40 protein-coding genes and 5 pseudogenes (2 of these 45 only partly in view) are annotated in these 57,671 nt (G+C 65.9%); 26 read left to right on the forward strand and 19 right to left on the reverse strand.

Annotated features, from left to right (window positions below; translation table 11 throughout):
* A protein-coding gene (locus BTE28158_RS23350) for a glycoside hydrolase family 2 protein (RefSeq protein WP_239007375.1) crosses the window boundary here: on the forward strand, positions 1 to 1,304 show its 3' portion. The gene continues 1,168 nt to the left of window position 1, outside the view; the window shows 1,304 of its 2,472 coding nt (coding positions 1,169–2,472); its start codon lies off the left edge, out of view; its stop codon occupies positions 1,302 to 1,304.
* A gap of 51 nt (positions 1,305 to 1,355) precedes the next feature.
* Here the strand turns inward: BTE28158_RS23350 and BTE28158_RS23355 are convergent, their stop codons facing one another.
* Entirely contained in the window at positions 1,356 to 2,747 is a 1,392-nt protein-coding gene (locus BTE28158_RS23355) for a sigma-54 dependent transcriptional regulator (protein ID WP_059599264.1), read from the reverse strand.
* Between the two features lie 1,298 nt (positions 2,748 to 4,045).
* On the opposite strand from BTE28158_RS23355, the gene BTE28158_RS23360 reads away from it, so the two are divergent.
* Both BTE28158_RS23360 and BTE28158_RS23365 read left to right on the forward strand, forming a co-directional pair.
* Positions 4,046 to 4,630 (forward strand): GNAT family protein, encoded by a 585-nt coding sequence (locus tag BTE28158_RS23360; protein ID WP_151048820.1) that lies wholly within the window; start codon positions 4,046 to 4,048, stop codon positions 4,628 to 4,630.
* Positions 4,627 to 6,201, forward strand: a complete 1,575-nt coding sequence (locus tag BTE28158_RS23365) for a mannose-1-phosphate guanylyltransferase/mannose-6-phosphate isomerase (RefSeq protein ID WP_151048801.1) — start codon at positions 4,627 to 4,629, stop codon at positions 6,199 to 6,201. The genes BTE28158_RS23360 and BTE28158_RS23365 overlap by 4 nt, the downstream gene beginning before the upstream one ends.
* A gap of 114 nt (positions 6,202 to 6,315) precedes the next feature.
* Here the strand turns inward: BTE28158_RS23365 and BTE28158_RS23370 are convergent, their stop codons facing one another.
* A complete protein-coding gene (locus BTE28158_RS23370) occupies positions 6,316 to 7,605 on the reverse strand; it encodes a right-handed parallel beta-helix repeat-containing protein (protein ID WP_151048802.1) in 1,290 nt (429 codons plus the stop codon).
* A gap of 428 nt (positions 7,606 to 8,033) precedes the next feature.
* Between BTE28158_RS23370 and BTE28158_RS23375 the strand changes: the two genes are divergently transcribed.
* The 3 genes from BTE28158_RS23375 (at position 8,034) to BTE28158_RS23385 (ending at position 11,797) form a co-directional block, all read left to right on the forward strand.
* The gene (locus tag BTE28158_RS23375; RefSeq protein ID WP_151048803.1) at positions 8,034 to 9,083 is read left to right on the forward strand and encodes a glycosyltransferase family 2 protein; all 1,050 of its coding nucleotides are present in this window, start codon (positions 8,034 to 8,036) and stop codon (positions 9,081 to 9,083) included.
* A gap of 458 nt (positions 9,084 to 9,541) precedes the next feature.
* Positions 9,542 to 10,690, forward strand: a complete 1,149-nt coding sequence (locus BTE28158_RS23380) for a glycosyltransferase (protein ID WP_151048804.1) — start codon at positions 9,542 to 9,544, stop codon at positions 10,688 to 10,690.
* Between the two features lie 27 nt (positions 10,691 to 10,717).
* Positions 10,718 to 11,797, forward strand: a complete 1,080-nt coding sequence (locus BTE28158_RS23385; RefSeq protein WP_151048805.1) for a glycosyltransferase family 4 protein — start codon at positions 10,718 to 10,720, stop codon at positions 11,795 to 11,797.
* Between the two features lie 140 nt (positions 11,798 to 11,937).
* On the opposite strand, the gene BTE28158_RS23390 is transcribed toward BTE28158_RS23385, so the two are convergent.
* The 4 genes from BTE28158_RS23390 to BTE28158_RS23405 form a co-directional block, all read right to left on the reverse strand.
* On the reverse strand, positions 11,938 to 13,107 hold the full coding sequence (locus tag BTE28158_RS23390) for an acyltransferase family protein (protein ID WP_151048806.1): 1,170 nt from the start codon (positions 13,105 to 13,107) through the stop codon (positions 11,938 to 11,940).
* An 87-nt stretch (positions 13,108 to 13,194) separates the two neighbouring features.
* The gene (locus tag BTE28158_RS23395) at positions 13,195 to 14,535 is read right to left on the reverse strand and encodes an oligosaccharide repeat unit polymerase (RefSeq protein ID WP_151048807.1); all 1,341 of its coding nucleotides are present in this window, start codon (positions 14,533 to 14,535) and stop codon (positions 13,195 to 13,197) included.
* Positions 14,532 to 16,805, reverse strand: coding sequence for a polysaccharide biosynthesis tyrosine autokinase (locus tag BTE28158_RS23400; protein ID WP_151048808.1), 2,274 nt, complete (start codon positions 16,803 to 16,805; stop codon positions 14,532 to 14,534). Before BTE28158_RS23400 ends, BTE28158_RS23395 begins: the two co-directional genes overlap by 4 nt.
* Before the next feature lie 58 nt (positions 16,806 to 16,863).
* Entirely contained in the window at positions 16,864 to 18,090 is a 1,227-nt protein-coding gene (locus BTE28158_RS23405; RefSeq protein ID WP_151048809.1) for a polysaccharide biosynthesis/export family protein, read from the reverse strand.
* Positions 18,091 to 18,217: 127 nt separating this feature from the next.
* Between BTE28158_RS23405 and BTE28158_RS23410 the strand changes: the two genes are divergently transcribed.
* Positions 18,218 to 18,637: a hypothetical protein gene (locus BTE28158_RS23410; protein ID WP_151048810.1), complete on the forward strand. Its 420-nt coding sequence runs from the start codon at positions 18,218 to 18,220 to the stop codon at positions 18,635 to 18,637.
* Positions 18,638 to 18,798: 161 nt separating this feature from the next.
* On the opposite strand, the gene BTE28158_RS23415 is transcribed toward BTE28158_RS23410, so the two are convergent.
* Positions 18,799 to 20,655 (reverse strand): alpha/beta hydrolase, encoded by a 1,857-nt coding sequence (locus tag BTE28158_RS23415; protein ID WP_151048811.1) that lies wholly within the window; start codon positions 20,653 to 20,655, stop codon positions 18,799 to 18,801.
* 579 nt (positions 20,656 to 21,234) lie between these two features.
* Between BTE28158_RS23415 and BTE28158_RS23420 the strand changes: the two genes are divergently transcribed.
* Positions 21,235 to 22,494, forward strand: coding sequence for an oligosaccharide flippase family protein (locus BTE28158_RS23420; protein ID WP_151048812.1), 1,260 nt, complete (start codon positions 21,235 to 21,237; stop codon positions 22,492 to 22,494).
* Positions 22,495 to 22,995: 501 nt separating this feature from the next.
* Positions 22,996 to 25,197: a glycoside hydrolase family 3 C-terminal domain-containing protein gene (locus BTE28158_RS23425; RefSeq protein ID WP_151048813.1), complete on the forward strand. Its 2,202-nt coding sequence runs from the start codon at positions 22,996 to 22,998 to the stop codon at positions 25,195 to 25,197.
* A gap of 225 nt (positions 25,198 to 25,422) precedes the next feature.
* Here BTE28158_RS23425 and BTE28158_RS23430 read toward each other — a convergent pair.
* Positions 25,423 to 25,749: pseudogene (locus BTE28158_RS23430) on the reverse strand (DUF4865 family protein); the annotation flags it as partial.
* Between the two features lie 197 nt (positions 25,750 to 25,946).
* Between BTE28158_RS23430 and BTE28158_RS23435 the strand changes: the two are divergent.
* Positions 25,947 to 26,534 (forward strand): IMPACT family protein, encoded by a 588-nt coding sequence (locus BTE28158_RS23435; protein ID WP_059599324.1) that lies wholly within the window; start codon positions 25,947 to 25,949, stop codon positions 26,532 to 26,534.
* Positions 26,535 to 26,628: 94 nt separating this feature from the next.
* Here BTE28158_RS23435 and ppk2 read toward each other — a convergent pair whose 3' ends face one another.
* Complete coding sequence (ppk2, locus tag BTE28158_RS23440) at positions 26,629 to 27,579, reverse strand: polyphosphate kinase 2 (protein ID WP_059599253.1); 951 nt, start codon at positions 27,577 to 27,579, stop codon at positions 26,629 to 26,631.
* A gap of 216 nt (positions 27,580 to 27,795) precedes the next feature.
* Between ppk2 and BTE28158_RS23445 the strand changes: the two are divergent.
* Positions 27,796 to 28,155, forward strand: a pseudogene (locus BTE28158_RS23445) (TolC family protein); the annotation flags it as partial.
* 74 nt (positions 28,156 to 28,229) lie between these two features.
* Here the strand turns inward: BTE28158_RS23445 and ggt are convergent.
* Positions 28,230 to 29,951: a gamma-glutamyltransferase gene (gene ggt, locus BTE28158_RS23450; protein ID WP_151048814.1), complete on the reverse strand. Its 1,722-nt coding sequence runs from the start codon at positions 29,949 to 29,951 to the stop codon at positions 28,230 to 28,232.
* 398 nt (positions 29,952 to 30,349) lie between these two features.
* On the opposite strand from ggt, the pseudogene BTE28158_RS23455 reads away from it, so the two are divergent.
* The 12 genes and pseudogenes from BTE28158_RS23455 (at position 30,350) to BTE28158_RS23510 (ending at position 48,802) form a co-directional block, all read left to right on the forward strand.
* Positions 30,350 to 30,874 (forward strand): annotated as a pseudogene (locus BTE28158_RS23455) (metal-dependent hydrolase).
* A gap of 438 nt (positions 30,875 to 31,312) precedes the next feature.
* The gene (locus BTE28158_RS23460) at positions 31,313 to 33,433 is read left to right on the forward strand and encodes a type VI secretion system Vgr family protein (protein WP_151048815.1); all 2,121 of its coding nucleotides are present in this window, start codon (positions 31,313 to 31,315) and stop codon (positions 33,431 to 33,433) included.
* Positions 33,433 to 34,359, forward strand: a complete 927-nt coding sequence (locus BTE28158_RS23465) for a DUF4123 domain-containing protein (RefSeq protein ID WP_151048816.1) — start codon at positions 33,433 to 33,435, stop codon at positions 34,357 to 34,359. The genes BTE28158_RS23460 and BTE28158_RS23465 overlap by 1 nt, the downstream gene beginning before the upstream one ends.
* A gap of 12 nt (positions 34,360 to 34,371) precedes the next feature.
* Positions 34,372 to 37,173, forward strand: coding sequence for a toxin VasX (locus BTE28158_RS23470; RefSeq protein ID WP_151048817.1), 2,802 nt, complete (start codon positions 34,372 to 34,374; stop codon positions 37,171 to 37,173).
* The gene (locus BTE28158_RS23475) at positions 37,170 to 38,141 is read left to right on the forward strand and encodes a DUF6708 domain-containing protein (protein WP_151048818.1); all 972 of its coding nucleotides are present in this window, start codon (positions 37,170 to 37,172) and stop codon (positions 38,139 to 38,141) included. The genes BTE28158_RS23470 and BTE28158_RS23475 overlap by 4 nt, the downstream gene beginning before the upstream one ends.
* Before the next feature lie 8 nt (positions 38,142 to 38,149).
* Positions 38,150 to 39,109, forward strand: a complete 960-nt coding sequence (locus tag BTE28158_RS23480; RefSeq protein WP_174920117.1) for a DUF6708 domain-containing protein — start codon at positions 38,150 to 38,152, stop codon at positions 39,107 to 39,109.
* A gap of 8 nt (positions 39,110 to 39,117) precedes the next feature.
* Positions 39,118 to 40,089 carry a DUF6708 domain-containing protein gene (locus BTE28158_RS23485; protein WP_151048893.1) on the forward strand — a complete coding sequence of 324 codons (972 nt, stop codon included), beginning with the start codon at positions 39,118 to 39,120 and terminating at the stop codon, positions 40,087 to 40,089.
* Between the two features lie 8 nt (positions 40,090 to 40,097).
* On the forward strand, positions 40,098 to 41,069 hold the full coding sequence (locus tag BTE28158_RS23490) for a DUF6708 domain-containing protein (protein WP_151048894.1): 972 nt from the start codon (positions 40,098 to 40,100) through the stop codon (positions 41,067 to 41,069).
* 8 nt (positions 41,070 to 41,077) lie between these two features.
* Entirely contained in the window at positions 41,078 to 42,028 is a 951-nt protein-coding gene (locus BTE28158_RS23495; protein ID WP_151048895.1) for a DUF6708 domain-containing protein, read from the forward strand.
* A 158-nt stretch (positions 42,029 to 42,186) separates the two neighbouring features.
* Positions 42,187 to 42,453, forward strand: a complete 267-nt coding sequence (locus tag BTE28158_RS23500; protein WP_151048912.1) for a PAAR domain-containing protein — start codon at positions 42,187 to 42,189, stop codon at positions 42,451 to 42,453.
* A 443-nt stretch (positions 42,454 to 42,896) separates the two neighbouring features.
* The gene (locus tag BTE28158_RS23505) at positions 42,897 to 47,396 is read left to right on the forward strand and encodes a DEAD/DEAH box helicase (protein WP_151048896.1); all 4,500 of its coding nucleotides are present in this window, start codon (positions 42,897 to 42,899) and stop codon (positions 47,394 to 47,396) included.
* A gap of 131 nt (positions 47,397 to 47,527) precedes the next feature.
* Positions 47,528 to 48,802 (forward strand): APC family permease, encoded by a 1,275-nt coding sequence (locus BTE28158_RS23510; RefSeq protein ID WP_124900666.1) that lies wholly within the window; start codon positions 47,528 to 47,530, stop codon positions 48,800 to 48,802.
* 84 nt (positions 48,803 to 48,886) lie between these two features.
* Here BTE28158_RS23510 and BTE28158_RS23515 read toward each other — a convergent pair whose 3' ends face one another.
* From BTE28158_RS23515 to BTE28158_RS32580, 4 genes and pseudogenes are all read right to left on the reverse strand, one after another.
* The gene (locus BTE28158_RS23515) at positions 48,887 to 49,183 is read right to left on the reverse strand and encodes an XRE family transcriptional regulator (protein ID WP_059598888.1); all 297 of its coding nucleotides are present in this window, start codon (positions 49,181 to 49,183) and stop codon (positions 48,887 to 48,889) included.
* A gap of 70 nt (positions 49,184 to 49,253) precedes the next feature.
* Positions 49,254 to 49,613, reverse strand: a complete 360-nt coding sequence (locus BTE28158_RS23520; RefSeq protein WP_059598893.1) for a type II toxin-antitoxin system RelE/ParE family toxin — start codon at positions 49,611 to 49,613, stop codon at positions 49,254 to 49,256.
* A 134-nt stretch (positions 49,614 to 49,747) separates the two neighbouring features.
* Positions 49,748 to 50,734, reverse strand: coding sequence for a pca operon transcription factor PcaQ (gene pcaQ, locus BTE28158_RS23525; protein ID WP_124900664.1), 987 nt, complete (start codon positions 50,732 to 50,734; stop codon positions 49,748 to 49,750).
* 77 nt (positions 50,735 to 50,811) lie between these two features.
* Positions 50,812 to 50,913: pseudogene (locus BTE28158_RS32580) on the reverse strand (transcriptional regulator); the annotation flags it as partial.
* Between BTE28158_RS32580 and BTE28158_RS32980 the strand changes: the two are divergent.
* The 3 genes and pseudogenes from BTE28158_RS32980 to pcaG all read left to right on the forward strand — a co-directional run.
* Positions 50,903 to 51,149 (forward strand): annotated as a pseudogene (locus tag BTE28158_RS32980) (YiiX/YebB-like N1pC/P60 family cysteine hydrolase); the annotation flags it as partial. The pseudogenes BTE28158_RS32580 and BTE28158_RS32980 overlap by 11 nt on opposite strands.
* Before the next feature lie 285 nt (positions 51,150 to 51,434).
* A complete protein-coding gene (gene pcaH / locus BTE28158_RS23535; protein WP_151048897.1) occupies positions 51,435 to 52,142 on the forward strand; it encodes a protocatechuate 3,4-dioxygenase subunit beta in 708 nt (235 codons plus the stop codon).
* A gap of 3 nt (positions 52,143 to 52,145) precedes the next feature.
* Entirely contained in the window at positions 52,146 to 52,739 is a 594-nt protein-coding gene (pcaG, locus tag BTE28158_RS23540) for a protocatechuate 3,4-dioxygenase subunit alpha (RefSeq protein WP_151048898.1), read from the forward strand.
* 463 nt (positions 52,740 to 53,202) lie between these two features.
* Here the strand turns inward: pcaG and BTE28158_RS23545 are convergent, their stop codons facing one another.
* The 5 genes from BTE28158_RS23545 to gsiC form a co-directional block, all read right to left on the reverse strand.
* Positions 53,203 to 53,982 carry an AraC family transcriptional regulator gene (locus BTE28158_RS23545; protein WP_203249545.1) on the reverse strand — a complete coding sequence of 260 codons (780 nt, stop codon included), beginning with the start codon at positions 53,980 to 53,982 and terminating at the stop codon, positions 53,203 to 53,205.
* A 227-nt stretch (positions 53,983 to 54,209) separates the two neighbouring features.
* Positions 54,210 to 55,037, reverse strand: coding sequence for a M55 family metallopeptidase (locus BTE28158_RS23550; RefSeq protein WP_151048900.1), 828 nt, complete (start codon positions 55,035 to 55,037; stop codon positions 54,210 to 54,212).
* Entirely contained in the window at positions 55,034 to 56,116 is a 1,083-nt protein-coding gene (locus BTE28158_RS23555; RefSeq protein WP_151048901.1) for a DmpA family aminopeptidase, read from the reverse strand. Before BTE28158_RS23555 ends, BTE28158_RS23550 begins: the two co-directional genes overlap by 4 nt.
* Positions 56,116 to 57,009 (reverse strand): glutathione ABC transporter permease GsiD, encoded by an 894-nt coding sequence (gene gsiD / locus BTE28158_RS23560; RefSeq protein ID WP_059598882.1) that lies wholly within the window; start codon positions 57,007 to 57,009, stop codon positions 56,116 to 56,118. Before gsiD ends, BTE28158_RS23555 begins: the two co-directional genes overlap by 1 nt.
* Before the next feature lie 7 nt (positions 57,010 to 57,016).
* A protein-coding gene (gsiC, locus tag BTE28158_RS23565) for a glutathione ABC transporter permease GsiC (RefSeq protein ID WP_124628683.1) crosses the window boundary here: on the reverse strand, positions 57,017 to 57,671 show its 3' portion. Its footprint extends 266 nt past the window's final position; the window shows 655 of its 921 coding nt (coding positions 267–921); the start codon falls outside the window, past its right edge; it ends in the stop codon at positions 57,017 to 57,019.

The raw sequence follows: 57,671 nt of genomic DNA on the forward strand, positions 1-57,671 counted from the left end.
TCACGCGCCACCGTGCGTCGCCATCGCTCGCGGTGCTGTGCGGCGGCAGCGAGATCGCGCAGCAGGCCGCGATGTCGGGGCTCGGGCCGAAACAGCGCTTCCTCGCACTGACCGCCGAGCGCCTCGCCGGCCATGTGGCCAAGCGACGGCCCGACGCGCTTTACGTCCCCGACTCGCCCGACGGCGGCGTGCTGCCGTTCATGCCGCGTGAACGCGTATCGCACTACTATGGCGTCGGCGCGTACCTTCGCCCGCTCGACGACGCGCGTCGCGCCGACGTGCGCTTCGCAAGCGAATGCCTCGCGTTCGCGAACGTGCCGTGCGATGCGATGCTCGCAAGCCTCGGCTGGCCGGGCGTACACGAGCCGCGCTGGAAAGCGGCCGTGCCGCGCGATCCCGGCACGTCGTGGGATTTCGACGATATTCGCGATCACTATCTGCAGACGTTGTACGACGTGGCACCCGACCGCCTGCGGCGCGAGGACCCGTCGCGTTACTTCGAGCTGTCGCGCGCGGTGATCGCGGACCTGATGCGGGACACGTTCTCGGAATGGCGGCGCACCGGCTCACGCTGCGCGGGTGCGCTCGTCTGGCAGTTCCAGGACGTGATGGCGGGCGCCGGATGGGGCTTGCTCGATGCGACGCATCGGCCGAAATCGGCATGGTATGCGCTGCGCCAGGTACTTCAACCGGTGCAGGTCTTGCTCGTCGACGAAGGGCTGAACGGGCTCGACGTGCACGTGATCAACGAGCGGCCGGCGCCGCTGTCGGCAGCCGTCGAGCTGGTCGCGCTGCGCGACGGCCGCACGCCGGTCGCGCGGGCTGGCGGGCCGCTCCGGATCGCCGCGCACGGCACGGTGCGGCTCGATTCGGCCGAATTGCTCGGCCGCTTCTTCGACTGGACCTACGCGTATCGCTTCGGCCCGTGCGAGCACGATACCGTCGTCGCGACGCTGCGCGCCGAGGACGGCACGCTGCTGTCGCAGGCCTTCTACTTCCCGTCCCGCACGCACCCGGCCGTGTTCGCCCGCCGCGAACCCGGCATCGAGGCATGCGTGTCGCGCACCGGCGACACGTGGCACGTCGACATCGATACGCGCCACGTCGCGCGTCACGTGCAGATCGACGCACCGGGCTTCGTGCCGCGCGACGACTGGTTCGATCTCGCGCCCGGCACGCCGGCACGCGTCGCGCTCGTGCCGCAGGATAACGCCGGCGACCATCCGGCCGCCGGCGCGCCACCGACCGTCGAGATCCGCGCGGTCAACGCCGCACGAACCGTGCGCGCCGCGTTGGCCGGCTGACGCGACCGGGACCGGGACCACACACACGGTCGCACGGCCGCGCCGCACACGTCAGTCCGACGATCCCGTGCCGCGCGGCCGCTCGATTCCGTACGCTTCCATCCAGCGATAGAGTGTTGCACGCGACACACCGAGCTCGCGCGCGGAAGCGGCGACGCGTCCGCGCGTGCGCAGCAGCGCGGATTCGATCGCTTCACGTTCGATCGACTTGCGGATATCGGCAACGGACGGCGAGGCGGCGTCGAGACAGTATTCGAGCTCGAGGTCCTGCGCGGTGATCAGGCGCCCTTCCGTCATCACGACCGCGCGCCGCACGCGGTTGATCAGTTCGCGGACATTGCCCGGCCAGTCGTGCTTGTAGAGCGCCGTGATCGCATCCGTCGAGAAGCCGCGCACACGATGGCGCGCGTCGCCACGAAAGCGTTCCAGCATGTGATGGGCGAGCAGCTCGATGTCCTTGCCGCGCGCACGCAGCGGCGGCTGATCGATGCGCATCACGCACAGACGGTGGAACAAGTCCGCGCGGAAACGCCCTTCTTCCATCGCTTCGCGCAGGTCGACGTGGGTCGCGGAGACGATCCGCACGTCGACCGGCACCGGATCGCTGCCGCCGAGGCGATGAATCGCGCCCTCCTGCAGGAAGCGCAGCAGGCTCGCCTGGCTCTCGTGCGGCAGGTCGCCGATTTCGTCGAGCAGCAGCGTGCCGCCGTTCGCGGCCTCGACGTAGCCGATCCTGCGTGCGTTCGCGCCGGTAAACGCGCCGCGCTCGTAGCCGAACAGTTCCGATTGCAGCAGGTGGGGCGGGATCGCACCGCAGTTGACCGCGACGAACGGGCCGTTGCGCCGTTCCGAATGACGATGGATCGCGACGGCCGTCAGCTCCTTGCCGGTTCCCGTTTCGCCGAACACGAACACCGGTGCGTCGGTGCGCGCGAAGCGCCGCACCGTATCGAACAGCCGCAGCATCGCGCTACAGGTGCCGACGATGCCGTGCTCCCGCGATTCGAGGGCTTCGCGATCGCGCGCGAACAGGCATTCCATTCCGTACGCATGGCCGACCGTATCGGCGATTCTCTGGTGCGACGCGGGTAACGTGATGTAGTCGAAGCAATAGTCGCGCAACAGTGCGCGCACGTTCGGCGAGGCCGTCTGGCCGGTTTCGACGAGCGCGACCCATACGACATCGCGCATCGACGCGCAAGTCGACGCGATGCTGCCGATCGCGTCGGCGTGGCCGCCGCTCAGGTCGAGGATGCCGCAGGTGATTTCGCCGGAGGTGTCGCGCAATTCGTTTGCGTGTGCAACGACCGTCACTTTCCAGTCGCGCCGAGCAAGCTCCTTGCGCAGCATGACGGACGGCGACTGGGTCCAGTAAATCAGAGGACGCTGCACGGTAGTCCTCCCCCCGCCTGCGCTGTTATCGCGCGCTATTGGCATATTCATAACGAACCATCACTTTCTCCACTCCGCGAATCGTTCGCGTGCGCTGCGGTCGGCGGCGCATGGCCGCCTGTCCCTACTGCGTTTCCGCAGCTTTGGCGAAGATCGAAACTGCACAAGGCGAGAGCCCCCGGAGGTCGAGCCGGATGTTATCCGGCCTCGTTGTCATCGAACTCGAAGGGAACGCGCGGCCACGGGAGCCGAGGCGTTCCGGCTTTCATGCGACGCGCCGTCAGGCGGAGCACGTCGGCAAACGGAAATTTCGTCCGCATTTGCGTCGCGTCGTACACGACAGTCGCGCCCGATGCTGAACCGGATGGCTGCCAACCCGCTTCCGGAATGGTGACCTCATTTCATCTGCTCCTGAATTTACACCCCGTATCGAGATGGCCTTGTTACCAAAAGATAAATAACAATTCAGGCCATTACGCTGCCGCTCCGCCGTCGCGGCGCGCATTTAGCGACTCAGATTTGATTATCTACGACCATTCCTGTCAATCAGTGGCAAATCCCACTTTTCTGCAAGATCGGTGCCTCCCATTGCCCGCGATTCTCGCCTGAATCGCACAAAAAGTCCGGACAACATGTTTCGTGCGTCGGTAATCGCGCGTCCAGCGCGACGCCGGCGTGACACATCGAACGCGGGCGAACCGGGCGCGCCCGTTACAACATCGTAACGAAGCGGCCGGCCGGATCGTCCGTCTCCTGTCGCGATGCAGCATGAGGTCCATGCCTGTCGCGCCATCTCCCGTCGCTGCCGGCATGCCAATGCGACAAGCTCGGCGCTGGCGCAAGCCCGCGCGCAGCGCCAAAAGAGTTGGGCAACGCGGAATGGCAAGTATGCGCGTGTTGGCCGGCGCGGCGAAATGATCGCGGCCAGATGAAGGATGCGCGCACCGCGAGGAAATCGGCGATGCGATAGACGGTGGCGTGCGAGCGACAGCCGATCGCGATGCGCGACCTGCCCGCCATGAACGATCTCAATCTTCAAGCAAGGCCCCCGGTCCTTCAATTTCGTTCGATGCGGACGACCTCGCTGCGCGTTTCGCAGCGGGCCGTCGCGATGCGTCAATTATGGGAAAGCCGCCATACGGCCACCGTGTGCTACCGCACATTGCCCCGATCGCGGCACGCCTTGCGCAGTCGGCATCGGCCCGGCGAATCAGGAGTAACGGGAGCGTGAGTACGCTTTCGAACAGACCGCCGCGCGCCGCATCCGCATCATGGATATCGTTGGGCCGCACGCAACGAACGCGTTGATGCGGCCCGGCGTGCTGAAGGCTTCACACGAGGACGGCATCATGGAATGGCATTGTTGTGAATTCGAACATCTGAGCGCCATCGATCTCTACGCAATCCTGCGCTCGCGAAACGCGGTGCTGGTGGTCGAGGACGCGTACACGCATCTGGACATCGACGGCAAGGATGCGCATGCGCTGCACGTGTTCGCATGCATGCACAGGGGCGACACGACGGAAGTCGTCGCCTACGCACGCGTGCTCCCCGGCGACGACGCGGATCCGGACGTCGTGATCGACAAGGTACTGACGAGCGAGGCATGTCGCGACGACCGCACCCTCGAGCAACTGATGCAGCGCGCGCTCACGGCCGCGCAAGCCGCATGGCCCGACGTGTCCGTGCGCACGCACGTGCCCGCACAGCGCCAGGCTTTCTACAAGCGTTTCGGATTCCGCAAGGCTTACGGCCCCTATCTGGAACAGGGTGTGCCGTTCGTCGGTCTCGTCCGGCCGGCAGGCCGCGCCGCCGGCGCGCTGCGCCAGCTCCTGTCGCGGAGCCTCTCCGCGCCGCGATCGCGAGACGAGGACGCGCGCGTCGACGGCTGCGCACACAACCGGCTGTCCGCCGATACCGGAGTCAATCGATGAGCGCCACCCTTCGCCCGGTTCCCGAACCGGAGCTGCCCTGCATCCTGCCCGTCATTCTCGCCGGCGGTTCGGGCACGCGCCTCTGGCCGTTGTCGCGAGAGCAGTATCCGAAGCAGTTGATCGAGCTGACCTCGAACGAATCGCCGCTGTCGTCGACCGCGCGCCGCCTGAACGGCATCGCGAACGCGGCACTCGGCGACACGCTGCTGCTGGTATGCGGTGAACAGCATCGCATCATGAGCGCCGCTCAGGTGCTCGGGCGCGCGGCGCCTCCCCGTATCCTGCTCGAACCGGCCGCGCGCAACACGGCACCTGCGCTGACGCTCGCGGCGCTCGACGCCAGTGCGCTTGCGGACGACCCCATCCTCGTGGTCATGCCGGCCGATCATGTGATCGGCGACGTCGCCGCATTCCAGGAAACGATCGGACGCGCGGCGCGCTACGCACAGGAAGGCGCGATCGTCACCCTCGGCGTGCTGCCGCGCCGCGCGGAAACCGGCTACGGGTACATCCAGGTCGGCGAACCGCGCGCCGGGCGCCTCGGCGGACAAGGCGGCTATGCAATCGGGCGGTTCGTCGAGAAACCGAACGCCGCCCTCGCCGAACGCTACCTGCATTCGGGCGATTATTGGTGGAACAGCGGAATTTTCATCACGCGCGCATCAATCTGGCTGAAAGCGATCGGGACGCTCGCACCCGACATCCATGCGGCCTGCGACGCGGCATGGCGCGCGGGCACCGCCGAGGACCCGTTCTTCCGAATCGACGCGGCGGCTTTCGACGCCTGTCCGTCCGACTCGATCGACTATGCGGTCATGGAACGCCTCGCGCAGAGCCCCGAACTCGGCATCGAAGGCATCGTTGTCCCGCTTTCCGCGGGCTGGTCGGACGTCGGCACCTGGGATGCGATCTGGGAAATCATGCCGAAGGACGATCAGGGCAATGTCGCGCGCGGCCCGATCGTGTTCGAGGATACGCAGGACAGTTTCGTGCGCTCGGAAGGCCGGCTGATCGCGTGCGTCGGGATGAAGGACGTCGTCGTGATCGAGACGCCCGATGCGGTGCTGGTCGCGAACAAGCACGACGTGCAGCGCGTGAAGAACATCGTCGCGCGCCTGAAGACCGAGCAGCGCCCGCAGGCAAGCGAACACCGCAAGGTGCAGCGGCCGTGGGGACACTACGATTCGATCGACCTCGGCGAGCGGTTCCAGGTGAAGCGGATCGTCGTCGAGCCCGGCAAGCGGCTGTCGCTGCAGATGCACTATCACCGTGCCGAGCACTGGATCGTCGTGCGCGGTACCGCGAAGGTCACGCGCGGCGACGAAACCTTTCTGCTCAGCGAGAACGAATCGACCTACATCGCCGTCGGCGAGGTCCACCGTCTCGAGAATCCCGGCCGGATTCCGCTCGAGATCATCGAGGTGCAGTCGGGCGACTATCTCGGCGAAGACGATATCGTGCGGTTCGACGATCTGTATGGGCGGCCGGTTGTCGAGACCGCGCCGCAGCGCGCGTCGCTCGCCTCGCGCGAACCGGACGAGGAAGTCGCGGAACGCGGCGTCATCCGGTAGGCGCGTGCCGATCGCGGCGGCGCGCGCGATGATGACGGGTGCCGCCGCGCGGACAAGCGGCGGCGGTCCGTTCACCGCGTGCCGCCGCAAACCGGCGTCCCACGCGACGCACCATCAGTCGATTCCGCCTTGCGACCAGCGCGCCTGCCGGACGGACTCGCGCACGCGCGGCAACAACGACGTATCCGCGCCGACCGCGTCACTCGCGGCCGACAGTGACTGAAGCGCGGCCGCACACGGCGTGCCCTTCGCTCGCCCTCCCGATGCCGTCGTCGGCCGGCCGGCCGCGCAATCGTGCGCAGGGTCGATCCGGACCGGCATTCCGCCGATCTCTGACAGTTGGTTGTCAGCAATACGTACGCCGGACACGTTTCCCCACAGACGAATGCCGTCGAATCGCGCGTGCGATACGCGGTTGCCGATCACGGTCACGCGCGACACCGAACCCGACCACGTGCTGACCTCGATCGCCGCCTGCCGTGTGATCGGGCGCGGATCGGGCCGCCCCGTCGCGGTCTGGATATCCGCGATCGAGTTGCGCTCGATGCGGATGTCGGACGAGCCGGCGGTGCGGTTGCTGTCTTCCTGCGCGACGAGAATCCCCGAGCTCACCTGCACGTTGCGCACGATGTTGTTCGAGATGGTGACGTTCGCACCGCCGACCACCGTGATGCCCCGGCCCCACGGATTGCCCTCCAGCGAGTTGCCGGTAATCAGCACGTTACGCGTCAGCACGCCTTCCGCCTGGTAACTCACCACGGCGATCATGTCGTCGCCGGTGCCGCGCACGACGTTGCCTTGCACGAGCACGTTGTGCGAGCCGTGCGTCATGTGAATGCCGTCCGCCAGCGTCGACAGCACCTCGTTGCCGACGATCGCGACGTCCGCGCCGCCGAACACGAAGATGCCGGCGCCGGCGCCGCCGTCGACCACGTTGTCGAGGACCTGCACGCCGCGCCCCGTTACCTCGACCTTCGTCGACGCGGGCGTCGTGAGCCGCGTCGTGCCGGTTCCCGCGAGCCGGAAGCCGACGAGTGTCGTACCGTCGCCGCGCATCTCGATCGTCTGGTCGTCGGGAGTTGTCGCGATCAGCGTCGCGCCGTAGCCCGACAACACCACATTCGGCTGCCGCACGACCAGCGAGCGGCCGATCACGTACCGCCCCGGCGCGAATATCAGTCGCTGGCCCGGCTGCAACGCGTCCAGCGCACGTTGCAGCGTGTCGGTCTGATCCCCCCCGTCCGCGGCGGGACGAACGTACGCATCCGGTACGTTCGCATGAAGCGCGCCCGGTGCGGGCGTACCGACTGCCGCCACGGCAATACCCGGCCACGCCGGGCCGCCTGCCATGCACATGCCGGCGATCGCCGCGCATGCGAGAAACGGGCTTTGCGATCTACGCATATCGAATCTGCTCCCTCGAATGACTTCGTGCGCGTCGGCTGGCGCAACCGAACACGGCATGCCGGCCTGGTTGCCTGCCCGTGATACCGCCAAAAGCGGGCGATAAGATACGTTCGATTAGACCATTCGAAACAGCCGGGTTTCGGTGCGTCAACAGACCAATGCACCCCGCTCTCGCGGCGCGATCTCGCGTGCCGTTGACCATCGCACTTCCCTTGAAGCGAATCGCAGAACGGTAGGCTCGCGAACCGACTGCCGATCGACGACGCGTATCATGGCCATCACGCGACGCGACCGTGCTACGGCATCGCCCAAAGGCACCGGCCGCACCCGATCCGGCGTCGTGGTCCCGACGTGCAGTGCGCCCGGGAGAGCACCACGCGCGCCGCACCCGGATCGCCCGCCCTTCGCTCGTTCAGCACCCGTTCATGACCGACCTGACCATCGCAATCTGCAACTACAATCATGGCGCGTACCTGCGCGACGCGATCGATTCGGCGCTCGCACAGACCGCGCACGATGTACGCGTGCTGGTTGTCGACGACGGTTCCACCGACGATTCGTGCGACATCATTCGCTCGTACGGCGAGCGCGTGACGGCGGTGTTTCAGGAGAATCGCGGTCAGGTTGCCGCATACAACCGCGCGCTCGAGCACGTCACGACGCGCTACGTCATTCTGCTCGACGCGGACGACCTGCTCTATGACGACGCCGCGATCCGCGTGCTCGCAGCGTTCGCGTCCGGCGACTTCGTGAAGGTGCATTTCCGGCTCGACGTGATCGCACGGGACGGTGCGATGACCGGGGCGAGCGTGCCGCAGTCAGCCGTCGACACCGATTGCGGCCGCCTGCTGCGCGCGGGCTGGCTGTACCCGTCGCCGCCAGCATCGGGCAACGCATATCGGGTCGATGCGCTCAAGCGCATCTTTCCGGTGCCCGTCACCCCGGACAACCTGCATGGCGCCGACTTCTACGCGATCTACGGTATCGCGTTGCTCGGCAACGTGCACATGATCGATGCAACGCTCGGCGGCTATCGCGTGCATCAGCAGCCGGATACGCGCCCGGCCGACGGCACGCCAGCCCTTGCCCTCACCAATTCGGAAGACGCCGCGACAGGCGCGCAGAAGGCTGAACGCCGGTGGTCGACGCTGCGCATGATCGCCGGCACGCGGCTGCACGAGGCGTTACCGATCGCGCCGCTCGACTTCGCGATCGAAAAGGCCCGCTTCGCCAGCACCCTATATCGCGCGCCGCTCGTGCGACGCTGGCGCTGGTTCCTGTGCGAATCCGGGCGCTACTGGCAAACCGTGCTCCGCAATCCGTTCTGGGGTCCTGCCAAGAAGGTGGCCGTCGCCGGGTTGTCACTCGCATGCCTGCTGCCGTCAGCAACGCTCAGCAACCACGCGATTCGCTACATCTCCAACCCTCTCGCACGCGTGCGCAAGTCATCCGGTCGTCGCGCCGACGCTCGATAGCAGCGCGGGACCCGCGCTTCCGGCGCCGAATCGCGCCTTCGGTAAGCCATCGCACCCAGTGGGTCGCGCATGCGCTGCACAATGATCCGGACCAGTGGATTCACGCGCACTGACCGGATTTCGCCGCGTTCTCGTCTCCAGTCGTCGTAGTCGAACGCCGGCATCCGATGTTCCGAGGAATCTAGCCGCCACGTAGAACGCGACATGGATGCTTCGTGCTGCATCGTGTTCGGTGCGCGCCGGCAACGTCTACCCGATATTGCATCGGCTGAAATCACCGGGCCGCCTCGCCAGCTCACACATGCGACCGCGACAGCAGGATCCAATGGCCACGACTGCCATGCATTTATCAATAAGGAATGCATAGTTTAACGAACCGGACACCGAGACCGCACGATTTTCAGCTGCTCATCGTTACGATGGGCGATGAATGTGCGATCGGATCGCTGGACCCGAAGATGACCAAAGAAAAGATCGTTCATATTGCCGAGGCATTTGGCGGCGGCGTGCTGTCGATGCTGACCCATCTCGCGAACCATGCCGCGGCAACCGGTGTCGACGTGACGGTGCTGCATTCGATCCGACCGGAAACCCCGACCGATTTTTCAACGCTGTTCCTGCCCGACGTGAAGCTCACGTACGTCGACATGGCGCGCGAGGTGAGCATCAAACAGGACCTGCGGAGCTTGCGTTCGCTGGTCCGTAACCTGCGCGACTGCAAGCCGACCGCGATTCATCTGCACTCGTCGAAGGCCGGCGTGCTGGGGCGAGTCGCCGCCCGGATCGCCGCCCCGGATGCGAGGGTCCTCTACTCGCCGCACGGACTCTCGTTCCTGCGCCGCGACGTATCGCGCATGAAGCAGTACGCCTACCTGAACTTCGAACGCATCGCGGCGCATATCGGCGGAACCATCGTCGCGTGCTCGGGCAGCGAACTCGCCGAGATCAGGGGAAAGGTGCGGGCGAAGTCGGCGGTCCTGGTGGAAAACGGCGTGAATGCGGCGGAGATTCCGCCGCGTCGAACGCGCGACGATCACAAGGTCGTCATCGGGATGAGCGGTCGGGCGTCGTTCCAGAAGAATCATGAAGCATTCGTACGCCTCGCCGACGAGCTGCATGGCGCGGACATCGAGTTTCTCTGGATCGGCGGCGACGCCGCCGAGATTCCGGATCCCGTCCAGCGCCGCGCCGTCGTCTGCAGCGGCTGGGTAACTCGCGCTCGTGCGCTCGCGCTGACATCGGAACTGGACATCTACGTCCAGACTTCCCGCTGGGAAGGCATGCCGGTCGCGCTGATCGAAGCGCAGGTCGCCGGCATACCGGCCGTGGTGACGGACGTCGTGGGCAATCGCGACGTGGTGATTCACGGCGTGACCGGCTACGTCGCGTCGAACGCCGACGAGATGACCGCATATCTGAGCCTGCTCCGCGACGACCGGCAGCTTCGCGAGGAAATGGGTGCGGCTGCCCGGCAGCGGGCGATTCAGCGATTTTCGATGAACGCGATCTTCCGTCAGTGGCGCGGTCTTTACGGACTCGACACCGACGAGCCGCGTGTCGACACGCGCGACTTCAAGCCGGTTGTACCGGATCACGTCAAAGCCTGATTCCGATTTCGACATTCCCTTATCGACATGACCGCTTTCAAGAACTCGAAGCAACTCGTATACAACGGACGATTCACGACGCAGAAAACAACCGGCGTGCAACGCGTCGCGCGCGAACTGATCGCCGCACTGATCAAGTTTCAGCCGCAGGAGCCGGTGACCGTGCTGGTGCCGCCGCAGCCCGGCGTCGAGATAAGCGGCGCGAAGACGGTCAAGGTGGGGTTTTACAAGGGGGTGGTCTGGGAGCAACTGGTTCTCCCGTTGTTCGCGCGCCGCGGCTGCATCGTCAATCTCAGCAATTCGGCATCCATTTTCATCGGCAACCAGATCATCTACATGCACGACGCGGCGGTGTTCGACACGCCCGCGCATTTCTCCCGGCCGTTTCGCATGTGGTACCGGATCATGTTCTGGATTCTCGCGCGAACCTCCGTTTGCGTGCTGACCAACTCCAGTTTCTCGCGGGATCGCCTCGCGCATCACTGCGGCGTTTCCGCCGACAAGATCAGCGTCGTGCCACTTGGTGCGGACCATCTCGATGCCCTGGAACCGGACACGAGCGTGCTCGACAAGCACGCGCTGACGCCGGACCGGTTCGTGCTCGCGGTCAGCAGCATGAACCCTACCAAGAACTTCGGCCGGCTGATCGCGGCGTTCCGGCAGATCAACGATCCGTCCGTCGATCTCGTGATCGTCGGTATGCAAAACACCACCGTGTTCGGCAAGCAGGATCATCTCTCGGCGGCCGAACCGAACATCAAGTACGTGGGCTACATCAGCGACGAGCAACTGAAGGCGCTATACCAGAACGCGGCGTGCTTCCTTTACCCGTCGATCTACGAAGGCTTCGGCATACCGCCGCTCGAGGCGATGCGATATGGCTGTCCGGCGGTCGTCGGTCAATCGGCCGCACTGCCGGAAGTCTGTGCCGATGCGGCGCTGTACTGCGATCCGTATTCGCAGGACGATATCGCGCAGAAGTTGCGGAGCCTGCTCGATTCCGCTGAGCTCAGGGCCGAGCTCAAACGTAAAGGAAGCCTGCACGCGGAAAAATATCGCTGGAGCCGAAGTGCCGAGATGATGAAGGAGATCTTCGATTCACTGTAGGGCGATCGCGGCGTGTGGTCATCGGGAAAGGAACGGATCGACACGCCCTGCCCTCATGCGCTGCCCGGCGCCCCGGCCGAGACTCATGGTTTCACGCAGTCGCGCCACCGGTGGCCGGCATGCTCGGCAAATCGGCGCAGTTACGCAACGTTGACCGTGCTGCCGGCCGCGGCCCGTCGATTACCGAACAGGCGCTTGCCGAGATACGACCTGATCGGCTCCTCGACGAATTTCGCGAGGACGGCAGCGGCGACGATCGAAACGCCCGCGGCAAGAATCGCCGTTCTGACGACGTGGATGTCGCCATGCGGGGCATACGCGAACACCAGCCTTCCGATCGGATAATGCACGCAATAGAGCGGGTACGATATCCAGCCGAGGAATGCACTGATACGTGCAATCACCTTGCCGCTCGGAGCCAGCATGGCGCCCCGATAAACCAGCGCAGGCGCGATAAACATCAGCACGGCAAGCGCGTAGATTCCCTTGATCGACGTCGGAAACACGACCATCAGCAGGAAAGCGACAAACAGCATGTAGTCGTTCCTGATGAGCCCGGCGACAAACCAGTGCGGCCTGACCGGGAGACCGGCGTCGTGCATCTTCCCGATCGCAATGCCCAGCAGGAACCCGTAGCCGACCCTGAAGAATCCGCCGATGAAGTTATCGGCAGACCAACCCTGATTCAGGATGACGGTCAGCTTGTCGTTGTCGAGGCCCACGAGCCACCCATACACGACGAAAGCGCCGAGACATGCATACGCCAGTCGCAGCAGATTCCGCGCATTCATCCTGAACGCCGCGATCAGGACGACACTCGCGAACAGCTCGAAGAACAGCGACCATGCAGGCGGATTCAGAGGAAACACCCCTGGGTCATCGACTGCCGGCAAGCCGTGATTCGCCGCGCCGACGAAGCCCGACACGGAGAAACGACCGAGATACGGAACGAGAAAATAGTTCTGCCCGGAAGCTGCGGCCAGGTTACCGAACGAAAACGCCGCCGACGAGTGGATACGCATGACGACGAGGCTCACGAGTCCGATCGTGAGCCCGATGCATATCATTGGATACAGGCGTATCACTCGTCGCTTCAAATACTCGCCCCACCACGATTCCTGACGCAGTCTTTCGCCGTAAGCCTGCGTCAGGATGAATCCACTCAGCATGAAAAAAACGTCCACCGAAAGATACGCGCTCTGCAGTATCGGAATCGGCAGGTCCTGAAGGAAATGCATGAACATCACGCTGATTGCCGCAATGCCGCGCAACCCGTCCAGAATTTCAAACTTCTGCTTGTGAATAGCCATGAAAAGTGGTGGCTCCGGGAAATATTGGTTTTGGGACCCGGCAATCTACAAAGTGGTCGCATGCCCCGTACCGCACGACCCTCGCTGTTATCGCGACAACACTGGATCGATGTCCGCGGCGCGATTCTCGCGTGCCCGAGCCTTGGCGAACCAGTGGAATACGACGATCAGCAGTACGACCGGCACGAAATTCCGTCCGCTGAACAGGTTCGGGGTCCGCATGATTTCCATGACTGACACGAACAGTACCGCGTGTGCGCAGCACCAGAACCCGTTCCCGCTCCGCCAGCCCGCATAACTGCGGCCGACCACCCACCCGAGCACGAGTGCGTCGAGCAAACCGAACCAGCCCCACTCGTAGAAGTGAACGAAAATCCCCGACGGATTATTGAACTCCGGATCGGCGTAGCCGTTCAGGAACAGGTTGATGCTGTCTCCCGAGTCGAGCCACGGCTGCAACGTCGCGCCGATGACGGGGAAGCGCAGCAACCAGTCGAACGTGAACATCGGGTGGCCCTGGCCCCAGCCCAGCACACTTAGTATTCCCGCGCCGTTATTCAACGACGTCGAGTAATACAGACCGAGACGTTCGAGTGCGAAATCGAACAGGTTGTCGTAGATGTTGACGTAATAGGCTTCCCACGACCGGTTGTACTCGTTCGCGATGAACAGCCCGAACAGCAGCGGGATCGCCGCATACGGGCCGAACGTCAACAACCGCGAATACCGGCCGCCGAGCCGAAATCGCACGACCATGAGCGCAAGCGGCATCACCATTTCGATCAGCGCGAGCCGCTCGGCGAAGATGAAGCTGCGCAGCAGCGTCAGCACCGCGAGCACGGCGAAGTAGATCTTGTAGCGATTCAGCCCCTTTACCGGTTTCCTGAACACATAGAAATACAGGACAACATACGGTGCGGTCGCCTGCGTGAACGTGCTGAGGCCCGTGATGCGCCCTTTCAGATCAAGCATGTCATATGCATTCGCTTCACCCCGGACGAACGCGACCAGCAGTGCAGGATGCGTGACGATGCCGCTCAGCAACAAGGCATAGCCGAACAGCGCAAGAGCGAACACGAAATCGAGCACGCGAGGCGACAGTTCGACCGCGGCAGGCGGCGGCCCTCGCCGCGTGCGCGCTTCGGTCGTCGCGAGCCATGCCGCTGCCATCACCACCATCAGGAACAGCGCGCCGACAAACGTGTAGTAGCCATCAAAGTAGATCCGCGCGATCGACTTCTGATCTCCCAGCAAGCTGAGCGACAGCAATCCGTACAACGGCAGGATGAACATCAGCACGAGGCGCGCCGGATCTTCCCACCAATAGCCCGTATAGCCGCCCGCGGCATCGCGCACGCGCGCCATCCTGCGCATCGTCGCGGGGCGCTGTCGCGGCCCGCCCCCTGCGCCGCCCGCTCTCCGGTTCATGACACCCGTTCCACCCGTTGCCGCGGCGCGATCACCCCCGCATACCCGGACGCGGCCTGATGCGTGTTCGTATCCGTATAGCCATAGTCGTACCGTCCCGGCGCGCCCTTGTAATCGTTCAGGACCACACCGCGCACGTCGATATGCGCGTGTTCGAGCCGTCGCGCGCTTTCGTCGAGTTCGGCGAGCGTAGTCACGCCGCTGCGCGCGACGAGGAACACGGTTCCCGCGAGGCGGCCGAGCACCAGCGCATCGGCCACCGGCAGCAACGGCGGCCCGTCGATCACGACCATGTCGTAGCGCGATGCGAGCTGCTCGATCAGTTCGGCGAGCGCGGGCTGCAGCAGCAGTTCGCCCGGATCGGGCACGACGCTGCCCATCGCGATGAAATCGAGACCCGGCACGACGCCGCGCTTGATCGCCTCGTCGAGACTGTGGGTGCCTGCCACCACGTCGGACAGGCCCGGTGCGCGGCTGTAGCGGAACCGCTCGTGCAGCGATCCCTTGCGCAGGTCGGCATCGATCAGCAGGACGCGTCGCTTCGCCGCGCCGACGAGCGACGCGATATTCGCGGCGACGAACGACTTGCCGACACCCGTCGTCGGCCCGGAGATCAGCACGACGGGATTCGACGCGTCCGGCATCGACAGTTGCAGCGCCGCGCGGAAATTGCGCAGGCTTTCGAGCGCCGCGTCCTGCACGGCAACCGGCGGAACCGGCGCGCGCGCGCCGCGCCGTCCGGCCTTCGGGCGCAACTCCGCTTGCGCCGCGTTCGGGCTGTGCGGCACGGTCGCGAACACGGGCAGCCCCGTCGTCCATTCGATTTCCTCGGCATCGCCGATCGTGCCGACGATCCGCTGCCGGACGACCACGATCGCCGCGCCTGCCAGCAGGCCCACCAGCAGCAGGGCGATCACGGCGACGCCGCGATGCGGGCCGATCGGCTGCTCGGCGACCTTCGCCGTATCGACGATCCGCACGGTGCCGGTCTTGCTGGCCCGCGCGAGGATCATCTGCTGGCGCGTATTGAGCAGGTTCGTGTACAGCGCGGTGTCGACGGCCACATCGCGCTGCAGCTGCAGCACGCCCTGTTCGACGGCAGGCAATTGCTGAATCTGCTTGCGCGTCGTGTCGAGCGAACGCTGCGCGTCGGAGAGCTGGGCATCGACGGCCACCACGGCCGGATGCTTCGGCATGAAGCGCGTCAGCAATTCCTCGCGCCGCTGCTGCAGCGTCTGCACGCGCGTCTCGATGTCGACCGACTGCTGGCGCAACGCCAGCGCCTCATCGCTCGTATTGACCGTCCCGTGCGAGGCCCGGAATGCGTTGAAGCGGCTTTCCGCCTTTTCGAGCTGCGCCTTGAGCTGCGGCAACTGGGCGTCCATGAAGCGGATCAGCTTGTCGGCCGCCTCGGACTTGCGCTGCGTGTTCTGCGCGAGGTACGCGTCGCCGATCGCGTTCAGCACACGGCTGTCGTGCACGGGATCGGTGCCGTCGAGCGTCACGCCGACCATGTTCGACTGCTTGCCGCGCTCCGAGATCAACGCGTTCTTCTGCAGCCAGGCCGTCGCCTCCTCGTCGCTGTAGCGCGTCAGGTCGAAGCGTGCGCCGGGCTTGCCGGCCACGCCGCGAACGAAGATGTCGAGTGGCCCCTGCGCCGTCTCGACATGCAGCGGCTGCCCGATGCGCCCCTGCCATGCCGGGCCGGTTCGGCCGAACCAGCCGGTCCGTTGCAGCGTGTAGGCGCCGTCGTCACCGACGGTCAGTGCGAACCGCTTGCCGAGCAGGCGCTTGGGCACGTCGAAGGTCGGCACGTCGATGCGCTCGGCGCCGTACACGTAGCCGCCCGGCAACGGCGACGACACCCCGTCGGCCGCGTTCACGAACCGCCAGCCGATCAGCGGCAGATAATGCGGCCGTGCGTCGACGGCCAGATTGGTGCTGTCGATCGCGCGATCGAGCACCGCGCGGGATTTCAGCACTTCGATCTCGGTCGACGCGTCCGTCTTCAGGTCGAACACCGACGACGGATCGCCGGTCGGCGACGTCGATTTCGAGTCGGTCGGGCTTTGCTCGACCTGGAACAGGATGTCGGTCCGGTAGACGGGGGCCGCACACAGCGCATACACGGCGCCGATGAACGCGCCCGCGAGCGCGGTACAGAGGATCAGGCGCCGGCCGCCGTAGAGCATGCCCCAGTAGCGGCGCACCGGATAGGACGGCCGCAGGGCGGGCCCGCTGTGCGGGTCGGGCAGGGTCGAAGAAGTCATACGGCATCAGTCCCGTAGGCGCGACGCGCGGTCGCGATGACGAAATGGGTCACGAGTGTCACGGCGAAATCGCCTTGGCCGTCAGCGCTCCCTGCGCGGACGACGGAATCAGCAGGTTGACGACGCGGCTCCAGCGCACCAACGGCGACGCATCGACGAACACGACGTCGCGACGCTCGAGCGGGAACTGGTCGGCCAGCGCGAACGACGCGGGCGAACTGCCGTCGAGGTGGTACACCCGCGGACGGTTGTCCGGGCCGCGACGCACGACGAACACCTGGCGCGCGTCCGACGTGTACTGGCTCGCGCCGCCCGTGTCGCCGAGTGCTTCGCCGAGGCTCATCCGGCCGTCGGTCAGCGTCAGCGTCGCGGGCCGCGACACCTCGCCGAGCACGAACACCTTCGCGTCGCTCGCCGCGCGCACGCGCACGAGATCGCCATCGCGCAGCAGGATGTTCGACGGGTTGACGCCCGCGGCGATCAGCGCCGGCAGGCTCACGTTCACGGTCCTGTCGCCGCGCGTGACCGAGACCTGCGAACGGTCGGCCGTCGGGGTGAAGCCGCCCGCGCGGTCGATCGCCTCGGGCAGCGTCATCGGCATGTCGTTGACGATCTGCAGGCCCGGCGTGCGCACCTCGCCATCGAGATAGACACGCTTGCTGCGATAGGTCTGCACGCGCAGCGCGATCTGCGGCTTGCGCACGTATTCGCCGAGCCGCTTCGTCAGCAGCGCGCGCGCCTGCGCCTCGGTCAACCCGGCCACGTGCACGAGGCCCGCATACGCGAACTGTACGTTGCCGTTGGCGTCGACCGTGTAGCCGGTCGCAACCGAACTGGCACCCACACCGTCGCCGCCGCCCGTCGTCTGCGTCGTCGGCAGGTTCAATTCGGGGTGGTCCCACACGACGATGCCGAGCACGTCGCCGGGGCCGATCGCGTATGGCTTCGGCTTGCCGAACAGCTGACGGATTTCCGCGTCGACATTGGCATGCTGCCCGGCATGCTGTTGCGCGACGAATGCCGGCGTGATTTCGATCAGCTCCTCGCTCGACACGTTCTGCACGCCGTCGAGGCCGCCCGCGCCCGACGCATCGGCGCTCACGCGCGCATTCGCGTCACGGTCGGCAGGCGCCCGATACGTCATGCCCGGCGACAGCACACATGCGCTCAACGCGCACGCGGCCGCCACGATCGCCATGCGCGACAGCCACGGTGCGCGACGGGTGCCGGCCACGCGTGGCCGCGGCGTCCCTGGCGTCGATTCGGGTTGCGTAGTGATTGACATCGTGCTCTTCCAAAACTGTGTGGTAACCCGCCGAACGCGGCGAGTTCCGGCATTACGCTTGCCGGCGCGGCTCGCATCGCGGTGCCGCGCCTCCCTCTACACCGCACGTCATTCCGTACGATTCGTCATGAACTGCTCTTCGTTGCTTTCGTCACTCGTCTGCATCGTCTCGGCCGGCATTGCCTGCGCCGTCAATGCGCAGACGTTGCCCGCCGTCCCGGCCGACGCGCCGGTGTTCGCATCGTCGGCGGTGCTTCCGCCGGCACCGCTGCAACGTTCGGCGCAAGCTGCCGCGACAAGCGACGCCGCCGATCCCGCTGCAACCGCCTCCGGGGCCGCGACGCCAGCCTTCGGGCGTCCCGCCGCCAGCGCCACCGTCCAGCCCGATACGCGCGCCCGTGGCATGCTGCGTCGGCCGCTCGTGCCGGGGCGGCCGCATCGCCCGCAAGTGGTCAGCGCACCCGCCGCCGACGTATGGCGCAGCGACAGGTTGTACGAGTCGCCCTATGCGAAGTCGCCCTATGAGCAACCGGGCGATCCGGACTGACGCATCCCGGCCGGTCATGCCGCGGCGTGACCGGCGATGACCGATACGGGATTGGACACCACGGCGAACGGCGCGTCTGTGAGGGACCCCACCGAACGCCGATCTTCATAGGTAACGGGGATCGCACCCCGAAGCGCCCGATGCGTGCGACGCAGCACGCATCACGACCGCCCGACCGACACGCTCGCGTACGATCGCGCGGCCGCGTCGGGTGCCGCCGGATCGGCGACGCGCGCGACCGGCCGGGCCGAGTCGCGGCCCAGCGCCTGCATGCACAGGTCGATCACGATGTCCGTGCCCACCGCGCCGTACACCGCATGGTCGACCTGCGGCTCGAGGTGCAGACGCACGTGACGCGAGCGCCGGAACGCGCACTCGATTGCGCCGAAGTGCCGCCGGACATCGTCGATGCCGGGATCGAGCGCGCCGTACACCAGCGTCGTCCATACATTGCGCTGCGCAAGCGCGTGCATCACGCCGCGTGGCGTGCCGATGCCCGGCTTCCAGCCGACGCGCGCGGCGAGTTCCTTCGCCGGCACGCTGACCCGCGCGATCGCATTCGCGGCCACTGCCCGCACGATCGGCCGAAGGTCGCGCCGTTCCCGCAGAAGACGCTTCCACTTCTGCCAGTCGCGCACCGACAGCCAGTAGCCGCGCACCGAGTTGTTCCGCTGCTTCTGCACCGACTCGAGCGAGAGCCCGGCCGGCCAGACGAAGCGGGCAAGATTGATCGCGATCACGCCGCCAAGCGACGGCGTCTTCACGGCCGCATGCAATGCGGCATAGGCGCCGGAACAAATGCCGGCCGCGGCGACCTCCGGGTGACCGAGGGCGCGCAGCCAGTCCGCGGCAGCGGCAACGTCGTCGCTCGACTGCGCCGAATACACGACGCCCGACTGATCGTCCAGCGCAGCGGGCCCGCTATCGCCGACGCCATGCACGTCGATCCGCAGCGTCGTCACGCCGGCGCGTGCCAGCGTGCGCGCGAGGCGCACGCTGAAGCGCCCTTCGCCGCTGCGCGGATTCGTCGACGTGTTCGCGATCACGACAGCCGGCCCCACCGGATTCGCCGGCCGCGTGTCGGCGGGACGGCACAGCACGCCGACCAGCCGGTCCGGACCGACCGCGACGACCTGCTCGGTCATGTCGTGCAAGTCGAGCGCGACGGCCGATTCTCCATTCCACGTCGGATCCGCTCGTGACGGGGTCTCGACGCCAGTCGGCCTCCCCGGCGCGCGTTCGGCGATCCAGTTCGCGAGCGTGTCGATCGCCGCGAGCGGCAAGCGCGAGCGCGTGCCGTCCTGCATCGTCGTCGGCCATTCGCGGAACGGATCGCTCGCCACGTCCACGCCGCGCTCGAGCAACGCTTCACGCAATGCCGGCCCGTCGCCCTGATCCGGCTGGATCAGCAACATCGCGCCGGGCAACGTCGGCGCGTCGCGCACGACGTCGCACAGATCGACCGCCTTCAGCGCCTCGACGAAATCGGCGGGAAAGCGATGCCCGAGCACGTTCATGCACGGTTCGTCGCGATGCGCGACGCGAATTGCGGGCGACGTGGTATCGAGCCACTGGCGATGCACGAACGACAGCTCGCGCAGGTAGGCGCGGCCGCGCACCACCGGTGCCAGCGCTACCACCGCGTCGACGTGCGGCGCCGGGCGCGGGCCGACACCCGCGGCGGCCAGCATCGCGAACAGCGCGCCTGCGCGGATCCCGACCAGCGTCAGCGCGGTGACGCCAGCCTGATCGCGCAGCAGGTCGATCGCATCGTGAATGCTGGCGATGCTCGCGGCATGCCGACCGGCGTCGCGATCGTCGCCCGCCGAGTCGCCGGTGCACGGATAGCTGAATCGCAATACCGTGAGACCCTCGTGGGCCAGCCGCTCAGCGATCGCCCGCATGAGCTTGTGCGTCCACGAAGCCTCGTGACCCAGCGATTCGCACAGGATCACGCCTTGTTTCGTCTGTCCTTCGTGCAGCCACCCCACGCAGCTGCCGAACGTTATCGGCTTCAATTGGTACTCCTCGGATCGGTATTTTTTATCGGACGCGGACGCGCATTCCGGCGGCTCCACCGGAATCGGCCACTCCACGATCATGTGACTGCGCTACCAGGCACGGCCTTCTGGCAACGGACCTTCGCCGCGCCCCTGCGCGACTTGTTCGACCTTCGCGATGCGTTGTCCTGGTCCCGCTGCCGGGGACGGCAGGTTGCCGGCCCGAGTCGTCGTCAAGCCTTTCCGTCACGAACCAAAACAGTCGTTCGATTAGAGCACTCGGCCCGAGCGTTCTTCGGTGCGCCAGCTTACAAATGCATTCATCACTGCAGCGATACAACGAGGCCCGCGCTGTCGCGATTCGCGCCGCCCATGCGTACCGAATCCTCGAAAGGTAGGCTCGCGAACACAGTCGTCCCGCTCGGCCCGTATCATGACCGCCATACGATGTGGCCGTGTCCGGCATCGCCGGACGAAGCCGGCGCCTGCCGGAACGGGCCGCGAACCCACGCAGCCGGGTCAGCGCCGACCGGCCGCGCGAGCGCACGGCGGCCCGCACGCCGCCGCCCAGCGACACCCACGGCGCCGACCAAGCGAATGTCAAACCTCAAGAAGAATTTCCTGCTGCTGCTGACGCTGCAGATTTCGATGTATGCGGTGCCGCTGCTGATCGCACCGTTGCTCACGCATGCGCTCGGCCCGGAAGGCTACGGGCAGCTCGCGTTTTCGCTGGCGGTCATCGCGTACCTCACCAACTGCACGAGCTACAGCTTCGACCTGACCGCCACGCCGCGCATCGCGCTCGCCCGCGACGACCGCGCCGAACGCTCCCGCATCTTCTGGGCGACGCTGTATGCGCAGATCGGCATCGCGGTGATCTGTTTCATCGCGCTGGTCGGGCTGATCGTCCTCGTCGGCCGCTTCGGCGAGGACCGCGACCTGCTGCTGATCGGCTTCGGGATGGTGGCCGGCGTGGCGTTCACGCCGGGCTGGTATTTCCAGGGCATGGAGAAGTTGCGCGCGCTGAGCGTGATCCTGTTCATCGGCCGCATCCTGAGCCTGCCCGCGATGTTCGCGCTCGTGCACAGCCCGGCCGACATCGACCGCGCGATGATCGTCAACGCCGCCGTCCCGACGCTGTCCGCGCTCGTGCTGGCCGTCTATCTGTATGCCCAGCGCGAAATCGACTTCGTTCGCGTCGGTTTCGCCGACATCGCCGAATCGCTGAAAGGCGGCTGGCAGGTGTTCCTCGCATCGACGTCGATCGCGTTCTATGCGTCGACCAACACCGTGCTGCTCGGCTTCGTGTCGGGCAACGTCGCGGCCGGCTATTTCGCCGCCGGCGACAAGCTGATCCGCGCTGCGCTCAGCATGCTCCAGCCGCTGAAGGCTGCGACCTATCCGCGCATCAGCTATCTGATGCGGCATGCGCGAAACGACGCGTTTTCCTTCCTGCGCAAGCTGTTCGTCGTGCAGGTCGCGATGGTGCTCGGTATCTCGCTCGCGATCTTCTTCGGCGCGCCGCTCGCCGTGCGCATCCTGTACGGGCCTTCGTACGAACCGACGGTCCTGGTTCTGCGGTGGATGGCCTTCGTTCCATTCATGGCCGGGATGACCGACCTCTTCGGTGTGCAGACGATGCTGCCGCTCGGGATGAAGTCCGAATTCACGCGAGTGCTCATGTCATCGGGCATTCTGAACATCGTACTCGTGCCTGTGCTCGCAAAGTACTTCGCCGAAGTGGGCGCCGCCGCCGCCGTGCTGACGGCCGAGGCTGCCGTCGCCGCGGCGCTTGCAACCGTCGTCTATCGCGCCGGCATACCGATGCCCGGCAGTCCCGTCGCGCGGCGCGGCTAGCGCACCGTTCGTGCCGCCCCGATTCTCCCCGAGGCGGCCGGAATCCGACGGCATTCCGTTCGATGCGCGCGCAACGAACCGCATCGCGCGGGCACGCACCTCCGCACCTCCCTCCCCGCCAGACGCTCGCGCGCAGGTACTTCTTACTCCGCCGCACACGCCGGATCGGGAACGATGACCGTCTTTTTCCCACGCCAAGCAATCGCATCGAAAAAAGATCGTACGTATCGGTAGAAACACCGATGCTGTAGTCAAACTACATTCGTACGATTGGTCGCTGCAGAGAATCGCTACATCCGATTCGGCAGCATCGGACGGTCCGCGTCGCCGTCCGCGTTGTTCGATCGGGCCCAACCGGCCGTAACGATTCCCCGCCTGGCCTGGCATGCCGACGCGCAACCACCCTGCATCGCCAGCCGAATGCGTCCGGTGCGAATCCACCGGGCGTGCGCAGCTCCAGACATCATCCGAACAACGAGCAATACGATCATGGAGAGCAACATGCGGGACACACTCTGGCCGGCCGCCGTGCTGGCGGCGACCCTCTGCACCAGCGCCTACGCGGGCAACGCCGATTTCAGTTCACAGAGCGACGCGGCCGACGCGTTCGCGTCTTCCGCCGTGCAGCGGCGCGCCGACCTCCTCGTGCGCAAGATGACGCTCGACGAGAAACTGCAGTTCATCCATTCGCAATACGAAATGTCGAAGGTGCCGAGCGGCGGCGCCGGCTACATCCAGGGTGTGCCCCGACTCGGCATTCCCGATCTCAACATGGTCGACTCGGCGACCGGCTCCGGCAGCACGTCGCTCGCGAGCACGACCTTCCCCGCGACGATCGCCGTCGCCGCGAGCTGGGATCGCCGCCTGTCGTACGACTACGGCAAGCAGGTCGCGATTCAGCTGCGCGCGCAAGGGTTTGGCATGGGTCTCGGCGGCGGCACCAACCTCGCGCGCGAGCCGCGCGGCGGCCGGCTGTTCGAGTATCTCGGCGAGGATCCGCTGCTCGCCGGCGACCTGCTCGCGGAGCGCACGCTCGCGACGCAGCGGCAGAAGGTCATCGCGACCATCAAGCACTATGCCGGCAACGAACAGGAGCACGGCCGGATGGGCGGGAACACGCAGATCGACGAGCGCACGCTGCGCGAACTCTACCTGCTGCCGTTCGAGATCGCCGCGAAACGCGGGCAGCCCGGCAGCGTGATGTGTAGCTACAACCGTCTGAACGGCACGTACGCGTGCGAGAACAATCACCTGCTGAACGACGTGCTGAAGAACGAATGGGGCTTCCAGGGCCAGGTGCAATCCGACTGGGGCGCGACGCACAGCACGGCGGCCGCGATCAACGCCGGGCTCGACGAGGAAGAAGACGTCGGCCCGTCGGTCTACCTGACGCCAGCCGCCGTCAAGCAGGCAATCTCGAACGGCTCCGTGTCGACCGCCCGCCTCGACGACATGGTGCGCCGCAAGCTGGCCGTGATGATTCGCGTCGGCGTGATGGACGATCCGGCCAAGGGCGGCGGCGCGATCGATTTCGCGGCCGCGAACCGGTTCGCTCAGGGGGTCGCCGAGCAGTCGATCGTACTGCTGAAGAATGACGGCAACCAGTTGCCGCTGGCGGCCGCGGCGTTGTCGCGCATCGCCGTGATCGGCGGCCATGCCGACGCGGCCGTGCTGTCGGGCGGCGGCTCGGGCAACACGCGCGATCCGGTGACGGGTTCGTTCGCGGGCTGCGGCGGGCTGACGTTCGGGTCGTCGACGGGTTGCAGCTGGTGGCGCAATCCGTGGCTCAAGGTCGACGTGCCGATCGTCGCGGCGATCCGCGCGCTCGCGCCGGCGGCACAGGTCACGTTCGCGGGCAACAGCGACCAGCAGTCGCCGTTCCGCGCGTACACGCAGCAGGAAATCGACCAGGCCGCGGCGCTCGCGGGCCGCTCGGATGTCGCGATCGTCGTGGTCGCGCAGCCGGCCGGCGAGGACTTCGGCGATCTGCAAAGCCTGAGCCTCGCGAACCCGTCGAACCAGGATGCGCTCGTCGAAGCCGTCGCGCGTGCGAATCCGCACACGATCGTCGTCGTCCAGAGCGGCAATCCGGTGCTGATGCCGTGGAAGGACAACGTGTCGGCGATCGTCGAGGCGTGGTATCCCGGCGAGGGCGGCGGCAAGGCCATCGCGAACGTGCTGTTCGGCGCGGTCAATCCGTCCGGCAAGCTGCCCGTCACGTTCCCGGCGCGCGACCAGGATTCGCCGACGTGGGGGCAAAACGGCGCGTTCGAGAACGATCCCGTCTACGCGGAGAAGCTGAACATGGGCTACCGCTGGTACGACGCGCGCAACATCAAGCCGATGTTCGAATTCGGCTACGGGCTGTCGTACACGCACTTCGCGTATTCGGGCCTGTCGGTGTCGCGGCAACGGGACGGTTCCTTGAGTGTCGCGTTTACCGTGCGCAACGACGGCCGCGTCGCCGGCGCGGAAACGCCGCAGGTCTATCTCGGCGTGCCGTACAAGGACGAACCGCCGAAGCGGCTGGTCGGCTGGGAAAAGATCCGGCTGAATCCGGGTGAGGCGCGGCATGTACGCGTGACCGTGTCGCCGCGGATGCAGAGCGTGTGGGACACGTCGCGCAACGGATGGAAGCTCGTGCCGGGCGGGACGGTGTATGTGGGCGCATCGTCGCGCGATATCCGGCTGCAGGGGAGCTGAGCCGCGGAAGTGATCGGAAGCGCCGCGCTCGTGAGGTGCGGCGCTTCCGCTTTCCGTACGCCGGGCACTCGCGCGCCCGACTGCTGCTTCAGCTATCGAAGCACCAGCGCCATCAGCGTCGCGAGTGCGACGATCGACGCCACCACGTCCGCCAGATGCGCGGCAACCGCATCGGCACTGGCTCCGTTCGGGCGTCTCCAGCAACGGCCGCGGGAGATGCAGCACCTGATACACGGTGCCTGCGCCGCCGTCCTCCGGCTCGTGCTCCGACACGTGCGCCCGCGTCACCTTCCAGTGCGCCGGCTCGATGCTGACGGCGGCCGCCAAGACGCCCGGCTGAGCCGCCGCTTCGCGATTGCACGCAATCTCCCGTGCAAATGTCGCTTCGAGATCGGCATCCGCAGCGATGTCGACGGTCTCGAGTCGAACGAAGCCCGCCGTCGATGCACGCCCCTTGCGCGCGTCGAGCGCAACCTGGACCTCGATCGACGGCCGCTCGAAGCTGTCCGTCACGACCTGGAAGCCATCGTCCGTGCCGAATCCCGCTTCCATTTCGGTGCGCGTCGCGAGAGGTTTCACCGCCGTCGCGCCCGCTCGCGGTATCCTTCGTCTGACGCCGCCGCGTGGCCGTCCCGTTCATCGGCCAGCCACGCGCATGCCGATGCACCGCGTTCACCTCGGCCGCGACAGAAAGCGCCCGCAATGCGGGCTAGCCATTGCATGCCCCGTGCATGCCGACGACGATCAACGTGACTTACACCTTATCCGCTTCCCGCACAACCGAACTCGAAATCCGCAAGAGCCGCTTCATCGCATTCGCGATCCCCGTCGAGGACCGCGAAGCCGCAATGCAGGCGTTGCAGCGCCTGCGCGACGAGCATCCGACGGCCACCCACGTGTGCTGGGCGCTGCTTGCCGGCGGCCAGTCCGGCATGTCCGACGACGGCGAGCCGTCGGGCACCGCCGGCAGGCCGATCCTCGAAGTGCTGCGTCATCACGATCTCGACGGCGTGCTCGGCGCGGTCGTCCGCTACTACGGCGGCGTGAAGCTCGGCGCGGGCGGCCTGGTGCGCGCCTATACGGATGCGATCGCCTCGGCGCTGCTCGATGCCGAGCGCGTCGAACGCATTCGCCACGCGCGGTTCGCGATCGAAATCGGCTACCCGGACGAGGCACGCGTGCGCCGCTGGATCGAGCAGGCGGGTTACGAGCTGGTGGACAGCGCGTACGGGATGACGGTGAGGCTCGTGATCAAGCTGCCGGAAACGGCCGAGGCGGCTGCCAAGACCGAACTGTTCGATTTGACGCAGGGGCGCTCAGGCTTCCCCGACCTGTGAAATTACGGCAACCAAGCCGCATTCCCGATCCGGGGATGATGCGCGCCGCATTGCACGGCGCGCCTCAGTGGTCGACCCAGCCGGCCCGAACCGCTCAATAGACGTCAGGGACGATCATGCTGTCCGGCGTCGGACGGCGAATGTAGTCCTCATGGTGCTCGCGCTGCGGCAGATCGATCGTCGGCCGCGGCACCTCGTGATACGGCACCTGGGTCAGCAGGTGGTGGATGCAGTTCAACCGCGCGCGCTTCTTGTCGACCGCCTGCACGACCCACCACGGCGCCTCGGGAATATGCGTGCGCAGCATCATCTCTTCCTTCGCGGCCGTATACGCTTCCCAGCGACGGCGGCTCTCGAGGTCCATCGGGCTTAGCTTCCACTGCTTCAGCGGATCCTCGATCCGGCTCTGGAAGCGCAGCTCCTGCTCGTGGTCGGTGATCGAGAACCAGTACTTGACGATCTGGATCCCGCTACGCACGAGCATTTTCTCGAACTCGGGCACCGAGCGGAAAAACTCCTCGTATTCATCGTCGGTGCAGAAATTCATCACGCGCTCGACACCCGCGCGGTTGTACCAGCTGCGATCGAACAGCACGATTTCGCCGCCGGCCGGCAGATGCGCGACATAGCGCTGGAAATACCATTGCGTGCGTTCGCGGTTGCTCGGTGCCGGGAGCGCCGCCACGCGGCACACGCGCGGGTTCAGGCGCTGCGTGATGCGCTTGATCGCGCCGCCCTTGCCTGCCGCGTCGCGCCCCTCGAAAATCACGACGAGCCGGTGCCCCGTGCTCACGACCCAGTCCTGCAGCTTCACGAGTTCGCCCTGCAGCCGGAACAGCTCGCGGAAATACTGCTTGCGCGCTTCCCGGCGCTCCGCCGAGAACAGCAGATCCTCGTCGTTGTCGAAGCGGCGGTCGTCGAGCTCCATTTCGAGTTCTTCGTCGTACGCGTCGACGAGGTCTTCCTCGAAACGGCGCCGGCGCGAATCAAGCGATGCCGTATCGGTGAAGTTGTCGGTCTCGGTGCGGGAATCGTTATCGTCCATGCGGCCTCCTTCCTTCAATTGACGCAGCCAAACTCCACCATTATCCCAGTGTCTCGCGTCAAATTGATGAAAAAGGGGCCGATCCGCCCCTCAGAAGCGGAATCCGGGCAGCACGCTGGCCAGCACCGGGTTCGCGGTAATGTTGAAGGTATTGGACGCCAGCGTCCGATTCGGCGGCCCGAATGTCAAGCGTGGTCTTCGTGTGCAACGGGATAAGCCGAGCACGTGACCGAGCAGCATCGCAACCGGCTGCGCGAAGTCGAGGAGCAATTCAGCACCGATCACCGCGAGGCGCTGTCCGCGCTCGAATCAGTCGGCATGCGCATGCCTGCGCTGCAGCAATCGCTGCAGGCGGCGGGGCTCGCATACGACGCGTCGATGAAAGCGCACCGGGTCGGCTACGGCACGACGTATGAAACGCTGAACCTGCGGCGCGACATCTCGGGCATCCGGCAGAAGCTGTTCGATCGCCATCTCGATGTGCTCAATCTGCAGTTGACGCTGAAAAGCGTGCGCGGCACGCTCGACGAGCCGTCGCCGATCGCGGTGGACAGCTTCCTCGAAGGCAACGCGGCGAACGACCGGGGCCGAGCGTCAGGCGACACGCAGCGGCACGACCGCCGCGGCGGTCGCGCATCCGGCCGCCTTCGTCAGTGAATGATCCGCGTGACCCCGCGTCCGCGCGGATCGGCCATCGCCTCCGGCGTCTTGCCGTCGATCTTGATCACCTGAATGTCGCCGCTGAAGTCCTGCCCCTTCAGCGTGTAGCCGCGAGCCTCGATCTGCTTCGCGAGTTCGCCTTCGATCGGGTGGTACGGCTCCCAGAAGATCGTGTTCGGCGGCAGCAGCTGATGGTGAAAACGCATCGCGCCGACGGCTTCCTTCAACGGCATCTTGAAGTCGTAGATGTTGTTGATCACCTGGAAGATCGACGTGAAGATCCGCGAGCCGCCCGGCGTGCCGATCACGAGCGACACCTTGCCATTCTTCGTCATGATCGTCGGCGACATCGAAGACAGCGGGCGCTTCTTCGGCTCGATTGCATTCGCATCGCTGCCGACCACGCCGAACATGTTCGCGACGCCCGGCTTCGCGGAGAAGTCGTCCATCTCGTCGTTCAGCACGATGCCGGTGCCGTCGGCGATCACGCCCGAGCCGAAATAGCCGTTGATCGTGTACGTGTTCGACACCGCGTTGCCCCATTTGTCGACGACCGAGAAGTGCGTCGTTTCAGCCTTCTCCGGCATCGTCGTGCCGAGGCCCGGCTGCACGCTCTTCGTATCCGACGGCTCCTTCGGGTTGACTTCGGCCGCCCGCTTCGCAATGTATGCGTCGTCGGTCAGCTGCGCGATCGGCACCTTGTAGAAGTCGGGATCACCGAGATACTGCGCGCGATCGGCGAACACGCGCTTCTCGATTTCCGCGACGAGGTGGATGTACTGCGGCGAGTTGAGCTTCACGCCCTCGAAGTCCTGCTTGAGGTCCGCCTTCATCTTCAGCAGCTGCACGAGGCCGATGCCGCCCGAGCTCGGCGGCGGCGCGGTAATCACGTCATAGCCGTTCCACTTCGCCTGCACCGGCTGGCGCCACACCGCACGGTATTGCGCGAGATCTTCGGTGGTGATCAGCCCGTTGCCGTCGCCGGTCTTCATCGATGCGGCGATCAGCTCGGCCGTCTTCCCCTTGTAGAAACCTTCCGCGCCGTCGTTCGCGATGCGCGTCAGCACGTCGGCGAGATCCGGCTGCTTGAAGTTCACGCCGGCCTTCAGCCCGGAGAAATATTTGTCGAAGTTGGTCTTGCCGCCGAACTCCTTCGATGCGTCGACACCGCGCTGCGCGAGCTGTTCGTCGACGACGAAGCCGTCGCGCGCATAGTGGATCGCCGGCGCGAGCACCTGCTTCCACTTCAGCTTGCCGAAGCGCTTCTGCGCTTCCCACATGCCCGCAACCGTGCCCGGCACGCCGACCGCGCGCGGGCCATACAGGCTCATGCCCTTGACGACGTTACCGTCCTTGTCGAGATACATGTCCTTCGTCGCGGCGAGTGGGGCACGCTCGCGGTAGTCGATGAAGTATGGCTTGCCGTCCTTGTAGATCGTCATGAAGCCGCCGCCGCCGATGTTGCCGGCTTCCGGATACGTGACGGCGAGCGTGAACGCGATCGCGACGGCCGCGTCGATCGCGTTGCCGCCTTCCTTGAAGATCCGCTCCGCGGCGTCCGCGCTGTACTTGTCGGCCACGGCGACCGCCGCGCTCGTCAGGACCGCCGGCTGCGGGCCCTTCGCATAGGCCGGCGCGTTCGGCAGGAAACCGATGCCGGCCACCGTCGCAAGCACGACAGCGGATGATTTGAAGCGATTCAGCATAGTCATTGCATGTCTCCCATGTGGATCTCCTTCAGGCAGGAAAGGCACCTGTTCCGCTCACGACCGCCGGCATGCCGACGGCCATCTCCGGTTTCGTAGTATAGGGGGACAAAAAGGGTCGAACACATGACGTGCAACGAAAGCGCATGCGTTGTGCGCGCGTGGTCACGTCGAAGTGTCAAAACAGGCCGGTGGATCGGTCGAAATTGCACGCGATACGCAGCATCACGCAGTGCACAAAACCGAAAGTTGCGAACTGCGCGGCACGCCGCGCAGTCTGCGCAAAAAAATCTGCAAACATCGCTCCCACTGCAACGGACGATCTGCGAAGATAGCGCCCCGCTTTCGCGCCGCATCATTTTTTTCTTGCACGCGCAGCTTCACGTTTCTTCGTCTCGCTTCCTATGGCTTCACACAATGCGCATCATGCGTCCGGCTTCGCGGCCGGCGTCGCCGCCGCCGTCCTCGTCGCACAAACCGGCGCCACGGGCCCGTGGCATTTGGGCATGTTCGCCGCATTCGCGGCGGGCGTCGCGGGCGGCACCGCGCCCGACTGGCTCGAAGTCGCCTGGTGGACCCGCAAGCGCCGCTTGTGAATCACGCACCGCACCGTCACGCATTGGGGCATCGGCTGGATCGCGCTGCTCGCACTCGGGTGGCACGGGCTCATCCATCATCCGCATCCGCTGTGGGCCGCGCCGCTGTTCGGCTTCGCGTGCGGCGGCGTGATGCATCTGCTCGCCGACTGGCCGAATCCGCTCGGCGTGCCGTGGATCTGGCGGCGCCATTCACTGAACCTGTGGAACAGCGGGCATTGCGACCTGATCGTCGTGGCCGCCGCATGGGGCGGCACGCTGTGGCTCGCGCAGTCGCTGTGGACGCGTGCACCGCTGCTCGAACACTGGCTTGGCTGGTTGCATCGCGTTTAGTTGCAATTTGGCGCAATTCGATGCGCTATCGGCATGCCCACGCGCATGCGACTTTCCGTTCGCTTAAATATCGGGTCAACTCACACGTCGGCTAAGCACACCGCTTCACCACGCCTGCGTGCTCATGCTGGCGTGCCGTCGGCAACTCGCCGATACACGCGCAAGTTCCGTGAAGCCCATTAGCCATCGCCGCCTTTTTGCATCGAAATGAGGCGAGCCTTATACGGCACCCATTTTCGGATCCGTCTCATAGACGCGTGGCGCCTCCACGGCCCACCATTCCCACCGGTAACGTGCCCCATGGGCATCCATATCACAGCACCACATCGACCGGCATCGCGCACGATGGATTGATCCATCCCGCTGTGACGCCGCCAGAAACTCGAGGCATGCACGAAGTGCGTCGCTTCAGTTCAGATAAGGAATGGACACCTGACGATGGCCGCGCAATCCAATGTGCGTTTTACGTTGAAGGTCGGCGATGTCCCGCTTGATGTCGTCGAGTTCGACCTCGACGAGGGTCTGTCCGAAGGGTATCGGTTACGGCTGACACTCGTCAGCGCCGATCCGGCCGTCGACTTCGGCAAAGTGCTGGATTGCCCGGCTGCACTCACTATCTGGCAGAGCGACGCGCCTGTGCGTTATGTGCATGGCGTCGTTTCGAGTTTCGAGCAAGGTGAAACCGGCTTCCGGCGAACGTTCTACTACGCGGTGGTCGAACCGGAACTCGCCCGCCTCGAACTCGGCTCCGACTGGCGGGCCTTCCAGGCCGAAACAGTCCCCCAAATCATCGCCAGGGTGCTCAAAGAACAGCGCATCGTGCACGTCGACTTTGACGACTCGACCGAACATCTCACCCGTGAATATTGCGTACAAGCCGGCGACACCCATGCTTACTTTTTGGAGCGCATCGCACGGGAAGAAGGCTTCGTCCACGGCTTTCTGCATACCGAGAACGAACATAAGCTGATCTATTGTGACCGGCTCTGGATTTACGGAGGAATTCAAGGCGGTCCCGTCTTGTATAACCCAATGGCCGGCGGCGACCAGCCGGAACCCGCGCTGCGGCGGTTCCGATACACAGAAAACGTCCGCACCGCCCAGCAAACCCAGCGCGACTACGTTTTTACCCACCCGCGCTACAACCAGGAACACTCGCCACGGGCATCTGACCTGGAACACCAAGGCGATCACTACGAGCGTTTCGACTACCCCGGGAGATACAAGCAAGATGCGGCTGGAACGCCGTTCACCCTGAATCGCCTGCGCGGACATCGGCGCGACGCCAAGGTGGCCACAGTGGAAGGCGATGACGCACGTCTCCAGCCAGGCTTGGCCTTCGATTTGACCGATCACCCGCGTGACGCGTGGAACCGCGGCTGGCGCGTCATTCGCATGCGCCACCGCGGCGTGCAGCACACCAGCCTGGAAGAAGACAGCGTCGGTGCGGAACAGGGCACTCACTACAGCTACACCGCCGAACTCGTGCCGGATGACGTGGAATGGCGGCCGGAGCCCTTGCCCAAGCCCCGCATCGATGGCCCGCAACCGGCGACAGTGGTCGGCCCGGAAGGCGAAGAAATTTTTTGCGATGAGTGGGCGCGGGTAAAAATTCAGTTTCCGTGGGATCGCCGCGGTACGTTCGATGATCACAGCTCCTGTTGGGTACGCGCCGTCCAGAACTGGGCCGGCGCCACTTGGGGGCACATCGCCATCCCGCGCATCGGGCAGGAAGTCCTGGTGATTTTCGTCAACGGCGATCCCGACCAGCCGATCATCATCGGGCGTACGTTCATGGCTACGCAGCTACCGCCCTACGAGCTGCCGCGCCACAAGACGCGCATGACCATCAAGAGCAAGACCCACAAGGGCGACGGCTTCAACGAGCTGCGCTTCGAGGACGAGAAGGATCAGGAAGAAATCTTCGTCCACGCGCAGAAAGACCAGAACGTTCACGTCAACCATGACGAAACTACCTTCGTCGGCCATGACCGTAGCGAAAACGTCGAACATGATGAAACCGTCGCCATCGGCCACGACCGCAAGGAAACGGTCGGCAACGACGAACAGGTGACGATCGGTCAGGACCGGCGGCATCAGATCGGCCAAGACGATTTCCTTGCCATCGAGCGTAATCACACTGTCCGTATCGGCAAAGACCGCACCGAAGAAGTCGGCAACCACCGCCACGACACGACCACCGCCAACCACTCGATCACGATTGGCGGTCATCTCGAGGAAAAGGTCGCAGGCTACGCTCAATTGGCCGCCGGTCAGGCGATTCGCCGAAAAACCCGCGTCTATGAACTGGGCGCCGCCAACGTCATCGTCATCAGGGGTCCCGGTGGGACGCTGCGTATCGATGCATCCGGAATCACGATCAGCGGGATCGCGATCAAGCTCGAAGGACCGTTGCGCCTGCAAACCGGCGGGCGCGGCAATGCGCTGGGCATCGCCGGCGCCCCTAACACCGGCCTGCCCATGGATCGTGCCTGCGCGATGCGCGCAGACGGTACCTGCCCGCGCAAACCCTGCCCCTGCGGTAAAGGAGCAGCTTGATGGAACCGCACACCGTCGACGCAGGCTGGCCACGCCAGGTCGTGCGCGCCATCGTCGAACCGGCCTGGTCGGCTTTGCAATCCGGTCCACGACCATGGCTCTTGCTCAGCGGCGCGCATAGCGAAGCGTTGGAGGAAGAAGTTATCGCGACCATCCATGGCTTCGACTACCGCTGGGTATGGCGCGATACGCCGCTGGAGTACGCGCTTCCCGGCTATCGCCACGGTCCATTACTGGTCCCACTGGATGCGGCGCTGCTGGCCCATGCCGTCGCGATCTGGATACCCCAGCAAGCTGGCGTGATTCTGCTTGGACCGAATGATGAAAACGTGTTGGTCAGCCACGTGCAGGGGCTGCATCAGTTTATCGCTGCGGACGGATGGCCTGTCGCATTCGGCCTGCACATCACACGCGCGCTCGAAGAATGCTGCGAGGCACTGCCCGAAGACCAGCGCGCCCAACTGTTCGGTCCGATTGAAGCGTGTATCTGGCACGACGGTGAAACGCAAACCGACACTTGGCTGCGTGCCGATGCGCCTGATCGCAAGGCGCCCCCGTTGTCGATCGATCATCACCTCGCATTGACGCCAAGCGACGAAGCCGCGTTGAACCTGGCTGGACGTGCGTGGTTCATGCGCGAGTTTGCTCATACGCTCACGCGACGCTTCCCCGCCTACGCTCCTGCCGACGCGCAGCTTGTCTTGCGTCGGTCGTTGGCGACGTTCGCCGACGAAGCGCATCAGTTCGGCTTCCGGCTGGAATGCGATATCCGCTACTACATGGAACTGCGGCTGCGCTATCCGCGCGAGCCTTTCGTCGAGGACAAAACCGTGCATGCGCTGCTGAACCGGCGCGAAGACCACGGCATGTCAAGACTGTTTGCCATCACGGCGCGCCTGACCCAGATTGCGTCCCTCACCTTCTAAGCACACGCCGCCATGACAAATCGACTCCAGCGGGCCGTGCAACCGGACAGCCCCAACGCCAAAACCTGCGACAGCCTATCCGCACCGCCCTGCGAGCATGGCATTCCCCTCTATCCGCTGCGCTACGGCATTGCGGACCAACCATACGATGCGAAGGCCTATCCCGAGCTCAGTGTGGCCGGCTACCCTGCGCTGCAAGGTGGCAAGGCCTACGGCCTGCGCGTGCTGCGCCCTGGCACCTACGTCTATCTGTTCTTTTATCAAGGTGGACGCATGATGACGACGCACTACAAGGTGACGGCCGACGTGCGTTTCGCGCCCATCAAGTGGACTGCCGCGGACTATAACGACGATGCGCCCGGCCGCGTGGCGCGTCCCGACGAGACACGCGCGACCCCTTATTTGCTGGCGCCGGACAAGGGCACCGCCGATACCGTCTACGTGATGGTCAGCGACACGCTGCTGACGCACGGCACGCTCTGGTGGATCGAAACCAACGAGGGTGGGCTGCGCGACGCCTTGGCGACGACCGTGAAACCCGGTGGCGGCCCCGAGCAACGTCATGTGTTCGATGCGGTGTTGCTGGGCAACGCCACACCGGAACTCATCGCTTCCGTGTCGGGTGTGGCACTAGACTACCCGTGGAGCGAGATCAAGCTCCGAACCGACAAGCCCGACTACGCCCGTATTCTCAGCGCCATGCACATTGCGCTGGTGCCGCGCAAGGACACGCCGCCGTTGGCGGTGGCATTGCAGGACCCCATCGGTATCGCCAGCGAGCTGGGGCATCTCTGCGCGTTGGAAGTGCAAAAGCGCGACAACTACCAGAAGGCCAGCAAGCACCGGCTTCAAAGCGCCGCGCTGATCGACGGTTATTTCACCTATGCCGAACGGCAGGCCCAGACGCCGGACACCCAACATGCACTCCAACGTCAGCGCGAACTCGTCGACCTCAAGGGCGCACGCGCCTTCCGGCCGACCTATGAGAAAGCACTGAAAGCGTTGCAAGTCCCGGTCGACAAAACTGGCGCAGATGTCGCTGCATGGGTCAAGCTGGTAGACGCGTCCCTGCTCGTCGGCAAAGCGTTCAAGCTGTTTGACCTGTCGTGCGCCGACAATGCCCGCGATTTCGAAATCGCCGTGCTGAACTGCCTCGCCGCCGCCGTGCACACGGAGGGCGGTCGGGCCGAACTGGCGAGGATCATTGAGCAGCCGCCGGAAGTCAGCGCGCTGTGGCAAGCCCTGAGCGCGGGCGACGAACCGCTCATGAATCGCTTTGCCACGCCGCTCACCCTCGCCAGGGGCGTCTTCGACGTAGTGGACAAGATGCTCGACGAGCGGCCCGGCACCATCGTCACGGACATGCTCGCGCGGCTCATCTATTCCTATGTCGCCACCGCCCCCCTGGAGAAGGCCGATATCCAGGTCAGGCGCTGGCGTCATCTGGCCGAACGCCGCTTCGCGTGCGTGCTCGGCTGCCGCTCGGTATCCCGCGACCAGTACCTCGCATGGAGTCTGGAGGTGCAGGGCTATGCAAGCTTCCAGGATCGCGAGACCCGTTGGAGAGTCCAGGTCGATACCGCGCCAGGCCTAAAGCCCGGCACCACGCGCGTCTCGATGGTCGAACAGGTCGACGTGTGGGAATTTGAAACGGTGGGTACCGCTCATGTCATCGGGCAGCCCAGGCCGATGGATCCGTCCGGCAACCCCTTGCTGCGCAATCTCAAGCGCTTGCGGGGGCCGGTGGGGTTCGGATTTACCTGGATTGGAGGTGGGTTGGCGATTTGGGGGATGAGGAATGCAAGTAAAGACTGGAAGGAAAACAAAAACTTCGTAAATTCCGTGACAGGCATTGGCGCCCTGCTTGCCTTGGTCGGAGCGAGCCTGGAAGTGACGACGGTAAGCGTCTCTACGATCGCATCGCGGCGTGGCAACACGGCATTGGCTACAGTCCTCAAGGTCTTCGGATTGAAGTGGGGAACCACCGTATTTGGTTCGCTGGGCACCGCGGTGCTCGCCGTGGCCGACGGTGTGCGCAGCATCAAGGCCGGAAACCAAGCCAACCCGGAACAAGCCGCTATGTATCTGAAATCCGCCCTGTTTGGCGGCGTCTCAGCTTTCGCAATCGCAGCAGGCGGCACAGCCAGCTTGGCAGCCCTAGCCGGCACCGCCGCCCCCCTCTGGACTCTTGGCATTACGCCCTTCGGTTGGGCGCTGATCTTCATCCTAACTGTGGGGACCGTCGCCTATTACACGATTCGGGCGGGCACGACACAACACGGCCCGGTGGAAATCCTGCTCAGCCACTCCGCCTGGGGCGTCCTAACGCCGCGCTACTCGCTGGCGCAGGAACTGGAAGCCTGGCATAGCCTGCAATACAGTCCTCAGATCGGTGCCGTGTGGGAACCGGAGCATGGTATCGCCGGCATCCTGCGGCTTCGTTGCACGGTCGCCGCCGGTTACGCAGCGGATGACCTGCAGACCGATCTACGGGTGCTCTTGCGCGGGCAGCCGCTAGAAAAGATCGACGCGCACAGCGCGCTGACGCGTCCGGGCGCCTTGATCAACCTCGAAAGCCATTACATCATCGGGCCGCTCACCGATGGTGTGGGCGTGGAGCGCGGCTGGCGCATCGCCATGCACAAGGATGCCCAGGTCGAGTTGAAGTATTTCTTCCGGCCCGATCCGCAAAAACTGCCAACGATCGGCGTTGAACAGCCAGGTGCGCCCGAGCCCTTGGTCTTTACCTCGTCCGGCTGGCTCTCTCCGACCATTGATCCTGCCAAACTGACCCCCGTCAGGCCTCCCAAATGAAATGCTCCCCCAACACCCTCCAGCGCCTGCCCACCAGCCTGCTCATCGGCGCCACCCGCTTGCGGCGTGGCGCACCGGATCGCCACGCCATTCCCAGCACGCCTGACCTGCTACAGCAAGAGCTGGGCGTACGGCGCGTGAACGACCAATGCGTCGAGTTGGCGCTTCAAGGCAACATCGTGCGGGATGTGTGGGCAAGCTCTATCGGCAAATTTCTGCTCGTTGGGATTGGAGGAGCGGTCTATTTCTGGTCGATATCGACGCCCCCAATTACCGTTGATGTATGGGGCCTGCTCTTCCTTATGCCCTGTATCGCCGTTGCTGCTTCTGTCGCGCTGTACTTCTGCTTCCGAAACTTTTCTGGCCGCTTCAGAGGCAGCTTCGTGCGCCTCCATCGCGGCACACGAAAGCTCTATGTCGTCAGCCCCTACGATGAACATTTCACGGCGCTGGACTGGGACGCCCTCCAGGCCTTCGCGGGCTACGTCCCGATCGTCAGTACCGCCGGCTATTCCGACCGCTATCCGCTCTACCTGATCGGCATCGACGCGGCGCGCACTCCACCACAGGAAATCTGCGCGTCCTGCGGCAATTTGGGCTGGCGCGACCAAGGCGCATCCGCCAAACAGCTTTGGGATTATCTGCAACTCTTCATGGACGAAGGCGCGGGTGCGCTGCCCAAGCCGCCGCCGGTGCCGCCGCGCCTGTCACGCAAGCAGACCTTCCTGCGCTGTTACCGCGATTGGGCCGCCAAGTTCCGCACCGACCTGCCCACCGCCAAAGACTGGCTGCGCAAGCCCTGGCTCGTGCTCGGCAAGCTGATCTGGCTCGTCTGCATGGTCTTTCCTGACAGCCTCGCCGAGGTCATCGAATACAACGTGCCCTATGCGCGGTTTCCGAGCGAGATCGATAAGCTCTGTGGCTTGGCTGACGAAGAAGCGGCGGAACCACCGCGCGTTGAAGCATGAGGGCTGACATGCGGCAAGCTACTCCGCCCCTCCAGCGCCTGCCTACCAGCCTGCTTATCGGCGCCACCCGCTTGCGGCGTGGCACACCCGATCGCCACGCCATCCCCAGCACGCCTGACCTGATACAGCAGGAACTGGGCGTACGGCGCGTGAACGCCCAATGCGTCGAATTAGTGCTTCAGGGCAACATCGTGCGGGATGTGTGGGCAAGCTTTATCGGCAAAGCGCTACTCGTTGGCGCGGGGCTTGCTGTCTCTCTCCGAGCATTGGATAAGTCGACAAATTGGGGCCATCTGCTTTTTGGAGTGCTCCTCACTGTTACGATCACCATCGCGATGTACTACTGCTTCCGGAATTTTGCAGGTCGCTTCAGAGGCAGCTTCGTGCGCCTCCACCGCGGCACACGAAAGCTCTATGTCGTCAGCCCCTACGATGAACATTTCACGGCGCTCGACTGGGACGCCCTCCAGGCCTTCGCCGGATACGTCCCGCTCGTCAGTACCGCCGGCTATTCCGACCGCTATCCGCTCTACCTGATCGGCATCGACACGGAACGCACTCCACCGCAGGAAATCTGCGCGTCCTGCGGCAATTTGGGCTGGCGCGACCAGGGCGCATCTGCCCAACAGCTTTGGGATTATCTGCAACTCTTCATGGACGAAGGCGCGGGTGCGCTGCCCAAGCCGCCGCCGGTGCCGCCGCGCCTGTCACGCAAGCAGACCTTCCTGCGCTGTTACCGCGATTGGGCCGCCAAGTTCCGCACCGACCTGCCCACCGCCAAAGACTGGCTGCGCAAGCCCTGGCTCGTGCTCGGCAAGCTGATCTGGCTCGTCTGCATGGTCTTTCCTGACAGCCTCGCCGAGGTCATCGAATACAACGTGCCCTATGCGCGGTTTCCGAGCGAGATCGATAAGCTCTGTGGCATGGCTGACGAAGATGCGGCGGAACCACCGCGCGTTGAAGCATGAGGGCTGACATGCATCAAGCTACCCCGCCCCTCCAGCGCCTGCCCACCAGCCTGCTCATCGGCGCCACCCGCTTGCGGCGTGGCACACCGGATCGCCATGCCATCCCCAGCACGCCTGACCTGATACAGCAGGAACTGGGCGTACGGCGCGTGAACGACCAATGCGTCGAGTTGGCGCTTCAAGGCAACATCGTGCGGGATGTGTGGGCAAGCTCTATCGGCAAATTTCTGCTCGTTGGGATTGGAGGAGCGGTCTATTTCTGGTCGATATCGACGCCCCCAATTACCGTTGATGTATGGGGCCTGCTCTTCCTTATGCCCTGTATCGCCGTTGCTGCTTCTGTCGCGCTGTACTTCTGCTTCCGAAACTTTTCTGGCCGCTTCAGAGGCAGCTTCGTGCGCCTCCATCGCGGCACACGAAAGCTCTATGTCGTCAGTCCCTCCGATGAACATTTCACGGCGCTGGACTGGGACGCCCTCCAGGCCTTCGCCGGCTACGTCCCGCTCGTCAGTACCGCAGGCTATTCCGACCGCTATCCGCTCTACTTGATCGGCATAGACACGGCGCGCACCTCGCCGCAGGAAATCTGCGTCTCCTGCGGCAATTTGGGCTGGCGCGACCAAGGCGCATCTGCCCAACAGCTTTGGGATTATCTGCAACTCTTCATGAACGAAGGCGCGGATGCGCTGCCCAAGCCGCCGCCGGTGCCCCCACGCCTGTCGCGCAAGCAGACCTTCCTGCGCTGTTACCGCGATTGGGCCACCAAGCTCCGCACCGACCTGCCCACCGCCAAGGACTGGCTGCGCAAGCCGTGGCTCGTGCTCGGCAAGCTGATCTGGCTCGTCTGCATGGTCTTTCCTGACAGCCTCGCCGAGGTCATCGAATACAACGTGCCCTATGCGCAGTTTCCGAGCGAGATCGATAAGCTCTGTGGCTTGGCTGACGAAGAAGCGGCGGAACCACCGCGCGTTGAAGCATGAGGGCTGACATGCGGCAAGCTACTCCGCCCCTCCAGCGCTTGCCTACCAGCCTGCTTATCGGCGCCACCCGCTTGCGGCGTGGCACACCCGATCGCCACGCCATCCCCAGCACGCCTGACCTGATACAGCAGGAGCTGGGCGTACGGCGCGTGAACGCCCAATGCGTCGAGTTGGCGCTTCAAGGCAACGTCGTGCGGAACGTCTACGCAAGCTTTATTGGAATATCCCTACTTGTTGGATTAGGGGGGGTTATCTCACTTTTGCTCCTAGATACGTCGACAGGTTCGCCCCCTGCGTGGGGCCAACTTCTTTTTGGATTCCTCCTCATTGTTGGGATCGCCGTCGCGATGTACTACTGCTTCCGGAATTTTGCAGGTCGCTTCAGAGGCAGCTTCGTGCGCCTTCATCGCGGCACACGAAAGCTCTATGTCGTCAGCCCCTACGATGAACATTTCACGGCGCTGGACTGGGACGCTCTCCAGGCCTTCGCCGGCTACGTCCCACTCGTCAGTACCGCCGGCTATTCCGACCGCTATCCGCTCTACCTGATCGGCATCGACGCGGCGCGCACTCCACCGCAGGAAATCTGCGCGTCCTGCGGCAATTTGGGCTGGCGCGACCAAGGCGCATCCGCCAAACAGCTTTGGGATTATCTGCAACTCTTCATGGACGAAGGCGCGGATGCACTATCCAAGCCGCCGCCGGTGCCCCCGCGCCTGTCACGCAAGCAGACCTTCATGCGCTGTTACCGCGATTGGGCCACCAAGTTCCGCACCGACCTGCCCACCGCCAAGGACTGGCTGCGCAAGCCCTGGCTCATGCTCGGCAAGCTGATCTGGCTCGTCTGCATGGTCTTTCCTGACAGCCTCGCCGAAGTCATCGAATACAACGTGCCCTATGCGCGGTTTCCGAGCGAGATCGATAAGCTCTGTGGCATGGCTGACGAAGAAGCGGCGGAACCACCGCGCGTTGAAGCATGAGGGCTGACATGCATCAAGCTACCCCGCCCCTCCGACGCCTGCCTACCAGTCTGCTCATCGGCGCCACCCGCTTGTGGCGTGGCACACCGGATCGCCACGCCATTCCCAGTACGCCTGACCTGATACAGCAGGAGCTGGGCGTACGGCGCGTGAACGACCAATGCGTCGAGTTGGCGCTTCAAGGCAACATCGTGCGGGATGTGTGGGCAAGCTCTATCGGCAAATTTCTGCTCGTTGGGATTGGAGGAGCGGTCTATTTCTGGTCGATATCGACGCCCCCAATTACCGTTGATGTATGGGGCCTGCTCTTCCTTATGCCCTGTATCGCCGTTGCCGCTTCCGTCGCGCTGTACATCTGCTTCCGAAACTTTTCTGGCCGCTTCAGGGGCAGCTTCGTGCGCCTCCATCGCGGCACACGAAAGCTCTATGTCGTCAGCCCCTACGATGAACATATCACGGCGCTGGACTGGGACGCCCTCCAGGCCTTCGTCGGCTACGTCCCGCTCGTCAGTACCGCAGGCTATTCCGACCGCTATCCGCTCTACCTGATCGACATCGACACGGAGCGCACCCCGCCGCAGGAAATCTGCGTCTCCTGCGGCAATATGGGCTGGCGCGACCAGGGCGCATCTGCCCGACAGCTTTGGGATTATCTGCAGCTCTTCATGGACGAAGGCGCGGATGCACTACCCAAGCCTCCGCCCATACCGCCGCGCCTGTCACGCAAGCAGACCTTCCTGCGCTGCTACCGCGATTGGGCCACCAAGTTCCGCACCGACCTGCCCACCGCCAAGAACTGGCTGAGCAAGCCGTGGCTCGTGCTCGGCAAGCTGATCTGGCTCGTCTGCATGGTCTTCCCTGACAGCCTCGCCGAGGTCATCGAATACAACGTGCCTTACGCGCGGTTCCCGCACGAGATCGACGCGCTTTGTGGCTTAGCGGACGACGACGAGACCTAACCCGATGTCACTACGTGCCCCTGCGTGACCTGTTGAAAGCGCGTCCTGATGCTTGCTCACGTGGAAGATCGGCGAAGTGATGCGGAACGGATGACATGCAACCACCCGATTACCGAAGCAAGCGTCCGGTACGGGAAACAAAAGAGGAGCCTCGAACTATGGCTAATGGAGCGATTCGCTTGGGAGACCGTCATTCCGGTGGAGGCACCATGACAGAAGCCACCGGCTTTCCGGTGGACGGTGTCCCGCAATGCCTCATGGGCGACACGGCAGAATGTCCCACGCATAACGGGACATTCCCGCTGGTATCCGGCGGCGATCAATTTGCACTGTGTGATGGGCGCCCGCTGATTTTCGAGCCAGCACAACTGGCCTGTGGCTGCTATGTGATGTCGTCATGCACCGGGCACTACGCCAAGGTGTAGGTCGGGCATCGCGGATGCCTCGCCGCTGCTCAAGGGTAACTATCGTCACGAACAGGTCATGCCAACTACCTTCACGCCCCGGTATTTTTTGATAATCAAGGGCAATTTCATCCGATTTTCTGCGGCGGATTCGGCATCCAAATCAATCGTTGGTACGTGAATAAGAAGTGGCTAAGACAGGAAAAATAGACAGGACAAGATACTTCCCAAGGGCGAAGCATGGGGGGCAGCCAGGCTCCGGACATTTGGACGGCTCGACGGCTACCTCGTTGGTAGTGAGTGAACCGCTTGGCTTTCCGAGCGATGACGATTCAGGCTTTTTGCGTGAAGTATGATCAACGTTTGAACCGCCGACACACCTGCCCGGCACGCACACGCGACGTCTGGCACACTGACGATTCGTGCGCGCGGCCCACGCGCTCGCACCCCAATTCAACGCTCCGATGGACGTCACCGCTACCCGCCCTGCCGCCAGTGCGCTCGACGTGTTCCACCCGGCCGTCGCCGCGTGGTTCCGGCGCACGTTCGCCGCGCCCACCGGCGCGCAGGCGCTCGCGTGGCCGCACATCAAGGCCGGCCGGTCGACGCTTGTCGCCGCGCCGACCGGCTCCGGCAAGACGCTCACCGGGTTTCTGTGCGCGCTCGACGACCTCGTGCGCGATGCGCTCGCGCACGACGGCGCGCTGCCCGACGCGACGCTCGTCGTCTATGTGTCGCCGCTGAAGGCGCTGTCGAACGACATCCACGTAAACCTCGACGCGCCGCTCGCCGGCATCGCCGAGTCGCTCGCGCAACTCGGCCTGCCGGTGCCGGCGATCCGCACCGCCGTGCGCACCGGCGACACCACGCAGGCCGAACGCGCGGCGCTGCGCAAGCGCGCGCCGCACATCCTCGTGACGACGCCGGAGTCGCTATACGTGCTGCTGTCGTCCACGTCGGGGCGGCAGATGCTGTCGAACGTGCGTTCGGTGATCGTCGACGAGATTCACGCACTGGCATCGTCCAAGCGCGGCAGCCACCTCGCGCTGTCGCTCGAACGCCTCGACGCATTGACCGGCCGCGCGCTGCCGCGCATCGGGTTGTCGGCCACGCAGAAACCGATCGACGCGGTCGCGCGTTTCCTGGTCGGCGGCCCGGCCGACGCGCCGCGCGACTGCACGATCGTCGACACGGGCCACACGCGCGAGCGCGACCTCGCGCTCGAACTGCCGAACGTGCCGCTCGAACCGGTGATGGCGACTGACGTGTGGGAACAGGTGTACGACCGCATCGCCGCGCTCGCGGCCGCGCATCGCACGACGCTCGTGTTCGTGAACACGCGGCGCACCGCGGAGCGCATGGCGCGCCATCTCGCCGACCGTCTCGGCAAGGACGCGATCGCGGCGCATCACGGCAGTCTCGCGAAGGAGCATCGCTTCGAAGCCGAGCAACGGCTCAAGCGCGGCGAATTGAAACTGCTCGTCGCGACCGCGTCGCTCGAACTCGGCATCGACATCGGCGACGTCGATCTCGTGTGCCAGGTCGGTTCACCGCGCGGGATCGCGCCGTTCCTGCAGCGCGTCGGCCGCTCGGGTCACCATGTCGGCGGCGTGCCGAAGGGCCGCCTGTTCCCGCTGTCGCGCGACGAGCTGGTCGAATGCGCAGCGCTGCTCGACTGCGTGCAACGCGGCGAGCTCGACGCGTTGCGGATTCCCGAAGCGCCGCTCGACGTGCTCGCGCAGCAGATCGTCGCCGAAGTCGCCTGCGCGGAATGGCAGGAGGACGCGCTGTACGCGAGCTTCACGCGCGCCGCGCCCTATGCACGCTTGTCGCGGGAACGCTTCGACGACGTGATGAAGATGCTCGCGGAAGGCTTCACGAGCCGGCGCGGCGTGCGCGGCGCGTATCTGCATCGCGACGTGGTCGGTGGCACGGTGCGCGGGCGCCGCAACGCGATGATGACCGCGACGACGTCGGGCGGCACGATTCCCGACATGGCCGACTACGCGGTGCTGCTGGAACCCCAGGGCCTCCAGGTCGGCACGGTCAACGAGGATTTCGCGATCGAGAGCCTCGCGGGCGACGTGTTCCAGCTCGGCAACCAGTCGTACCGGATCATTCGCGTGGAAACGGGCCGCGTGCGTGTCGAGGACGCGCAGGGCCAGTCGCCGAGCATTCCGTTCTGGCTCGGCGAGGCGCCCGGGCGCAGCGACGAATTGTCGGCGGCGGTCGGCCGGCTGCGCGCGCGGCTCGACGGGCTGTTCGCCGAAGGCGATCGGCCCGCGAAGGCCGGTGGACGCAAGCACACGAGCGGCGACGCGGCCGGCAAGACGGGCACGCGCGGCAACGCCAGGCAAGCGGCACAAGCCCGTGCCGCCGCCGATTCGCCCAACGATGCCGTCGGCACCGCGATCGAACCGGCCGAAAGCCGTCTCGCGCCGGCGCTGCGCTGGCTCGTCGACGATCTACATCTGTCTCCCGATGCGGCCCGCCAGATCGTCGACTACCTCGCGCGCACGCGCGCGGCGCTCGGCGCACTGCCAACGCAGGACACGCTCGTGATGGAGCGCTTCTTCGACGAATCGGGCGGCACGCAGCTGGTGATCCATTCACCGTTCGGCAGCCGCATCAACCGCGCGTGGGGGCTCGCGCTGCGCAAGCGCTTCTGCCGCAGTTTCAACTTCGAGCTGCAGGCGGCCGCGACCGACGACGCGATCATTCTGTCGCTGTCGCTCGCGCACAGCTTCGCGCTCGACGAAGTGTGGCGCTACCTCCGCTCGGCCAGCGCCGAGCACGTGCTGGTCCAGGCGCTGCTCGACGCACCGATGTTCGGCGTGCGCTGGCGCTGGAACGCGACGACCGCGCTCGCGCTGCCGCGCTTCACCGGCGGCCGGCGCACCGCGCCGCAGCTGCAGCGGATGAAGAGCGAGGACCTGCTCGCGACCGTGTTCCCCGACCAGGTCGCGTGCCTCGAGAACATCGTCGGCGAACGCGAGATCCCGCATCATCCGCTCGTCGACCAGACGCTCGACGATTGCCTGCACGACGCGATGGATACCGACGGCTGGCTCGCGCTGCTGCGCCGGATCGAAAGCGGCGCGATCGAGCTGATCGCGCGCGACCTGCCCGCGCCGTCGCCGCTGGCGGCCGAGATACTGAACGCGAAGCCCTATGCGTTCCTCGACGACGCGCCGCTCGAGGAGCGCCGCACGCAGGCCGTGCAGTCGCGCCGCTGGAGCGATCCCGAATCGGCCGACGATCTCGGCGCGCTCGACGCCGACGCGATCAACGCGGTGCGCGACGAAGCATGGCCGCTCGTGCGCGATGCCGACGAAATGCACGACGCACTGCTCACGCTCGCCTGCGTCGCCGACAGCGAAGCGCGCGCGCACGACGGCTGGCCCGAGCGGCTCGCGGAACTGGCCGAACGCCGGCGCGCGACGAAACTCGTCACGCCGGACGGCGCAGCGGTGTGGGTGCCGGTCGAACGGCTGGTCTGCATGCGCGCGCTGCACCCCGACGCACGCGTCGCGCCCGCGCTGAAGGTGCCCGCCGCCTGCGCGCAACCATGGGAAGCCGATGCCGCGCTCGTCGATGTGATCCGCGCGCGGCTGACCGGCTTCGGGCCGCTGATGCTCGACGCGATCGCACGGCCACTCGGCCTGCCGTCCGCGCAGGTTGCAACTGCGCTTGCGGCACTGGAGCGCGAAGGCTACGTGATGCGCGGCCGCTTCACGCCGGGCGCGACGACCGACGAATGGTGCGAACGCCACCTGCTCGCCCGCATTCATCGCTACACGGTCAAGCGGCTGCGCCGCGAGATCGAACCGGTCGAGCGCGCCGATTTCATGCGCTTCCTGTTCCACTGGCAGCACCTGACGCCCGACACGCGCGGCACGGGCCGCGACGCGCTCGCGGCCGTCGTCGCGCAGCTCGAAGGCTACGAAGCCGCGGCGAGCGCATGGGAAGACGCGCTGCTGCCCGCGCGCCTGACCGACTACACGGCAGGCGGCCTCGACGAGCTGTGCCGCTCGGGCAAGCTCGTGTGGACCCGAATCGGCGCGCCGGCCCGCGCGGCCGGCGCCCCCGTGAAAACGACGCCAGTCGTGCTGCTGCCGCGCCGCCACCTCGGTGCATGGCAGGCGCTGCGCGACGCGGACCCGCAACCGGCGCTGTCCGCGCGCGCGACGCAGGTGCGCGACGCACTCGCCACGCATGGTGCGATGTTCTTCGACGCGCTGCTCGACGAACTGCACATGCTGCCCGTCGAACTCGAACAGGCGCTCGGCGAACTCGTGTCGGCCGGCCTCGTGAATGCGGACAGCTTCGCCGGGCTGCGCGCGCTGTTGAAGCCCGCGGTCAAGCGCAGCGCGACGTATGCGCCGCGCACGCGGCGCGGCGGCGCGCTGATCGGCGGGATGGACGACGCCGGCCGCTGGGCGCTCGTGCAACGCGCCTCGGCACCGGACAATGCGCCCGCACCGAAGCGCGGCCCGGCCGCGATCGATCCCGACGCACTCGAACATATCGCCTGGACGCTGCTGCGCCGCTACGGCGTGGTGTTCTGGCGGCTGCTCGAACGCGAGGCCGACTGGCTGCCGAGCTGGCGCGAACTCGTGCGCGTGCTGCAACGTCTCGAAGCGCGCGGCGAGATTCGCGGCGGACGCTTCGTCGCGGGGCTCGCGGGCGAGCAGTTCGCGCTGCCGGAAGCGATCCCGATCCTGCGCGAACTGCGTCGCCAACCGGGCGACGGGCAGTACGTGTGCGTGACGGGCGCCGATCCGCTGAACCTGGCCGGCACGTTGTTGCCCGGGGACAAGGTGCCCGCGCTGGCCGGCAATCGCGTGCTGTTCCGCGATGGCGTGCCGGTCGCGTCGCTCGTATCGGGCACGTTCCACTACGTGCCCGAGCTGCCGCCCGCTGCACGCGAGGATGCGCGGCTGCGGCTCGCTCGCCGCTACTGACATCGGCTGACACGCGGCACGTCGCGGACTACTGAACGCCGTGCCGCATCGCCGCGCCCGTTCGGGTAGCATCGAGCGATTCACCGCGCGGCCGACCGCGCCCAGAACAAGCCTTCCGGAGACTGCCCTTCATGTCCTCGCATGCCGATTCGCCCGCCGCTCATCACGCGGGCTCGCTGACGATTTTCCAGGGTGCCGCGTTGTATATCGGCGCGGTGCTCGGCACCGGTGTGATTGCGTTGCCCGCGCTCGCCGCCGAGGTCGCAGGCCCTGCGTCTCTACTTGCGTGGGCCGCGCTCGTCGTGCTGTCGGGGCCGCTTGCGGCCACCTTCGCCGCACTCGGCGCGCGCTATCCGGACGCGGGCGGCGTATCGACCTACGCGCGACGCGCGTTCGGGCCGAAGGCCGCGGCGATCGTCGGCTGGTGTTTCTATTTCGCGGTGCCGGCCGGTGCGCCGGCCGCCGCGATGTTCGGTGGCGCGTACGTCGCGGCCGTCACGGGCGGGGGGCATACGACGGTCATCGTCACGGCTGCCGCGCTGATCGGGACGGTGTCGGCCGCGAATGCGTTCGGCGTCACGGTGTCGGGCCGCATGCAGCTGGTGCTGTCGGCGCTGCTCGTCGCGCTGCTGCTGGCCGCCGTGCTCGCATCCGCGCCACATGCGCGCACGGCGAACCTGCATCCGTTCGCGCCGCACGGGTGGCTCGCGGTCGGCCAGGCTGCCGCACTGCTCGTGTGGAGCTTCGCGGGCTGGGAAGCGATCACGCACCTCGCGGCCGAATTTCGCCGACCCGCGCACGACATGCCGCGTTCGGCCGGCATCGCCGTCGTGGTCGTCGGCTTCCTGTATCTGTCGGTCGCGGCCGCGAGCGTGACGGTGCTCGGGCCGTCGGCCGGCGCGTCCGGTGCGCCACTTGCGGAACTGATCGCGGGCGGCATCGGCGGTCATGCGCAGGTGCTGGCGGCCGCGGCTGCGCTGCTGCTGACGCTCGGCACGATGAATGCGTATTTCGCGGGCGCGGCCAAGCTCGGCGCGGCGCTCGGGCGCGACGGCGCACTGCCGGCGTGGCTCGCACAAGGCAGCCAGGTCGGCGGCGTGCCGCGCCGCAGCCTCGGCGTGATCGCGATGCTGGCGGCCGTCGCGCTGGCCGCGACGACGCTCTCGAACGTCGGGCCGAAGCCGCTCGTGCTCGTCACGTCCGGATGCTTCGTGATGGTGTACGGGCTCGGCGCGGCCGCCGCGCTGAAACTGCTGCCGCGCGGCGGCATCGCGTATCGCTGCGCGTGGATTTCGCTCGTCGCCGTCGCCGGGCTGTTCCTGACGACCGGATGGTATTTCCTGTGCCCGCTGCTGCTCGCGGGCGGTGCGCTGCTGTATCTGCGGATGGCCGGACAGCGCACGTGATCGCGCGCCGGTGCCCGTGTGCGGACGAGCGTGCGCCCGTCGCCGCGATGCACCGGCCCGCCGCGCGCCGCTTCGCCCGGCGCGTCAGGCGGGCACGAGTTCGAAGCTGAGCCGTTTGCCGAGCGCGGTGGCGGCGCTCGCGAGCGTCGCGAGCGTGAGGCTCGTATCGGTTTCGTCGAGCAGCCGGTTGAGCGCGGCGCGACTGGTCTTCATCCGCGCGGCCATCGCGGTTTTCGTGATGTGCTGCGCCTTCATTTCCTGCCCGATCTGCCACGCGATCACGCGCTTGATCGCGGTGGCGGTGGCCGCTTCGAGGTGGCCGTCATCCTCGAGGAATGTGTCGAAGTCGCTGCCGATATGCGGGTTGTTCGTGGTCGTCATGAGTACTCCAGTGCATGGCGTTGCCGGCCGACCCATCGCCGATCTCATGCGGCGGCGCGGCCGGGGGAATTCAGATGGCGCGCGTCAGCGCTTTCAGCCGCGCGACGGTCACGTCTAGATCGTCGGACGGCGTGGCCTGCGACTGCTTGAAGAACGCATGCAGCAGCACCATCGTGTCGCCGACGATCGTGAACAGCACGCGCGCGCTTCGCCGCGGCAGCATCACGCGGATTTCCCAAAGATCCGCCGACATCTTCCGGACCAGCGGCATGCCCAGCGGCCAGCCGAGTTGAACGGTCTTGATCTCTTCGCCGATCATCCTGCGCTCGATCTGCCCGAGCGCCTCCAGCCATTCGCGCACCGGCTCGTTACCACGCGCGGTGCGGAAGAACCGCACGCCGAGCGTGATCTGAATCTGCTGTCTCGCCATCGTCGTGTCATCGAGCGTATCAAAAACGGTACGATATGCCAAGCATGACGAGACCCGCTACTGACCGAACGGCTAACGAATGGAGGTGAAAGAACGACGGCCGGACACCACCCGCCCACGCCCTGCCCGGTGTCTCAACGCGCGCGGCGAGCCGGCTTGCGCGCGCCGCGGGGCGTGCGACGGGTGAGCGCATCGCCGAACCGCGCCTGCGCGATCTCGCGCACGGCGTCGATCAACGTCCGGGCGACGGGCGACGGTTGCGCATCGGTGCGCAGGATGAGCCCGACCGGCTCGTCGGTGCCCGCGGACGGCAGCGCCAGCCGCGCGAGTGCACCGGCCGACAGGTCGTATTCGGCCGCATAGAGCGGCACGAACCACACGGCGTCGTTCTCGAGCGCAAGCGCCCGCGCGACCGACACCGACAGCACCTCGATGAACGAATCCAGCGGCGGCGCGCCGCATGCGCCGAGCAGTTGCTCGGCCGACTGGCGGATCAGCGTACCGTACGGCGGCAGCACGACCGGGTAGGAAGCGAGTTCGGCAGCCGGCGCGGCGCTCGCCAGCAGCGGATGGCCGGCGCGCACGACCGCGACGAGCGGTTCGTTGTACAGCTGCTCGAACGCAAGCCCGATCATCCGCTCCGGCTCCGACAGGCGCCCGATCGCGCATTCGATCGTCCCGGCCTTCAGGCGCTCGAGCAGCTCGGCATTCGCGGCCGTCGCGATCCGCACCACGATGCGCGGCCAGCGTGCGGTCAGCGCCTTCATCAGCGCGGGGGCGAGCGATGCCGCAACCGTCGGCAGCATGCCGATTTCGAGGGTCGCCGCGGCCGCGCCGCCCTCGCGCGCGAGCAGCCCAACGCCCTGCCGCAGCGCCAGCACGCACGCATTCGCATGCGGGATGAACAGTTGCGCTTCGCGCGTAGGCTGCGCGCCGTGCCGCCCGCGTTCGAACAACTTCACGCCGAGGATCGACTCCAGTTCGGCGATCGTCTTCGACACGGCCGGCTGCGTGATTGACAGGCTTTCGGCCGCTTTCTGCACGCCGCCCAGTTGCGCGACCGCGAGAAAACACTGCAGGTGCCGGAACTTGACGCGGCCGTCGGCGATACGGTTATTCATAACGAGCAGTTATGCGAGTGGCAATGAAATGCCATTTTGCATAACTTTCCGGAAAGACCCAAGCATTCGGCGTGGTGTCACGCACGACGCCGCAGCGCGTGGAATCCGGTCGGCTCCCTGATCCGTTTCGCGATCAGCAGAGCCGTGCCGCGCTTCTGCCCGAGCGGTGCCGACGCCGAACGCATCGCGCTGGGCCGCCGCGTCGTGGCACCGAGCACCGACGCGCAGCGCAACGTGCACGCGCCGGCCGAACGGCGGATCGACGCGCGGCTCGGCAGCCGCGTCGACCTGCTGGCGCAGCGCGGGTTCTGCGCGAACTACGTGAGCGACGTGCTCGGCGCCGACCGCACCGCTGCGCACCGGCACGCTATCGCTCGAATTCGACGGAATCGTCTTCGATCCCGCCCGACGGTAACGCCTCACGAACGACGGGCACGCCCGGGAAGGCCGGGTAACAACAACGAAACACAAGAAAGCAGCGACGGGCTGGCTGGAGGGCCGTGCCTGGCATCGTCATCGACGACGCGAAGCCCGATCGCTCTCTCCGCCGGACAGGCGGCCCGTCCGCCGGATTTTCACTGGCGCCGCAGAACATAACGAATGGTTATGCAATTCGCTAAAAAAGTTCATTTTTCATAACTTTCCGGATTGACTAAAGTCTTGCCATCCACTTCGCGAAATACCTAACAGGAGACGCCCGATGGATTCCCCCACGATCCTCACGCCGCGCGACTGGCCGTCGCATCCCGCGTATGTCCACCCCGAGTACCGTTCGTCGGTGACGCGCGGCCCGACGCGCCCGATGATCCCGTTGAAGGAAAAGCTGCGCGACCAGTTCGCGCCCGTCTACGGCGCCGAGGATCTCGGCGCGCTCGACCACGACCTGACGAAGAACGCCGTGAAGAACGGCGAGCCGCTCGGTGAGCGCATCGTCGTCACCGGCCGCGTGCTCGACGAAGGCGGCAAGCCCGTGCGCAACACGCTCGTCGAGGTATGGCAGGCGAACGCGGCCGGCCGCTACGTGCACAAGGTCGACCAGCACGACGCGCCGCTCGACCCGAACTTCCTCGGCGCCGGCCGCTGCATGACCGACGCCGAAGGCCGCTACCGCTTCCTGACGATCAAGCCCGGCGCCTATCCGTGGGGCAACCATCCGAATGCGTGGCGTCCGAATCACATCCATTTCTCGCTGTTCGGCGACTACTTCGGCTCGCGCCTCGTCACGCAGATGTACTTCCCCGGGGACCCGCTGCTCGCGTACGACCCGATCTTCCAGGGCACGCCGGAAGCGGCGCGCGACCGCCTGATCTCGCGCTTCTCGATGGACATCACCGAAGAAGGCTATGCGCTCGGCTACGAATTCGACATCGTGCTGCGCGGCCGCGACGCTACCCCGATGGAGCGCTGAACCATGACGACGCTGAAGCAAACCCCTTCGCAAACGGTCGGCCCGTACTTCGCGTACGGCCTGTGCCCGCAGCAATACGATTACGACCTGAAGAGCCTGTTCACGCCGGCGATCGCCACGCCGGAGGCCGAAGGCGAGCACGTGCTCCTGGTCGGACAGGTGTTCGACGGCGACGGCAACGTCGTCAGCGACGCGGTGCTCGAATTCACGCAGGTGGACGCGGCGGGTCGCTATCCCGAGTCGCGTGACGACATCGCGAAGTCCGGTTTCACGGGCTTCGCACGCGTCGGCACGGGCACCGATGTGCAGAACCGCTTCGTGGTACCGACGGTGAAGCCTGGCCGCATCACCGCCGACGAAGCACCGCACGTCAACGTGACCGTGATGATGCGCGGGATCCTGACCCACGCGTTCACCCGCGTGTATTTCGACGACGAAGCTGCCGCGAACGCGGCCGATCCGGTGCTGAACCTGGTGCCGGCCGAACGCCGCGCGACGCTCGTCGCGAAGCGCGACGCGCAACCGGGCCGGCCCGTCGTGTACCGCTTCGACATCCACATGCAGGGGCCGGACGAGACCGTGTTCTTCGACGTGTGACGCGCGAGCTGGCGCCGGCCGGCTGATCGCACCGAACCGCCGCGCGCCGCGATACCAACAGGTATCGCGGCGCGCGGCGGTTTTCGTTTTCGGGCGCCAACATTCGATGCCGCGCCGCAGCACGTCCGGTCAGGATCGTCGAACGCTCGCGGTTGCCTGCTTCGGACCCCGAAATCGAACGCGCGATTAAAACGCATGCTGCGACTGCACATGAATCGTTGGGGCCGCGCGATATCGTTTGTGCGTTATGCGGCGTATGCTTCGCTATCCGCAGCCCACTGACGGAATTGAATCGGATCAAGCAATAATTTCACGACTCGATGCGCGAACATGGCCCCACTGGCTGTCGCGCATTTTTTCTAACCGAGTGCCTTTAAGCGCGTCTGACCGAAACCTGGCAGGCGCGTTTTTTTCGCCCATGACCGAAGCACTGCACCGCGCCCCGCCGCCGTATCGGTTCCGGCTAGCGGCGCGCCTCCAGATACCGGCTCGGCGTTTCGCCGAGAATACGGCGAAACGCCGACGTAAAGGCGCTCGCGCTCGCATATCCGAGATCGAGCGCGACACGCGTCACCGGCTGCCCGTCGCTCAGCCGTGTAATTGCCGCCAACATACAGACCTGCTGACGCCACGCGGCAAAACTCATACCGGTCTGCGCGCGGAACAGCCGCGTAAACGTGCGCCGGCTCACGCCCACATCGGTCGCCATCCGGTCGAGATCGGCCGCGATCGACGGCGACGCGAACAGATGCCGACAGATCTTCCCCAGGCGCGCATCGGTCGGCAGCGGCGCGTGCAGCGACAGCCTCGGCATCTGCGCGATTTCCGCGATCAGCAGCGCCATCAGCTTGCCCGCCCGACCGTCGACGTCGTACATCGCCGGCAGGTCGATCGCATCGTCGATCAACTGCCGCAAGAGCGGCGACACCCCATATACGCCGCACTGGTCCGACAGCCCCGCGGCCCGGGCCGCGTCTTCGGACACGAACGCGTTGAGCATCGTGACCGGCCCGGTCATCGTCATTTCGTGCCGCACGCCGGCCGGCACCCAGCATGCGCGCTGCGGCGGCACCAGCCAGCGGCCGTACGGCGTCGACACGCTGATCGTGCCGCGCGACGCAAACGCGAACTGCCCGCGCCCGTGCGCGTGCTCCGGAAACGTCGTACCCGCCGCGTAGTCGTTGGCGATCACCACGACGCTACGCGGAATATGTTCGTAGGGATCCAGCAGCGTATTTCTCAAGGCCCGAATTCCATCATGAGTGACCCGATAGCGAAGGCGGGGCACCTTCGATCGGCCTACGATCCGCTCCACGCTTGCGCGACCGGACGGCCGCGAGACCCGACGGCCGAATCGGCCGGTTAGCGACTTCATCGGAGCGGAGATGCCCAATACGTTTCATCTCGTGGGGCACGGACCGACGCGGATTTCAGCGACGAGATCGCGGTCCGGCATCCGATCGGCATGCATCACCGCAGCATGAACGACATGGCCGACAGGCTGTTCAGCGTGCGCACCACGTGCTCGACCGACGGCCCGTCGAAGCGCAGCGTCACTGCATCGACCCGCTCGAGCGACGGCAGCACGCAGAACAGATCCGCGAGCGCGGCCGTCTGCACGCGCAGCGTGCAAGCAGCCGGCGCGGGCCGATGCGCACCCGCGCGCCAGCCGGACGACAGCGCGTGCGCGACCGTTTCGCGTGCGGCGGTCGCGATGCGCGCACAGGACGCTGCCGGCGTGAGCGTGTCGCCGCTCGATGCGCCGCCGGCCGTCTTGACCGTCTCGAAACGCGCGTCCGGAAACAGCGGCCGGGTTTCCTCGGCGAACACGTCATCGCCCGACGCCAGCGCGACGTGCGCGCCATATTCACGCGCCAGCGCGCCGTACAGCCCGGCTTCGCCGAGCTCGACGCCATTCAGCCACACCTGCGTGAACGCGAAGTTGTTGATGGTGTGCGCAAGCACGCCGCGCGTCTGCGATTTCGCGTGAAAGCCGATCATGAACACGAGGTCGGGCTGCTGTTCGAGGCCCGCCATCATCCCCAGCATGCGCGGCTTGCCGAGCACGACGCGGGCACGGGCATCGAGCCCGTCGGGCAGCAGATTGCGGAAGCCGCCATGCGAATCGTTGACCCAGACGGCCTGCGCGCCGCCGGCGAATGCGCCTTCGATCGCCGCGTTCGCCTCGGCGGTCATCCAGCGGCGCGCACGTTCGTATTCCGGATTGCCGGCACGCGTCTGCTCGATGGCGAACACTCCGGCGACACCCTCGATATCGGTCGAGATGAGTATCTTCATGAATGGATCGGACGTCCTTCGTTACCTTCGTTGAATAACCGATCGAGATCGGGCACCGCGTCGCGCAGCGATTGCCGCACGTGGCCGTCGCGCCCGGTCACGGTCACGGCCTGCAGCAGCGCGTCGGCGATCGCGTGCTCGACGCTCTCGGCCGCGGCCATGAACAGCGGATCGAGCGCCGCATCGGCCACGAGGGCCGGTAGCGCGATGGTCGACGCATCGTGCGCGATCGTGTACGCGGTCGAAAAGGCGAGCGCGATGTCGCCGCTGCCGTGCCCGTAGACCGAACCGGTGCGGGCAAGCCCCGCGCCCGCGCGGCGGGCGAGCCGCGACAGTTGCCGCGCGTCGAGCGGCGCATCGGTCGCCAGCAGCAGGATGATCGAGCCTTGCTCCGGCGCCGCCACCTGCGCGTCCGCGGCGGCACGCCGCTGCGCGACGATGCGCCCGAGCGGCACGCCGCCGAGCGTCAGCATCGGCAGCCGGCCGAAATTCGCGAGCACCAGCGCGCCGACCGTGTACGGCCTGCCGGCCGCGACGGCCACGCGCGACGCGGAGCCGATCCCGCCCTTCAGGTCGAAACACGACATCCCGCGCCCGGCGCCCACCGCGCCACGTGCGAAGTCGCGCGCCGCGGTATTGCAGGCTTCTTCATAATGCGCGGCCGTCACCACGAACGCCTGGATGTCGTTCAGATAGCCATCGTTGCACTCGAACACGAGCGGGTTGACGGTCGGCCAGTCGCGGCCGATGTGCGGATTCTGCGCGATCGCCGCGCGGATCTGCGCCTGTGCGACCGCGCCGACGCCGAACGTGTTGGTCAGCGCGATCGGCGTGTCGAGCGTGCCGAGTTCGTCGACCTGCACGAGCCCGACGCTCTTGCCGAAGCCGTTGATCACGGCCGCGCCGGCCGGCACCTTGCTGCGGTAAGGGTCGCCCGGATGCGGCTTCACGACGGTGACGCCGGTCTGCACGTCGCCGGCATCGAGCGTCGCATGGCCGACCGTCACGCCCGGCACGTCGGCAATCGTGCCGCGCGGCCCGGCCGGCAGCGTCGTGCCCCACATCGGAACCGCACGCATCAGCGCCGCTCCAGCTTCGGGTCGAGCGCGTCGCGCAGTCCGTCGCCGAGCAGGTTGAACGCGAGCACGGTCAGGAAGATCGCGAGGCTCGGGAAGACTGCGATGTGCGGCGCCGTCACCATGTCGGCGCGCGCCTCGTTGAGCATCGCGCCCCACTCCGGCGTCGGCGGCTGCGCGCCGAGCCCGAGGAACGACAGGCTCGCGGCCGTGATGATCGACGTGCCGATCCGCATCGTGAAGTACACGACGACCGACGACACAGTGCCCGGCAGGATGTGCCGCATGATGATCGTCCAGTCCGACGCACCGATGCTGCGCGCGGCTTCCACGTAGGTCATGTGCTTGAGCATCAGTGTGTTGCCGCGCACGAGCCGCGCGAACGCCGGGATGCTGAAGATCGCAACCGCGCAGATCACGTTGACCATCCCGTTGCCGAGGATCGCGACCACGCCGATCGCGAGCAGGATCCCCGGGAACGCGAACAGCACGTCGGCCACGCGCATCGTGATGCGGTCCCACCAGCCTTCGTAGTAGCCCGCGAGCAACCCGAAGAACGTGCCGATGAGCGCGCCGAGCGCGACCGAGAAGAAGCCGGCGGCGAGCGAGATGCGCGTGCCGGTGACGATCCGGCTGAAGATGTCGCGGCCGAGCGAGTCGACGCCGAACCAATGCACGGCCGACGGACCGGCGTTCAGCGCGTCGTAGTCGAAATAGTTCTCCGGATCGAACGGCACGATGTGCGGGCCGACGAATGCGAGCACGACGAGCCCCAGCACGAAACCGCCCGCGACCAGCGCGACGGTCTGCTTGCGGAACTTGCGCCAGAATTCGCGCCACGGCGTGCGGATCGCGCTCGATGCGGCCGACGCCGCGGGCTGGACAGTCGCGTTCATGCGCGCCTCACTTGAACCGGATGGTCGGGTTGATGACCGCGTACAGCACGTCGACGGTCAGGTTGATCAGGATGAATTCGAGCGAGAACAGCAGCACGATCGCCTGGATCACCGGGTAGTCGCGCATCGTCACCGCGTCGACCAGCAGGCGCCCGAGCCCCGGCCAGTTGAACACGGCCTCGACGACGATCGAGCCGCCGAGCAGGAAGCCGAACTGCAGCCCCATCATCGTGACGACCGGGATCATCGCGTTGCGCAGGCAATGCTTGAGCACGACCATCGGCTCGTGCACACCCTTCGCGCGCGCGGTGCGCACGTAGTCCTCGTTGAGCACCTCGACGAACGACGCGCGCGTGAAGCGCGCCATCACGGCCGCGACCGCGGCGCCGAGCGTCAGCGACGGCAGCACGTAGCTCTTCCACGTGCCGTCCGGCACGACGGGCAGCCAGCCGAGCTTCACCGAAAATATCTCCATCAGCAGCATGCCGAGCGCGAACGCCGGAAACGAGATGCCCGACACCGCGATCGTCATCCCGAGGCGATCGGGCCAGCGGTTGCGCCATACCGCCGACGCGATCCCGATCGCCATCCCGAACGCCGTCGCCCAGACCATGCTGATGAGCGTCAGCAGCAGCGTCGGCATGAAGCGCTCGCCGATCTCG

The organism is Burkholderia diffusa (assembly GCF_902499115.1).
Classification (GTDB): Bacteria; Pseudomonadota; Gammaproteobacteria; order Burkholderiales; family Burkholderiaceae; genus Burkholderia; species Burkholderia diffusa.

Excerpts from the sequence above, each read along its gene's own strand:
- BTE28158_RS23355 (WP_059599264.1), bottom strand. The coding sequence starts at position 2,747 with ATGAATATGCCAATAGCGCGCGATAACAGCGCAGGCGGGGGGAGGACT.
- BTE28158_RS23360 (WP_151048820.1), top strand. The coding sequence starts at position 4,046 with ATGGAATGGCATTGTTGTGAATTCGAACATCTGAGCGCCATCGATCTC.
- BTE28158_RS23365 (WP_151048801.1), top strand. The coding sequence starts at position 4,627 with ATGAGCGCCACCCTTCGCCCGGTTCCCGAACCGGAGCTGCCCTGCATC.
- BTE28158_RS23370 (WP_151048802.1), bottom strand. The coding sequence starts at position 7,605 with ATGCGTAGATCGCAAAGCCCGTTTCTCGCATGCGCGGCGATCGCCGGC.
- BTE28158_RS23375 (WP_151048803.1), top strand. The coding sequence starts at position 8,034 with ATGACCGACCTGACCATCGCAATCTGCAACTACAATCATGGCGCGTAC.
- BTE28158_RS23380 (WP_151048804.1), top strand. The coding sequence starts at position 9,542 with ATGACCAAAGAAAAGATCGTTCATATTGCCGAGGCATTTGGCGGCGGC.
- BTE28158_RS23385 (WP_151048805.1), top strand. The coding sequence starts at position 10,718 with ATGACCGCTTTCAAGAACTCGAAGCAACTCGTATACAACGGACGATTC.
- BTE28158_RS23390 (WP_151048806.1), bottom strand. The coding sequence starts at position 13,107 with ATGGCTATTCACAAGCAGAAGTTTGAAATTCTGGACGGGTTGCGCGGC.
- BTE28158_RS23395 (WP_151048807.1), bottom strand. The coding sequence starts at position 14,535 with ATGAACCGGAGAGCGGGCGGCGCAGGGGGCGGGCCGCGACAGCGCCCC.
- BTE28158_RS23400 (WP_151048808.1), bottom strand. The coding sequence starts at position 16,805 with ATGACTTCTTCGACCCTGCCCGACCCGCACAGCGGGCCCGCCCTGCGG.
- BTE28158_RS23405 (WP_151048809.1), bottom strand. The coding sequence starts at position 18,090 with ATGTCAATCACTACGCAACCCGAATCGACGCCAGGGACGCCGCGGCCA.
- BTE28158_RS23410 (WP_151048810.1), top strand. The coding sequence starts at position 18,218 with ATGAACTGCTCTTCGTTGCTTTCGTCACTCGTCTGCATCGTCTCGGCC.
- BTE28158_RS23420 (WP_151048812.1), top strand. The coding sequence starts at position 21,235 with ATGTCAAACCTCAAGAAGAATTTCCTGCTGCTGCTGACGCTGCAGATT.
- BTE28158_RS23425 (WP_151048813.1), top strand. The coding sequence starts at position 22,996 with ATGCGGGACACACTCTGGCCGGCCGCCGTGCTGGCGGCGACCCTCTGC.
- ppk2 (WP_059599253.1), bottom strand. The coding sequence starts at position 27,579 with ATGGACGATAACGATTCCCGCACCGAGACCGACAACTTCACCGATACG.
- ggt (WP_151048814.1), bottom strand. The coding sequence starts at position 29,951 with ATGACTATGCTGAATCGCTTCAAATCATCCGCTGTCGTGCTTGCGACG.
- BTE28158_RS23460 (WP_151048815.1), top strand. The coding sequence starts at position 31,313 with ATGGCCGCGCAATCCAATGTGCGTTTTACGTTGAAGGTCGGCGATGTC.
- BTE28158_RS23465 (WP_151048816.1), top strand. The coding sequence starts at position 33,433 with ATGGAACCGCACACCGTCGACGCAGGCTGGCCACGCCAGGTCGTGCGC.
- BTE28158_RS23470 (WP_151048817.1), top strand. The coding sequence starts at position 34,372 with ATGACAAATCGACTCCAGCGGGCCGTGCAACCGGACAGCCCCAACGCC.
- BTE28158_RS23475 (WP_151048818.1), top strand. The coding sequence starts at position 37,170 with ATGAAATGCTCCCCCAACACCCTCCAGCGCCTGCCCACCAGCCTGCTC.
- BTE28158_RS23480 (WP_174920117.1), top strand. The coding sequence starts at position 38,150 with ATGCGGCAAGCTACTCCGCCCCTCCAGCGCCTGCCTACCAGCCTGCTT.
- BTE28158_RS23485 (WP_151048893.1), top strand. The coding sequence starts at position 39,118 with ATGCATCAAGCTACCCCGCCCCTCCAGCGCCTGCCCACCAGCCTGCTC.
- BTE28158_RS23490 (WP_151048894.1), top strand. The coding sequence starts at position 40,098 with ATGCGGCAAGCTACTCCGCCCCTCCAGCGCTTGCCTACCAGCCTGCTT.
- BTE28158_RS23495 (WP_151048895.1), top strand. The coding sequence starts at position 41,078 with ATGCATCAAGCTACCCCGCCCCTCCGACGCCTGCCTACCAGTCTGCTC.
- BTE28158_RS23500 (WP_151048912.1), top strand. The coding sequence starts at position 42,187 with ATGGCTAATGGAGCGATTCGCTTGGGAGACCGTCATTCCGGTGGAGGC.
- BTE28158_RS23505 (WP_151048896.1), top strand. The coding sequence starts at position 42,897 with ATGGACGTCACCGCTACCCGCCCTGCCGCCAGTGCGCTCGACGTGTTC.
- BTE28158_RS23510 (WP_124900666.1), top strand. The coding sequence starts at position 47,528 with ATGTCCTCGCATGCCGATTCGCCCGCCGCTCATCACGCGGGCTCGCTG.
- BTE28158_RS23515 (WP_059598888.1), bottom strand. The coding sequence starts at position 49,183 with ATGACGACCACGAACAACCCGCATATCGGCAGCGACTTCGACACATTC.
- BTE28158_RS23520 (WP_059598893.1), bottom strand. The coding sequence starts at position 49,613 with ATGGCGAGACAGCAGATTCAGATCACGCTCGGCGTGCGGTTCTTCCGC.
- pcaQ (WP_124900664.1), bottom strand. The coding sequence starts at position 50,734 with ATGAATAACCGTATCGCCGACGGCCGCGTCAAGTTCCGGCACCTGCAG.
- pcaH (WP_151048897.1), top strand. The coding sequence starts at position 51,435 with ATGGATTCCCCCACGATCCTCACGCCGCGCGACTGGCCGTCGCATCCC.
- pcaG (WP_151048898.1), top strand. The coding sequence starts at position 52,146 with ATGACGACGCTGAAGCAAACCCCTTCGCAAACGGTCGGCCCGTACTTC.
- BTE28158_RS23550 (WP_151048900.1), bottom strand. The coding sequence starts at position 55,037 with ATGAAGATACTCATCTCGACCGATATCGAGGGTGTCGCCGGAGTGTTC.
- BTE28158_RS23555 (WP_151048901.1), bottom strand. The coding sequence starts at position 56,116 with ATGCGTGCGGTTCCGATGTGGGGCACGACGCTGCCGGCCGGGCCGCGC.
- gsiD (WP_059598882.1), bottom strand. The coding sequence starts at position 57,009 with ATGAACGCGACTGTCCAGCCCGCGGCGTCGGCCGCATCGAGCGCGATC.